Raw genomic sequence first — 55,668 nt, 5'->3', positions numbered from 1 at the left:
CCCTGGGCACTGTGATTATTGCGGTCTGAGCATAGATCGACGGACGGCGTTCCGCGTCCGCTCAGCCAAAGAATCGCTTCAGCGAACGCGACAGCCAGCCGCCGGAACTGTGATCGCTGGTCAACTCGTGCATGCTCGCCTTCACCGCGTCCACGTAGTTCGAGTCATCGTTGCGGATATGGTTGAACAGCCAGCGCCCGAGCATGCCCTTGAGTTCCTCGGCGACGTCCTCGCCCGCCTCGAAGCGCAGCCGGTACTCCGACACCCGCTTGATGAAGAGTTCGTGCACCTTCTTGTGCGCCCGGCTGAACTGGTAGCCGGCGTCCTCCATCAGGGTCTCCTCGAAGGCGAAGTGCGACAGGGTGTAGTCCACCAGCTCCTCGATGACGCCGCCGAGCTCGCTGCGGTCGTGCGTCTGCTGGGCGTGGTGCAGATGGTTGATCATCTCGACGATGCGCTTGTGCTGATTGTCGATGACCTGGATCCCGGTGTTCAGATCGTCCTGCCAGACCAGATAGGCCATTTTCCCCTCCTTTCCGGGGTAATGAGACAGCCCGCCAGGCCCCGGTACTGTTGCGGGCGAAACTGGGCGCTGAGCTTAGGAGTGGCAGGGTCGTGGCATCTTGATACCGGTCAAGCCGCACCGGCGGGAGGCGGATGTCAGGCGGCCGGATACGAAAAGCCCGCGAAAATCGCGGGCTCTCCGGGGGGCGGGCCGAGGCTCAGCCGAGCATCGTCACGTGTCGCGGATGCGCCGCCACCCGTTCCAGCCAGGCGTTGATCGCCGGGTAGCCGGAGAGGTCGAAGCCGCCCTCGTGGGCCACGTGGGTATAGGCGTAGAGGGAGATGTCGGCGATGGAATAGCGCTCGCCCACCAGGTACGGCGTCTGCCGCAGCTGTTTCTCCATCACGTCCAGCGCCTTGTAGCCGCCCTTGTGGCAGTTCTCGTACTCGGCGCGGCGCTCTTCCGGCAGGCCCAGGTAGAACTGGATGAAGCGCGCCACCGCCACGTACGGCTCGTGGCTGTACTGCTCGAAGAACTGCCACTGCAGCACCTGGGTGCGCAGGCGCGGCTCGCTCGGCAGCAGGTCGCTGCCGTCGGCGAGGAAGTTGAGGATGGCGTTGGACTCCCACAGGCAGGAGCCGTCTTCCAGCTCCAGCACCGGCACCTTGCCGTTGGGGTTCTTCGCCAGGAACTCCGGGGTCTGCGTCCCGCCCTTGAGGATGTCCACCGGCTGCCACTGGTATTCCCGGCCGAGCAGGTGCAGGGCCAGCTTGACCTTGTAGCAGTTGCCGGACAGATGATCGCCGTAGACCTTGTACATCGTCCCTCCTCAGGCGGCCTGGGCCGCTTGCGCCTCACGGATGACCGCAGCCAGGCGACGCAGGCCCTCGCCCAGGCGCTCGGGAGCGACGTGGCTGAAGTTCAGGCGCAGATGGCCGGGATTGGCATCCGGGTCGGTGAAGAAGGGTTCGCCGGGCATGAAGGCGACGTTCTGCTTCAGCGCCTGGTCGAGCAGGCTGCGGGTGTCGATCTTGTGCTTCAGGGTCAGCCAGAAGAACAGCCCGCCCTGGGGCACGTTCCACTCGGCCAGGTCGCCGAAGTGCTGCTCCAGCTGCACCTGCATGGCGTCGCGGCGGATGCGATAGAAGTCGCGCAGCTCGGCCAGGTGGCCGCTGTACGCCTCGGTGCCGAACCACTGCAGCGCCTGCCACTGGCCGATGCGGTTGGTGTGCAGGTCGGCCGACTGCTTGAGGCGCAGCAGGTGCGGGAACAGGTCCGGGGTGGCGATCAGGAAACCGACGCGCAGGCCCGGCAGCAGGGTCTTGGAGACGGTGCCGGTGTAGATCCAGCTGGCCTTCTTCAGGCGGCTGACCAGCGGGGTGGCGGCGCCTGCGTCGAACACCAGCTCGCGATAGGGTTCGTCTTCGATCAGGGTCACGCCGAACTCGTCGAGGATGGCGGCGACTTCGTCACGGCGCTCTTCGCTGTAGCGCACGCCGGACGGATTCTGGAAGGTCGGGATCAGGTAGGCAAAGGCCGGCTTGCTGGTTTCCAGGCGCTGGCGCAGCGCGGCGACGTCCGGACCCTCGGCGCCCAGCGGCACGGTCAGGCAGTCGGCGCCGAACAGCTGGAAGGCCTGCAGCGCGGCCAGGTAGGTCGGCGCTTCGAGCAGCACCTCGGTGCCCGGATCGATGAACAGCTTGCTGGCCAGGTCGAGGGTCTGCTGCGAGCCGCTGACGATCAGCACCTGGCTCGCCTCGCAGGGCACGCCGAGCTTGCGCGCCTCGGCGGCGATGGCCTCGCGCAATGCCGGCTCGCCCTCGCTCATGCCGTACTGGCCCATGCTCGCCGGCATGTCCGCCCACTCGACCCTGGGCAGCATCGGCTCGGCCGGCAGGCCGCCGGCGAAGGACATCACTTCCGGACGCTGCGCCGCGGCAAGGATTTCTCGGATCAGGGAGCTTTTCAGGCGGGCGATGCGTTCGGAGAAGGCCATGGGATCACCGGTAGCGTAGGCAGGGGAAAATGGGTCAAACTGGTTGACCGAAACTACGTTGCCCTCGCGGATACGTCAATATGCCTGACCTAATGCGGACGACCGTTCAGCTGCAAGCCATGGAAGACTTCTTCTTCGGCTACCGGGCATTCACCGCGAAACCCGACGAGATGCTCGGCCGCCGCGGCCTGAGCCGGGTGCACCACCGCATCCTGTTCTTCGTCGCCCGTTATCCGGGCCTCAGCGTGAAGGAGCTGCTCGCCGCCCTCGGCGTGAGCAAGCAGGCGCTGAACATGCCGCTGCGGCAATTGCTGGAAATGCACCTGATCAGCAGCGAGGCGTCGCCCACTGACAAGCGCAAACGGCTGCTCGGGCTGACCGAGGAAGGCATCAGGCTGGAAAAGGCCCTGCGTCTGGAACAGGCGCGTCTGCTGGAACGGGCCTTCAGCGAGGCGGGAGAGGACGCGGTGCAGGGCTGGCTGACGGTGAACCAGGCGCTTCGCCACCAGCAGCGGGTGGAATGAGCCCCGCCCTCCCCCGTTGCGGGAGAGGACAGGACAACGAGCATCAGCCCTTGGCGATCTTCTTCGCCAGGCTCCAGCGATGCACTTCCGACGGGCCGTCGTAGATGCGGAAGGCACGCACGTCGCGGAAGATGCGCTCCACCTCGGTATCCCGGGTCACGCCCAGGCCGCCGAGGATCTGCAGGCTGCGGTCGACCACGCGCCAGATGGCTTCCGAGGCGAACACCTTGGTCATGCTGCTCTCGCTGTTGCCCCGCTCGCCCTGATCCAGCAGCCAGGCGGTGTGCCAGATCGCCAGGCGCGTGGTGTGCAGGTCGATCTGGTTGTCGGCGAGCATGAAGCCGATGCCCTCGTGGGCAACCAGCCTGCTGCCGAAGGCCTCGCGCTTGCGCGCGTAGTCGCTGGCGATGTCGTGGGCGCGCTGGGCGGCGCCGAGCCAGCGCATGCAGTGGGTCAGGCGCGCCGGCACCAGGCGCACCTGGGCGTAGCGGAAGCCGGCGCCAATCTCGCCGAGCACGTCGCGGGCCGGGACGCGCAGGTTGTCGAATACGATCTCGGCATGCCCGCCGCTGAACGACGAATCCATGCTGTCCAGCTCGCGGACGATCTCGAAGCCCCTGGCCGGCAGGTCGGTGACGAACATGGTCGCGCCTACATCCTCGCCGTCGACGAAGGTGCGCGCCATGACGATGGCGAAGGCCGCGCCGTCCGCGCCGGTGATCAGCCACTTGCGGCCGTTGATGACGAAGTCGTCGCCGTCCTTCACCGCGGTGGTCTTCAGCAGCGACGGATCGGCGCCGGCGCCGGGCGACGGTTCGGTCATGCAGAAGCAGGAACGCACCCGGCCCGAGGCCAGCGGCTTCAGCCAGCGCGCCTTCTGCTCCTCGCTGCAGATCTCCTGCAGCATGTGCATGTTGCCCTCGTCGGGCGCGGCGATGTGCAGGGCGACCGGGCCGAGCATCGAGTAGCCGGCCTGCTCGAACACCACCGCCTTGCCGACGTGGGACAGGCCGAGCCCGCCCCACTCCTTGTCCACGTGGGAACTGAGCAGGCCGGCGGCGCGGGCGTGCTCGACCAGCTCCAGGCGCAGGGACTCATCGGGGCCGTGGGCGGTGCGGCGCGCGTCCCTTTCGTAGGGAATGACGACTTCGCGGACGAAGGAACGGGTGCGTTCGCGCAGTTCCTGCAGTTCGGGCGGCAGAGTGAAATCCATCCTGGTTACCTCAGAAGATACGATCGTTGATGACGTCGAGAGTGAATTCGTGCAGCTCCAGGCCCAGCTGGCCGAAGCCGACATAGCGCGGATCGCTGGTCTCGCCGCTGACGTAGCGGCTGTGCAACTGCTGGAACACCACGCCGAGCTTGAAGGTGGTCAGTACGCGGTACGGCTTGATGTCCGCCAGCGAGCGGCCGGTGGCCCTGGCGTAGGCCGCGGCAACGGACTCGCGGCTGGCGAAACCCGGGTTCAGCGAGGGCATCTGTTCCAGCCGCAACATGCAGTCGGGGTCGCCCGGCTCGCTCCAGTAGCTGAGCAGCGTGGTCAGGTCGAACAGCGCGTCGCCGCGGGTGCCCATGTCCCAGTCCACCACCGCGTTCGGCCTGAGCGTCTGCGGGTCGAGGATGATGTTGTTCAGCTTGAAATCGTTGTGCAGCAGCACCGGCGCGCTGTCGGCCGGATCGGCGCAGCGCTGCAGCCAGCCGGCGGCTTCCTGCGCGGCGCGGCATAGCTCGCCGCCGCTGGCCAGCTCGGCACGCCTGATCCAGCCCTGCGCCGTGCGGCGGAAGAAACCTTCCGGGCGCCCCAGGCCGCCCAGCCCGATGCGCTCGGGATCGACGGCATGGATGGCCGCCAGGGTGTCCACCAGCATCCGCGACAGGCCCTGACCGGTTTCGACGGTCGGTTCCAGCGGGCCGAGACTGCCGCCATGCAGCACCAGCCCGGAACGGAATTCCACCAGCAGGAAGGGTGCGCCGGCGATCTCCGGGTCTTCGCACAGGTGATGGCTGCGGGAGGCGAACGGCAGTTCCTCCCACAGCCGCGAAAGAATCCTGTGTTCCCGGGCCATGTCGTTGGCGCCGGGCGGCAGCGGGCCATCCGGCGGACGGCGCAGCACCATCCAGGTGTCGTTGACCCGCACCAGGAAGTTGAAATTGGCCAGGCCGCCGACGAACTGGCGCGGCGGCATGTGCGGGTCCAGCACCAGGCCGTGGCCGGCCAGATAGGCGGCGATGCGCGGCCAGTCGAGCTGGCGCATGTCGGTCTCGTCGCGCAGGGCGACGCCGGCCGGCCAGGCAACTGCCGACGCCGGAATGGATGGGATTCCGCTCATGGAGGTACCTTGAATCGGCAGCCCCACCTCCGCCCGGACGCCAGTAGCCGCCAGGCGGAGTGCAGAGCGGCAGTGGTTTACTTGATCTGCTCGATGTCGTTCAGCACCCACCCGCCCTTCAGCTTGTCGCGGTCCGGACCGTAGATGCGGAACAGGGTGAAGAAGCGCTCTCCGGCCTTGGTGCTGATCCAGTTGCCTTCATTGCCAGCCGGCGGCGTCGGCCCGAAGTACAGGTCGGTGGTGCCGTCGGCGTTCTGCTTCATCGACTTGTTGTAGGAGTCGAGGCCGACCACCTTGGCCTCGCGGATGAAGCCGGCGGTCTTCGCGTCGTACACATCCACCGACCAGAACTCCTTGGCCGGCACGTTGGCGGGAATGGTCAGGCGGTAGTTCTGGCCGCCGTCCAGGGGTTCGCCCTTGCCGGTTTCGTAGGTCTTCAGATAGAAGTGCGGCCCCGGCGGGACGATCGGACCGAACATGCCGAACCAGGCATAGGCACGCTCATCCACGTTCAGGCCCCTGTCCCCTTCGATGAAGGACAACCTGGTGGGGATGGCGACGTCCGTCGGAACCAGGCTCCGCCACTGGCGCTTGCCGGCCCAGATGGTCTTACCGGTCTTGTCGTAGCCTTCCATCATGTAGGCGTGGGCTTCGCCGATGGCGCGTTCGAGCATCGCCTTGCGCCGGGCATCCGGCCTGAACGCCAGGCCCTTGCCGATATCCAGCGAGCGCAGCTGACCCATCATGGTCATGTCGCGCTCCTGCACCACCTCTTCGTCCACCACCCGCGCCAGCGACTCGTAGAAGCTGGAATCGAATCTGGCGATGCCGTCATAGACCTTGCCGGCGATATCGATGTAGCGGCCGGCCTTCGGCGCGGCGGCGTCGGCCAGCGGGTAGACCTTGATGCCCTTGAGGTAGTCGACGCCATCGGCCAGGTCCTCTTTCTCGACGGACTTTGTGATCACCCGCAACAGCGCATAGACGTTGTTGGTGGCGCTCTGCACCGGCACGTAGCCGGCCGGCGCCTCGCCCTTGAATCCGGGCGGCAGCAGCAGGTACTTCGCACCCTTGCCCTTGTCTTCGCCGAGCGTGCCGACGTTGATCTGCGGCGCGGTCCAGGCATCCACGGTGGCGCCGTAGAGCGAGGCCTTGCTGGTGGCCGGTACGTCGAACACCACCGGGCCGTCCTTCAGGTTGCTGAAGAACATCACGTAGATGGTCGAGTGGTTCGGCGTGGTGGTCTGGTTCTTCCAGTCGGACGGGCCGGACCAGTACATGATGTCGTTGTACTTCGCGCCGGCATCGCGGAAGTAGGCCTGGCGCATGGCGTCGAAGTTGACCAGCGGCATGCCCCACAGGGCCGCTTCGACGGCACGGCGTTCGAGCATGCGTTCCTGCAGCTGTTCGCTGGTGAACGTCGTGGCAGTGGCCTGGCTGGTGGCCGGCAGGATGGCGCCGGCGACGCCAAGGCTCAGCAGGCAGGCGGCGAACAGCGCCGGGCGGCCTTTCTTCAGCATGGACATCTTCATTCCTCTTCTGCTTGTTGTATCGGAAGGATCGGTGCTTGAAAGAAGCGGCCCGCGCCCACGCGCAGGCCGTGGGGACGGATCAGTTCAGCTGCTCGAAATCACCCGGCTTCCAGGAACCGTCGAAGGCGGCCTTCTCCGGCCCATAGATGCGGAAGTAGGTGAACCAGCCCTTGCCGGGAGTGGTCTTGATCCAGTGCTTCTCCTGCCCTTTCGGCGCCTCGGGGCCGAAGTACAGGTCCACCGTGCCGTTCTGGCCGGCGTCCTTGAGGTCGTACAGCGAACGCAGCGCGGCCTGGTTCTGCTCGGTCTGGATCTGCGAGCGGGTATCGCTGTCGTAGACGGTCACCGACCAGAACAGCTTTGCCGGCAGCGGCACCGGCACGCTCAGCTTGTAGGTCTTGCTGCCGTCGAGGTACTCGCCCTTGCCATCGCGGGCGCCCAGCCAGTACAGCGAGCCGGCGCCGGGCACGCGACGGAACATCGCCGGCGACTCCACCATCGCCTGGTAGAACCACTTCTCGCGGGCCTCCAGATCGGCGTAGGTGGGCATGTCGAAGGTGCCGTTCTCCGGCCGCAGCACCGCCCATTCCCACTGGCGATCCGGCCATACGGCGCGGTCGGCGCGGCGGTCGGCCAGGGACTGCACGCGCATCTGCACGTTGCCCATCTGCGCCGCCCTGGTGAGGATGCGCTGCATGCGCTCGTCAGGCGCGAACGACTTGCCCTTGACGATGCCCAGTGCGGCGATCTCGCCGTAGTAGTTGCGGTACGGCTCGAAGGCCGGCTCCTTGTCGATCAGTTCGTGCAGGAGCTTCCAGTAGTCCATGGAATTCTCGGACTTCAGCACGGTGGAATCGCCCGCCGCGTCGCCGAGGTCGTTCCAGACCGGCTCCTTCCACGGCGTCGACGGGTCCAGCGGATGGACCTTCACCGTCTTCATCAGCTCGAAGGCCGCCTGCACGCCCCCCCTGGGCATCGCCCGCAGCAACAGCAGCAGGCCGTTGGTGCTGCTGGTGTGGACGTAATAGCCCTCCGGTACCTCGCCCTCGTAGCCCGGAGGCAGGATGAGATGCTTGCCGCCCTTGCCGGCATCCGCCCCCGGCAGGCCGAAGTCGCCCACCCAGCGCTGGTTGAGGTCGTTGCTCACGCACATCAGCGGACCCGGCGGCAGCTCCACCACCAGCGGTCCGGCGGAAAGATCGAGCAGCAGCGAACCGTAGGGAGTGTCGGAGTTGGCGGTGAAGGCCAGGCGCTTCGGGTTGCCGCGGACCAGGTTGAACGTCTGGTTCGGCACCACGCCGGCGGCCAGCTGGTTCTTCCACAGGGCGTACATGGAAACGCTCGGATAGAAGAAGCGATAGGCCTGCACCGCGCGGTTCAGGTCGATCTCGTCGTAGACGCGGTCGACCGTTTGCCGGGTCGGGAAGCCGTTGTGGAATTCGTAGGGAGCGACAGCCGGGGATTCCGCAGCCTGGGCAGCGAACGGCAGCGCAGAGCAGACGAGCAGTCCGAGGGCCTGAAGGGGCATGCCTGAAAGCGCAGAAAAGCGTTTGATCATTTTTATTGTTCCGCTGAGCTGAAGGGATGAGATTCCGGCCACTCCCGGCTGCGACGCCGGGAACGGCCAGTCGGAAGTCAGGCGATACCGCGCCTGTGGCCTTCCCAGAACGGCTTGCGCAGGTCGGTCTTGAGCACCTTGCCGACGCTGGACAGCGGCAGGCTCTCGCGGAACTCGACGCTGCGCGGGCACTTGTAGCCGGCGATGCGCTCGCGGCAGTGGGCGACGATCTCATCGCTGCTGACGCGGGCTTCCGGCTTGAGCACGATCACCGCATGCACGGTCTCGCCCCACTTGCTGCAGGGGATGCCGATCACCGCGCCCTGGGCCACGGCCGGGTGGCTGGCGATGGCGGTCTCGACCTCGGCGGAATAGATGTTCTCGCCGCCGGACACGATCATGTCCTTGATCCGGTCGCAGATGTAGACGAAACCGTCCTCGTCCATGTAGCCGCCGTCGCCGGTGTGCATCCAGCCGCCCCGCAGCGCCTCGGCGGTGGCTTCCGGCTTGTTCCAGTAGCCCATCATCATGTTCGGGCCACGCACGGTGATCTCGCCGACGGTGCCGCGCGGCACTTCGTTGTCGTCGGCGTCGACGATGCGCACTTCCACGCATACCGCCGGTACGCCGGCCGAATACATCTTGCCGCTGGCCTGGTATTCGGCGCTGTGGTGCTCCGGCGCCAGCAGGGTGGCCAGCGGCGCCAGTTCGGTCATGCCGTAGCCCTGGGAGAAGCCGGCGGAGGTGAACACGCCGCGGGCGCGATCGAGCAGCGCCGGGGTGATCGGCGAGGCACCGTAGCCGATGCGCTCCAGCGAGCCGAGGTCGAGCTTCTGCAGCTCCGGATCGGCGTCGCGCGCATCCAGCAGCATCTGGATCATGGTCGGCGCCAGGAGGATCTCGTTGATGCGCTCGCTGGCGATGGTTTCCAGCACCGCCTTCGGCACGAAGGACGGCATCACCACATGGGTGCCGCCGCTCATGAACAGGGCGGTCATGGCCGCGAAATCGGCCAGGTGGAACATCGGCATCACGTGCAGGTAGTTGCAGTTGGCATGGGCGCTGCCGCTGTTCAGCACGCCTAGCGCCGAGAAGGACAGGTTGCTGTGGCTGAGCATCACGCCCTTGGGGAAGCCTGTGGTGCCGCCGGTGTAGAAGATGCCGAGCAGGGAATCGCCCTCGCGGCGCGCATCTTCCACCGGTGCGCTGGCGGCGATCAGCGCCTCGTAGCCGAGCATGCCTTCCGGGGTCTCGCCGTCGCCGGCGTAGATCACCGTGCGCAGGGTCTTCGCCTCGGCCATGACCTTCCTGCCCAGGGCGAGGAAGGTGTCGTCGACGATCAGCACGGAGGTGTCCGAATCATCCAGGGAATAGACGATCTCGGCGGCGCTCCAGCGGATGTTCACCGGGTTGACCACCGCATCGGCCCAGGGCACGGCCTGGTAGTATTCGATGTAGCGCTGCGAGTTGACCGACAGCATCGCCACGCGGTCACCACTGACCACGCCCAGCTGCTTCAGGGCTCCGGCCAGGCGGGCGACGCGCTCGCCGAATTCGGCATAGCTCACGCTGCGGCCCTGGAAGCGGATGGCGGTCGCATTCGGCCGCCGTTGCAGATGGCGGTGCAGACCTTGGGTGATGTACATCAGAACCTCCGGATTTTGTTGTTGTAGCCGGGCAGGCCGATGCTGCGGGCCCCCCGTTTGGTGCAGATTCATCATTGGATGCCCCGGACGCGCCAGGCATCGGAAGTCAGTAGGCGGGGCTTTGCACAGGCACACTGAGGCACAGCGTTCGGTCATCGTCGGCGGTATTCACGCGACACCGAAACATTGCCTGCCGGGGAATGACAGGGCCATCCCATGAAGGGATGACCCTGGCGTCCGCTTACAGCGAACGACCGACCAGCTCGCGCTGGATCTCGTTGGCGCCGCCGTAGATGCGCGCCACGCGGGCGTCGGCGAACATGCGGGCGATGGGGTACTCGTTCATGTAGCCGTAGCCGCCGAACAGCTGCAGGCACTTGTCGATGACTTCGCTGTTGCGCTCGGTCAGCCAGAACTTGCCCATGGAGGCCAGGGTGGAATCCAGCTTGCCGTCGATCCACTGCTGGATGATGTGGTCGCAGAAGGTACGCCCGGCCAGCGCGGTGGCCTTGACGTCGGCGAGCACGAAGCGGCTGTTCTGGAAGTCGATCACCGGCTTGCCGAAGACCTTGCGATCCCTGGTGTACTCGACCGTCAGCTTCAGCGCGCGCTCCATCTGAGCGGCCGCGCCCAGGGCGATCTGCGCGCGCTCGTAGGGCAGCTGCTTCATCAGGGTGTAGAAGCCCCTGCCTTCCACGCCGCCGAGCAGGCACTCGGCGCTGACTTCGACGTCGTCGAAGTACATCTCGGAGGTGTCGGAGGACGGCATGCCGACCTTGTCCAGGCACTTGCCGCGACGGAAGCCCGGCAGCCTGGTATCGACCAGGAAGATCGAGATGCCCTTGGAGCCGCCTTCCGGATCGGTCTTGGCGACCACGGCGACCATGTCGCTCAGCTGGCCGTTGGTGATGAAGGTCTTGGCGCCGTTGATGACGTACTTGTCGCCCTGCTTCACCGCGCGGGTGCGCACGGCCTGCAGGTCGGAACCGGTGCCCGGCTCGGTCATGGCGACGGAGCAGATGCATTCGCCGGAAGCGATCCTCGGCAGCCAGTACTGCTTCTGCTCTTCGGTGCCGTCGTCGAGGATGTAGTGACCGACGATATGGTTGATGCCCAGGCCCAGACCGGCGACACCCGCGTAGGACAGCTCATTGATGACCACTGCCAGGTGCGCCGCAGTACCACCGGCACCGCCATATTCGACATCCACGTCGGGCAGGATCATGCCCATCTCGCCACAGGCGAGCCAGGACTCGCGGTCGGCGCGATGGTCCTCGCGCCACTTGTCTTCACGGGGCGCCAGGGTATCGACTACAAAGCGGCGGACGCTGTCGGCGAAGGCCTCGACATCTGCGTCCATCCAGGGCGAGCGGTAATTGTCCAGCATGGCGGATACCTCGAATTCTGTTGTTGTGTTGCCTGGTACGAATCTTGTGTAGGAGCGGGCCATGCCCGCGACCGTATGAGGAGTCGCGGGCATGGCCGCTTTTGCACGGTTTATTGGATTCCCGCGTCGCGGGAAAGACGAATTGAGGCGGATCCTCGAAGCCCCCGTCATCCCCGCGAACGCGGGGAACCAATAAAAGAGCGCCTTACAGGCTGCCGTTGCCGCCGCCGCAGACGATGGTCTGAGCGGAAACATAGTCGGATTCCGGCAGGCAGAGCATGACCACGGAACCGGCGGCTTCCTTCGGAGTGCCCGGACGGCCCAGCGGGATGGTCATGCTGGCGGCGTCGATCAGCGACTGCTGCACGCCGACCTTGATCTCGCGGCCCTCGATGTTCACGGTCTTGCTGTCGGTGCCGGCCAGGGCTTCGGTCAGGCGGGTCTGGATGAAGCCGAAGGCGACGGCGTTGACGCAGACCTTCATGCGGCCCCACTCCTTCGCCAGGGTCTTGGTCATGCCCAGGATGCCGGCCTTGGCCGAGGAGTAGTTGGTCTGGCCGGCATTGCCGCCAGCAGCGACGGAGGAAATGTTCACCACCTTGCGGATGACTTCCTTGCCCTCGGCCTTCTCGGCCTTGGCAGCGGCGCTGATGATCGGCTGGGCGGCGCGCAGGATGCGGAACGGAGCGGTCAGGTGGCAGTCGATGATGGCGTACCACTGCTCGTCCGACATCTTCTGGATGACGTTGTCCCAGGTGTAGCCGGCGTTGTTGACGATGATGTCGATGCCGCCGAAGTTCTGCACGGCGGTCTGCACGAAACGATCGGCGAAGTCGACAGCGGTCACGCTGCCCACGCAGGCCACGGCTTCACCGCCGGCGGCGCGGATCTCGGCAACCACTTCCTCGGCCGGAGCGGCGTCCAGGTCGTTGATGACCACTTTGGCGCCGTAGCCGGCCAGTTGCAGGGCTACTTCACGACCGATGCCACGGCCGGAGCCGGTTACCAGGGCGACTTTACCTTCGAGCTTTTTCATTCATCTGTTCCTGTTCAGGCAGGTTAAAGGGATATCAGGCCAGGGCGACCACGGCTTCGCCGACGAGCTTCTCCTCGCCGTACTGGTTGCCGCAGCGGATGGCGACACGAACGCGCTTCTCGCCGTCCGCTTCGAACTTCTCGGTGATGGTGCCGGTGCAGGTCGGCACGTGGCCGAGCTGGGTGATGCCGGTGAAACGCACCGAGTAGCTGCGCAGCTGCGACTGCGGCACCCACCTGGTCAGCAGGCGGCCGAGGTAGGCGGCGGAGAGCATGCCGTGGGCGAACACGTCGGGCATGCGCGCCTTGCGGGCGAAGTCGATGTCGATGTGGATCGGGTTGTGGTCACCCGAGGCGCCGCAGTACAGGGCCAGGGTGGTGCGGTTGATCGGGTCCAGCTTCAGCAGCGGGATCTCGTCGCCAACCTGGACATCGGAAAATTGAACGTTGCTCATCGAGGGCTCCTCAGCGCTGCACGAGGGACGAACGGATGTCGGCGATGTGCTCGCCATCCTGGTTGGTGACGCGGGTCTCGCTGACCACGAACTGCAGGCGGCCGCCGGCCTTCTCGTAGACGTCGGCGACCCTGGTCTCGAAGGTCAGGGTGTCGCCGGCCACGGCGGGCTTGTGGTACACGAAGCCCTGCTCGGCGTGGAGGATGCGGCCCAGGTCGAATTCGTAGATCTTCAGCTGCGCTTCCAGGTCGCGGCCTTCGCCGGACAGGCACATCAGGAAGGTCGGCGGAACCGGCAGGCTCTTGTAGCCTGCAGCCCTGGCGGCGGCTTCGTCGGTGTAGACCGGGTCGGTTTCGCCAATGGCCTTGGCGAAGAAACGCAGGCGACCTTTCTCCACGTCGGCGGTGGTTACGCCGAGGGAACGGCCGATCAGACTCTTGTCTGCCATTTCACTTCTCTCCTTTCAGGATTCTTCACGGCGCGCACCCGAGGGTGCGCGCGCAAGGGGTTCAGCCGCGGCCGTACAGGGTGACGACGCAGGCGCCGCCGAGGCCGAGGTTGTGCTGCAGCGCGAGGTTCACGCCTTCCACCTGGGTGGCTTCGGCGCTGCCGCGGATCTGGCGGGTCAGCTCGTAGCACTGCGCCAGGCCGGTGGCGCCCAGCGGATGGCCCTTGGAGAGCAGGCCGCCGGACGGGTTGGTGACGACCTGGCCGCCGTAGGTGTTGTCTCCGTCGAGGACGAACTTCTCGGCACCGCCCACCGGGCACAGGCCCAGGGATTCATAGGTCAGCAGTTCGTTGTGGGCGAAGCAGTCGTGCATCTCGGCGACGCGGATGTCGCGCGGATCGACGCCGGCCTTCTCGTAGACTTCCTTGCCGGCGCGCAGGGCCATGTCGAAGCCGACCACTTCGATCATCGAACGGGCTTCGTGGGCGAGCGGGCTGTCGGTGGCCATGGACTGGGCCAGGATCACCACGTCGGTGCGCAGGCCGTGCTTCCTGGCGAAGGCTTCGGAGCAGATGATCGCGGCAGCCGCGCCGCAGGTCGGCGGGCAGGCCATCAGGCGGGTCATCACGCCCGGCCAGATCACCTGGTCGTTCATCACGTCCTCGGTGGTGACGACCTTGCGGAACATCGCCAGCGGGTTGTTGGCGGCGTGGCGGCTGGCCTTGGCGCGGATCGCGGCGAAGGTGGACATCCGGGTGCCGTACTTCTGCATGTGCTCGCGGCCGGCGCCACCGAACATGTGCAGGGCCATCGGCAGGCCCTGCACGTCACTGGCGATCTCGTCGGTGATGCTGACGAACTTGTTCATGGCCGCCGGACGGTCGTCCCAGTGGCTCTTCAGCGCGCCCGGCTGCATCTGCTCGAAGCCCAGGGCGATGGCGCACTCGACGGCGCCGCTTTCGACGGCCTGGCGCGCCAGGAACAGGGCGCTGGAGCCGGTGGAGCAGTTGTTGTTGACGTTGAGGACCGGGATGCCGCTCATGCCGACTTCGTACAGAGCAGCCTGGCCGCAGGTGGAGTCACCGTAGACGTAACCGACATAGGCCTGCTCGACCAGCTTGTAGTCCAGGCCGGCGTCCTTCAGCGCCAGGCGGGTGGCTTCGGCGCCCATCTCGATGTAGGTGCCGCTGGTGCCCGGCTTGACGAAGGGGATCATGCCGACACCGGCAACGTAGGGTTTCTGCGACATCTTGTTCTCCATGCTTGGTTGACTGTTACTCGGAGCGAATATGGAACGATAGTGCCAATAAAGAGGCATTCCAGGTTCGCTCGTTTGGTTATCGAATGCCTGCGTTGCGCAGGGCAGCCGGGGTGAATTCCTGAACGCTCGGCTGGTAGTCGAAGTTTTGGCCGGACCTGGATTCGTTGACCATACCAAGAAGGGCGTAACGTCCCGCGATCAGGTCATAAAGCCCCTGAACGGCGAAGAAGTGCCGCCACCGTGCCTTCCACGACCCACACGCGATGCAGCTCGTAGCGGGTCAGGTCCTGGTCGATATGACCGGGCTTGAGGATGTCGGCGTACTTCAGCTTCGGCGACGACAGGGCGTAGCTGTTGCAGGGGATGTACATCTCCCGCTTGCCCGGCAGCTTCCAGTCGTAGCGATCGGGAGCGCCGTTGAACATGTCGGAGTTGTCGGCGGGGCGCATGCCGTCGAGGGCCTGTCCAACCCGGAAATCAGCGAGCGGCTGTACATCTCGACCAACACGGTCAAGGCGCATACCAAGAACATCAACAGCAAGCTCGGCGTGGTGCGGCGCACCCAGGCGATCGTCCGCGCGCGGGCGCCCGGCGTGCTGGCCTGACGGCCGGTCGCGGGCATGGCCCGCTCCTACGGGACGTTCGGCGTTTCCCATGGTTCCCACGCTCCCGCGTGGGAACCCATTCCGGGACGCTCCTGCGTCCCTTTCGACGCGGGAGCGTCGAGAGCGGCATTCCCACGCAGGAGCGTGGGAACGATCACCCGCTATACCGGCGCGCAGCGCCACCCGTCAGTCGAGCAACCCGCGCGCCCGGGCGATGGCCAGGGACTCGTTGCGGCTGTGGGCGCCGAGCTTCACGCTGATGTTGCGGATATGCGTCTTCACGGTGTTCTCCGAAACGAACATCGTCCGGGCGATCTCCGGTATCAGCTGCCCGTCGGCCAGGGCGCGGATGATCTGCAGCTCGCGGCGCGTCAGGGTTTCGCGGGTATCGTCGGCGGTCGCGTCCTGCGGCGCCGGATCGGCCTGCCGACCCAGGCGCTTCAGCAGATCGGCGAGGAACGCCGGCACTATTCCGAGGCTGCTGCTGCGCGGCTGGTGCAGCACCGCCCAGCGCCGCAGCAGGTCCGCCAGGCGCGGTCCCTCTTCGAGGAAGGTGCGCAGGAAGCCTTCATGGCTGGCGAGACGCAGCGCCTCGGTCAGCACGGCGAAGGCTTCCTCCTTTCGCCCCAGGCCATCCACCGCCATGGCATGGAGCAGCCGCAACTTGAGCCCCCGTCGCACCAGCCCACGCGCCTCGGCGTCGGCCAGGGCGTCGCGCAGGCCCTCGGCGGCGGCGGCGAACTGCCCCTGGGCGATGCGCAGGCGCATGCGCGCGACGACGGGATAGTCCACGTCGTTGGGGTACATGAACACGCCCGGCCGGTCCCATCCGCTGTGCCTGTCGACCTGGCGCATCGCCTGCGCCGCCGCGTCGAGCCGGCCCTCGAGAATGGCCTGGCGCACGCGCTCCATCCAGACCGAACACAGGCTGCGGGAAGAGTCGGTCTCGTTGCCGATCGTCTCGAGGTCGTGCAGGTAACGCAGCGTGGCGGCCTTGTCGCCGTCCAGCCAGGCCATGCGCGCGAGCAGCACATGACTGCTGATCAGCGCATCCGGCACGCCGACGTCCATGGTGAAGGTCAGCGTCTCGCCGAGCAGCCGCTGTGCGCGGTCCAGCTCGTCGAGTTCGTAGAGCACCACGGCATGCAGCATGTCCAGCGACAACTGGGGACGCGTGTACCTGTCGCCGGATTGCTGGGCCACCGCCTGCAGCCGCGCCTGCGCGTTGGCCAGCCGCCCCTGGGCCAGGTCGAGAATGCATTCGACGCTGGCGGCCACGTTGCGCATGAAGTTCGCACCGTATTGCGAAACATGCGGCAGCACCCGCAGCAGTAATCGCCGCGCCTCTTCGTGACGGCCCAGCGCCAGCAGGACGAAGGCCAGGGTGTTGGCGACCAGGCCGTAGTGGAAGTAATCCTCCGTGGACAGCCGCTCCAGCAGCGTACTGCCGACTTCGCAGGCTTCGTCCATGCGGTCGCTGAGCGCCAGGAGCACGAAGTTGATGCTGTCGCTTTCCAGCCCCTCCCCGCCCTCCTCGATCAGCCGGCGGGCCTCCGCGAAGCGCCGGCCGAGGATCAGCGCCCAGCCGTACACCAGCCGCAGGCGCGGCCGACGGATCAGCGTCGTCATCGGTACCTGGCCGAGCCAGCGCACCAGCAGGCGCGAACGGGCGTCGCGCACCAGCGTGTCGAGCTGGCCGCCGAGGTGCCTGACCGCCTCCTCGACGTCGCCGGCGCCGAACAGGTGATCGATGGCCGGAATCGGCTCGTTCGCCTCGAAGTACCAGCGGGCCGCCGCCCGGTGCAGCTCCCGCGCCGCCCCCGGAGTCTGCCGCTCCAGGGCCTCGACGAGGAAGGCGGCGAACAGGCTGTGGTAGCGGAACCAGCGCTGGCCATCGTCCACGGGGAAGAGGAACAGGTGGGTGCGCAGCAGGTGATCGATCATTTCCTGGCTGTCGCCGCGCCCGGTCAGGGCATCGCAGAGCGGCGCGCAGAAGCGGCCGAGCACGCTGGTCTGCAGCAGGAAGCGGCGGCACTCCTCGCTCTGGCGGGCGACGACCTGCTCGGCGAGATAGGCGCCGAGATCGAGGTTCGAGCCGGAGAAGGAGGCGATGAAGGCGGCCGGCTCCTCGCAGCCGCGCAGCGAAATCGCCGCCATCTGCAGCGCGGTGATCCAGCCCTCGGTGCAGCGATGCAGTTCGGCGACGTCATCGTCGCCCAGGGCGAGCCGATGGTGGACGCGCAGGAAAGCGGCGGTCTCCTCCGGGCTGAAGCGCAACGCATTGGGGTTCACCTCGAGCAGCTGTCCACGCACCCGCAGCCGGCCGAGCCCGAGTTCCGGCACGGTGCGCGAGGCGATCGCCAGGCATCCCCCCGGCGGCAGCACGCCCAGCACCTGCTGGACGAAGCTGATCACCGAAGGGTTCTGCAGCACTTCGAAATCGTCCAGCAGGATGGTCAGCGGCTGCTGCCGGGCGGCGATGGACTCCAGCAACGTGTAGGCCGACTCGGGCCCGCCGGCCAGGGATTCGCTGCCGTCCTCCCCGCCATCCGGCGTCCGCAGCAGCCCATCGAGGCGGGAAAGAAAGCGCGACAGGTCGTTGTCGCCGCTGTCCAGCGCCAGCCATGCCGTCTGCCGGCCGAGGATGCGGCAATGCTCGCGGTACTGCCGCAACAGCGTCGACTTGCCGAAGCCGGCGGCGGCATGAACCAGGATCAGGCGCGCCGAACCGGCCTTGCCCATCTGCTCGACCAGCACCTGGCGCACCAGGCCGTGCGTCGCGCCGGCCGCCCCCTGCCGGTCGGCCTGGGCATCGCGCGCGGCGGCTTCGGGGGACGAGGTGGGAGGCATCGGGTACTCGCGCTTGGGCATGCAAATCTCCAGCAGACCGGTCACCCCCGTCGCACCGGCACGGCCATTCGCCGCCAGGTGGCCGAGGATCGAGGGCATGCATTCTGCCACACCCGGGCTGCGGGAACGGCTGCCGCTGACAGACCTGGCCTACGCTGCAGTTCATATTTTCGGACGATTGTTCCAGAGGCCTGCCTGGGTCACCTTTGCCTCCGAACTTTTCAATCGCGCCACCGGAACTGGCCGGTGCGCAGGCATGCGCCGGACCGCCCGGCGAGCCCAAGCGTTTTCCCGCAAGAGAGAGACAACCGATGGCAGGCCCCCTGGCAGGTGTGAAAATTGTCGAAATGAACGCGATCGGTCCGGCGCCGGTGGCGACCATGATCCTCGCGGACATGGGCGCGGAAGTCATCCGCATCGACCGCATGGCGGCCGGCTTCTTCGACGGCGACGGCAGCCTGCTCGGCCGCGGCCGCCGCAGCATCGCCATCGACCCGCGGAAGCCCGGCGCCAGCGAGGTCCTGCTCAAGCTGATCGACGGGGCCGACGTGCTGATCGAGGGCTTCCGTCCCGGCGTCATGGAGCGCCTCGGTCTCGGCCCGGACGTATGCCTGGCGCGCAATCCGAAGCTGGTCTACGGCCGCATGACCGGCTGGGGCCAGAGCGGCCCGCTGGCGCCGACCGCCGGCCATGACCTCAACTACATCTCGCTGTCCGGCGTGGTCAACGCCATGGGCCACCCTGACCGCGCACCGACCCCGCCGCTGCACATGGTCGGCGACATGGGCAGCGGCGCCATGTTCCTGGTCACCGGCGTGCTCGCTGCGCTGTTCGAGGCGCAGAAGTCCGGCAAGGGCCAGGTGGTGGACGCGGCGATCTGCGACGGCGCCACCCTGCTCGCCAGCATGTACTACGAGATGCGCCACAAGGGCCGGTGGAACGACCAGCGCGGCAGCAACATGCTCGACGGCGGTACGCCGTTCTACGGCTGCTTCACCTGCGCCGACGGCAAGTTCATCTCCATCGGCCCGCTGGAACCGCAGTTCTACCAGGACCTGATCCAGCGTTGCGGCGTCGCCGACGATCCGGCCTTCAAGGCCCAGTACGCGGTCCGGGAATGGCCGGCGATGCGCGCCAGGCTGGAGCAGCTGTTCCTCAGCCGCACCCGCGCCGAGTGGTGCGAACTGCTGGAAGGCACAGACGCCTGCTTCGCGCCGGTACTGGATTTCAGCGAGGCGCCGAACCATCCGCACAACCAGGCCCGCGACATGTTCTTCGAAAGCGAAGGCGTGCTGATGCCGTCGCCGGCACCGCGCTTCTCGCGGACGCCGTCCGAGCCCGGCCAGGTGGTGCGCAATGGCACCAACACCCTGGAAGTCCTGCAGGAACTCGGCCTCGCCGAGGCGGACATCGACACCCTGCGCGCCAGCGGCGCCATCGCCTGAACCACAACGGACTGCGGGCCCGTGCGGGTCCGCCATCGAGGAAAAGCATGAGCATGAAATTCTCCGGCCAGGTCGCCCTGGTCACCGGCGCCGCCGGCGGCATCGGCCGCGCCGTGGCCCTCGCCTTCGCCGCCGAGGGCCTGAAGGTGGTGGTCAGCGACGTCGACGGCGACGGCGGCGAAGCCACCGTCGAGATGATCCGCAGCGCGGGCGGCGAAGCCACTTTCGTTCGTTGCAACGTGGTGTCGGGAGACGAGGTGAAGGCACTGGTCGAGCAGACCGTCGCCACCTATGGCCGTCTCGACTATGCGGTGAACAACGCCGGCATCGAAGGCCGGAAGGACCGCCTGCCGACCTTCGAGGAAAGCGAGTTCGACGCCATCATGGACGTCAACGTCAAGGGCGTCTGGCAGTGCCTGAAGCATCAGCTGCCGGTGATGGCGGCCCAGGGCGGCGGCGCCATCGTCAACACCGCGTCGGTGGCCGGCATCCGCGGCGTGAAGAACATGAGCATCTATTCCGCCTCCAAGCACGCCGTGATCGGCCTGAGCAAATCGGCGGCGGTGGAATTCGCCAGGAAGGGCGTGCGCGTCAACGCCGTCTGCCCGGGCCTGATCGAAACCGACATGGGCCTGCGCGTGATCGACGGCGCCGTGGACAAGGCGGCCTACCATCCGGCCGGCCGTCTGGGCCGCCCGCAGGAAATCGCCGACGCGGTGCTCTACCTGTGCAGCGACAACGCCAGCTTCACCATGGGTCACGCCATGGTGGTGGACGGCGCGATCTCCGCAGCCTGACATCCAGCCGACCAGCCCGCGGCGGCAACCCCTTGAGTGTTAACGGCCACAGCGAAGTGGCCGTCTTTTTATCCGCGGTTTACCGCCCGAATTCTCCCGAGGCACCTGCATGAACGCGCAACCGAACTTCTCCCTGGCCGGCAAGACCGTCCTGATCACCGGCGCCTCCAGCGGCATAGGCGCCCACCTGGCGCGCGCCGCCGCCCGCGCCGGCGGCCGCGTGGTACTGGCCGCCCGCCGCACCGAGCGCCTGGCGGAAATCGCCGCGGAGATCCAGGCGGCAGGCGGCGCGGCGATCGGCGTGGCGCTGGACGTCACCGACCGCGCCGCCGTCGAAGCCGCCTTCGATGCCGCCGAAGCGGCCTTCGGCGTGGTCGACGTGGTGCTGAACAACGCCGGCATCGCCAACAGCAAGCGCAGCCTGGACATCAGCGAAGACGACTGGCACGGCATGATCTCCACCAACCTCGACGGCGTCTGGCGCGTCGCCCAGTGCGCCGCGCAGCGCCTGAGCAAGGCCGGCCGCCCGGGCAGCATCATCAACATCTCGTCGATCCTCGGCGTGCGTCCCGGCTTCGGCCAGGCCATGTACGGCGCGGCCAAGGCCGGCGTGGTGCAGCTGACCAGGGTGATGGCGCTGGAGCTGGCGCGCAGCGGCATCCGCGTCAACGCCATCGCCCCCGGCTACTTCCGCACCGAGATGAACGACGCCTACTTCGACAGCGAAAAGGGCCAGGCCTACATCCGCGACGCCGTGCCGATGCGCCGCCTGGGCACCCTGCAGGACCTGGAAGGCCCGTTCCTGCTGCTGGCCAGCGATGCCGGCGCCTTCATCACCGGCACCGTGCTGGAAGTGGACGGCGGGCACCTGGTCGGCAGCCTCTGAGGCCCCGGGAAGGCTGGCGCATCATTCGCCCCACCGGGGATGCTCCTGCCAAAACATCTCGACACGCCTCCAGCGCTTCGATCTTTTGCACAGGGCTAGAATGCCAGGCTCGATCCACTCCCTCCGGACCGGGGCTCCACAGTGACGAACAGCACCGCGCCAACCCCTCCCGCCAGCGCCCGCCTGCGCCGCACCAAGCTGCAGCCGCCGCCCGTCCGCAGCGCGGCGTTGCAGCGCGCCGACCTGCTCGCGCGCATCCGCGAAGGCGCCGCCGCGCGGCTGATCCTGGTGCATGCGCCGGCCGGTTTCGGCAAGTCGACCATCATGCGCCAGGCCTTCGAGACGCTGCCGGCGGCCGGCCGCGCGGTGGCCTGGCTGACCCTGGACGACGCCGACAACGACGCGGCGCGCTTCGTCAGCCACCTGGTCGGCGCCTTGCAGGACATCGCACCGGAGCTGGCGATCAGCGCCCACGAAGTCCCGGGCGCCATCGACCTGGCCGATCAACTGGTGGCGCTGTCGCAACCCTTCACCCTCTTCCTCGACGACTTCGAGGCGCTGCGCAATCCCACGGTGCTCGCCCTGGTGCGGCAGGTCGCCGATGACCTGCCGGCCCACGGCCAGCTGCTGATCGGCTCGCGGCGCCTGCCGGACATCGGCCTCGGACGCTTCCGCGCCCACGGCGAACTGCTGGAGATCAGCGCCGCCGACCTGCGCTTCAGCGCCGCCGAGACCGCCGACTTCCTCCGCCGGCATCGCGGTCTGGCGCTGGACGACGAGCAGCTGCAGCGCCTGCAGCAGCGCACCGAAGGCTGGGTCACGGCGCTCTGGCTGGTGTCCCTGGCGCTGCAGGGCGGCGCCGATGCAGAGCGCTTCATCGAGACCTTCGACGGCACCAATGCGGCGCTCGGCGACTACCTGCTGGAAGACGTGCTGGCGCGCCAGCCGCAGGAACTGCGCGACTTCCTGATCCGCAGCAGCCTGCTCGACGAACTCTGCGCGCCGCTCTGCGATCACGTGCTGCAGCGCGACGACAGCGCGGCGCTGCTGGCCCGCACGGAGCAGGCCCAGCTCTTCCTCATCCCCCAGGACAACGAGCGGCGCTGGTACCGCTACCATCCGCTGTTCCGCGAATTCCTCCGCAACCAGCTGCGCCAGGCCAGCGCCCGCGACCTGCCGGCGCTGCACCGCCGCGCCAGCGACTGGTACGCGGAACAACAGCGGCCGGTGCCGGCCATCGAGCACGCCCTGCGCAGCGGCGATACGGCGCAGACCCTCGCCCTGCTGGAGGCCCATGCCGAAAGCCTGCTCTGGCAGGGACGCACCCGCCTGCTGGCGCGCTGGTTCGAGACGCCGGCGCTGAACGACCGCCTGCTGCAGCACCCGCAGCTGCTGCTGACCCGCGCCTGGGGACTGGGCTTCAGCCCCTACCCGACGCAGGCCATGCAGATGCTCCGCCGCCTGCCCGAGCCCGACACCGGCGCGCCGGGCGATACCGCCCTGCGCGGACAGGCGGAAGCCGTGCAGGCCTTCGTCTGCGCCATGACCGACGACATCCACCAGGCCACGCAACGCTGGCAGCACTGCCTGCAGCTGCTGTCGCCGGAGCAGGCGTTCGCCTATGGCATCCTCGTCGATTCCTACGGCTTCTGCCTGACCGCCGCCAATCGCTTCGACGAGGCACAGGCCTTCCTCGAACGCGGCAGCCGGATTCGCCTGAACAGCGGCAACAGCTTCATCGTCACCATGGCGCAGGGGCTGCTGGCGCTGATCGAGATCGCCCGTGGCCAGTTGCGCAGCGCCGTGGCGCGGCTGCGCAACGCGCTGGCGAGCGACGGGCCGCAGTCCGTGCGCTACCTGTCCGGCAGCGTGCTGGCGGTGACGGTGCTGGCCGAGGCGCTGTACGAACGCGACGAACTGGCCGAGGCCGAGCGCCTGCTCAACCTCTACCTGCCGATGGTGCGCGACAGCGTTTCGCCCGACCATCTCATCGCCAGCTACCTGACTCTTTCGCGCATCGCCCGGCTGGCCGGCGACAGCGAACGGGCCGACCTGCTGCTGGCGGAACTGGAAGGGCTCGGCCACGGCAAGGCGCAGCCACGCCTGGTCGCCAGCGCCCGCCTCGAACACGCACGCATCGCCCTGCTGCAAGGCAGCCTGCAGAACGCCGCGGCGCTGCTCGACAAGGCCGGCGAGGCGCGGGTCTGGGCGCCCTACCAGGGCCTGGCGATGCACTCCAACGATATCGACTCGCCGCTGCTCGGGCGCATCCGCCTGGACCTGCACGGCGGCCGGACGCGGCAGGCCGTCGAGACGGCCCGGCAGGCGCTGGAGGAAGCGCACGACCAGCAGCGCCAGCGCCGCGCGCTGAAGCTGCAGATACTCCTCGGCCAGGCGCTGTGCGCCGGCGGCGAGGAGGCCGAGGGCAGGCGCCACCTGCTCGATGCGCTGCAGTTCGCCGCCAGCGAAGGCTTCGTGCGCACCTTCGCCGACGAGGGACCGGCGCTGCTCGCCGTACTGGCGCAACTGCGCGGCAGCCGTATGCCGGACGCGGCCAAGGCGCTGCTCGAGCGGCTACTGGCCGGCCATGGGGAACCCCCGCTCGCCGAAGGCGTGGAACCCCTGACCGAGAAGGAACTGCGTGTGCTGCGCCTGTCCGCCGAGGGCCTGCGCAACCGCGAGATCGCCGAGCGCCTGTTCGTCAGCGAAACCACCGTGCGCACCCACCTGCGCAACATCAATACCAAGCTCGGCAGCCACAGCCGCACCCACGCGGTGGCTATCGCCCGGCAATGCGGATGGCTCTGACGTAGGGCGGGTGCAACCCGCCGCATCGCATGGGGACGCAGGAGCCTGGGAACGATGAGCGCTCCCCCGTAGGAGCGGGCCATGCCCGCGAACCGCGCCCCCGGCGCGCTCCTGCGTGAACGCCAAATCGTCGTTTCCGACGAGGGTGCAGCGCCCTCGCCTTCTGCATGATCGTCCCCAGACTCCCCTGCTGAAGGCAACGACAATGAACAATCTCGAAGGCAAGGTCGCCATCGTCACCGGTGGCGGCTCCGGCATCGGCCGCGCCACCGCGCTGCTGTTCGCCCGCTCCGGCGCCCGCGTGGTGGTCGCCGATATCTCCCTGGAAAACGCCCGGGCCTGCGCCGCGGAAATCGCCGAGCTGGGCGGCGAGGCGCTGGCGCTGCAGGTCGACGTCAGCAGGGACGCCGACTGCCAGCGCATGGTCGAGCAGACCCTGGAGCGCTTCGGCCAGCTGGACATCGCCTTCAACAACGCCGGCATCGGCGGCTATCCGTTGCTGACCACCGACTACGGCGTGGAGAACTGGCAGCGGGTCATCGACATCAACCTGACCGGCGTCTTCAACTGCATGGTCCACGAACTCAAGGCCATGCGGGAACGCGGCGGCGCCATCGTCAACACTGCCTCGATCATGGGCCTGAAGGGTACCGTCGGCGGTTCCGCCTACTGCGCCGCCAAGCACGGCGTGATCGGCCTGACCAGGGCCGCGGCGCTGGAATCCGGCCGCCACGGCATCCGCATCAACGCCGTCTGCCCGGGCTACATCGAAACCCCGATGACAGTGGGCGACAACAACATCTTCCAGGACAGGAAGCTCATGGCCGACATCAACCGCGCCGCCCTGCGCCGCATGGCCAAGCCCGGAGAGGTGGCCGAGGTGGTCGCCTGGCTCGCCTCGGAGCAGGCCTCCTTCGTCACCGGTTCCGCCTGCACCGTCGACGGCGGCGTCACCGCTGCCTGACCCCATCCGATCACTGGAGCACCCCATGGATTATTCGAAATACCAGGCCATCAGGTTCAGCCAGGAAGGCCGCGTGCTGACCGTCACCCTGAACCAGCCGGAAACCCTCAACGCGACCAGTTCGCTGCTGCACACCGAGCTGTCCCGGGTGTTCGCCGACATCGCCCAGGACAGGAGCGTCGACGCCGTGGTGCTGACCGGCGCCGGCCGCGCCTTCTCCGCCGGCGGCGACCTGTCGTGGTTCCACGGCATGCCGCAGGAAGACCTCGACCGCCTGTTCGTCGAGGCGCGCAAGATCATCATCGACATCCTCGAACTGCCGCAGCCGCTGATCACCGCGGTGAACGGCCTGGCGGTCGGCCTCGGCTGCACCATCGCGCTGTTCGGTGACACGGTGTTCGCCGCCGACAACGCCAAACTGTCCGACCCGCACGTATCCATCGGCGTCACCGCCGGCGACGGCGGCTCGGCGATCTGGCCGCTGCTGGCCGGCCCGGCCCGCGCCAAGCGCTACCTGATGACCGGCGACGTGCTGAGCGCGGCGGAAGCCGAGCGCATCGGCCTGGTCACCGACGTGGTGCCCGCCGACGAACTGGTCGCCCGCGCCCAGGCCTTCGCCCAGCGCCTGGCCGGCGGCTCGCAGATCGCCATCCGCTCGACCAAGGCGTCGGTGAACAAAATCCTGCGCGACACCGTGAACCTGGTGCTGGACTTCTCCCTCGCCGCGGAGAAGGAGTGCTTCACCACCCAGTTCCACAAGGACGCGATCGCCGGCTTCCTGGCCAAGAGCAAGCGCTGAACCACCCTCGCGGGCCGGCCATGGACAGGCCCGCTTCGATGACGAATTTCCTCAGGTGACCGAGACATGAGCCAAACCTACACCTCCCCCTGGATGGACTCCGAACTGGAGGTCTTCCGCGACAACGTGCGGCGCTTCTTCGCCGAGGAAGTCGTGCCGCACCAGGAGCGCTGGTACAAGCAGCACCACGTCGACCGCGAGCTCTGGTACAAGGCCGGCGAGTTGGGCCTGCTGGCGCTGGACATGCCCGAGGAATACGGCGGCAGCGGCGGCAACTTCGCCCACCTGGCGGTGTTCTTCGAGGAGCAGGCGGCGGTCGGCGACTGGGGCTTCGGCGTCCAGGTGCACCACATCGTCTCGCACTACATCCTCAACCACGGCACCGAGGAGCAGAAGCAGAAGTACCTGCCGCGCCTGGCCTCCGGCGAGATGATCGGCGCCATCGCCATGACCGAGCCGGGCGCCGGCTCCGACCTGCAGGGCATCCGCACCCGCGCCGTGCGCGAGGGCGACGAGTACGTGATCGACGGCGCCAAGACCTTCATCTCCAACGGCTCGATGGCCGACCTGGTGGTGGTGGTGACCAGGACCGATCCGAATGCCGGCAGCCGGGGCATGTCGCTGATCATCGTCGAGACCCGCGACGCCCGGGGCTACAGCGTCGGCCGCGTGCTGGAGAAGATCGGCCAGCACAACGCCGACACCAGCGAGCTGTCGTTCCAGGACGTGCGCGTGCCGGTGGCCAACCTGCTCGGCGGCGTGGAAGGCAACGGCATGCGCCAGCTGATGTCGGACCTGGTCTACGAGCGCGTCGGCGTGGCCGTCGGCGCCTGCGCCTCGATCGAGCGCGCGGTACGCCTGACCACCGAGTACGTGAAGGAGCGCAAGGCGTTCGGCAAGCCGCTGCTGGAGCAGCAGAACATCCGCTTCAAGCTGGCCGAGGTCGACACCCAGGCCACCGTCATCCGCGTGTTCGTCGACAACTGCGTGCAGCGCATGCTCGACGGCAGCATGGACACGGTCACCGCGTCGAAGGCCAAGTTCTGGACCACCGAAACCCTCGGCAAGGTGGTGGACGAGTGCCTGCAGATGTTCGGCGGCTACGGCTACATGCTCGAGTACCCGATCGCGCGCATGTACATCGACGCCCGCGTGCAGCGCATCTACGCCGGCACCAGCGAGATCATGAAGGAAATCGTCGCCCGCTCGCTGTGATGCCCCGGGGGGCCGGCGCGGAGCCATCCGCGCCGGCCTTCGCCTTTCTCTTCCAGTTGCTTCGAGAACGACAATGACAAGAACGAAACTCGCACTGGCCCTGGGCCTCGGTCTTTCCCTGCTTGTTCCCACCTACGCCCCTGCGCTGGCCGCCGACGCAAGGACGGCAAGCGCGATGTCCGCCGAGCAGGCCCGCGAAGAGTACGCCTACGCACTGGGCATCCAGGCCTACGCCTGGGGCTATCCGCTGGTCCGCTACGACATGGGCGGGCTGCGCAGCATCAAGGCCGGCGTGGTCAACCTGAACAGCTTCCGCAAGCACACCGAGCTGAAGACCGCCAGGGACCGCACCGTCGTCACGCCCAACAACGTGACCATCGATGCCTATGCGCGCCTCGACCTGCGCAGCGAACCCTTCGTGCTCCACGTACCGCAGCTGCCGGAAAAGCGCTGGTCGCTGATCCAGGTCGGCAACATGCTGGACGAGGTGACGGCCAATATCGGCGGCAACGCCGGCCCGCAGCCGGGCGACTACCTGATCGTCGCACCCGGTTTCCGCGGCGTGGTGCCGGCCGGCATGCAGCTGATCCAGTCGCGCACCAACTTCGCCATCGTCGCCGCGCGCATCAACGCCCCCACCTCGGCCGAGATCCCGCTCGCCGTCGAGGCGCAGAAGGGCTTCCAGCTGATGCCGCTGTCTGCCTACCAGCGCGAGGGCCTTGCCTACAAGGCGCCGAAGGCCGAGCTGCCGGCCGACTACGTCAGCGCCGCGCCGGAGAACGTGCGCTTCTTCGATTATCTCGGCCAGGCCATGCAGAAATTCCTGCCCGCCACCGGCGACCGCGACCAGTCGCTGATCGACAGCTTCGGCACCATCGGCCTGAGCATCGCCCGCGGCTTCGACTGGCGCTCGCTGGACGCGGCCACCCTGCGCGGCCTGGCCCGCGCGGCGCAGGCCGGCGAGCAGATCGTCGCCCAGCGCTGGCAGAACCCCGGCGAAGTCACCAATGGCTGGCGCTACTTCATGCTCGGCGGCCGCGCCGGCTACGACTTCCCGCTGCGCGCGACGCTGACCAGGAACGTGATCGGCGCGCAGAACGCCGAGCAGGTCTACTACCCGAACACCGAAATCGACGACCAGGGCGACCCCCTGAGCGGCAGGCACAGGTACGTGCTGCGCTTCGCCAAAGGCGAGCAGCCGCCGGCGGCGGTGTTCTGGAACCTGTCGCTGTACGGCCCGGACATGTACTTCGTCGAGAACGACTTCCGCCGCTACAGCATCGGCAGCACCACCGACGGCCTGAAGACCGACGCCGACGGCTCGATCACCCTGGTCATCCAGCACGAGCGCCCGGCGGACACCGCCAACTGGCTGCCGGCGCCGGAAGGCCCGTTCAACCTGACCATGCGCTTCTACGGCCCGGAGCCGGCGGTGCTCGACGGCCGCTATCGGTTGCCGGCGGTGCAGCGGGTCAACTGAGTCACCCTCGCTCCATCGCAGGAGGCCAGCCTCTGCGCCGCCGGGAGAGTTGTTCGCGAGCAAGCTCGCTCCTACACGGCAGCGTCGTGCCCCTGTAGGAGCGAGCTTGTTCGCGAACCCGGTGTTGGAGCGGGAAGCTATTTTTCAGGAGTACCCACCTTGAACCCCCAGCCCCCAGTTCTTTACAGCGTCGAAGCTGGCATCGCCCGCCTCGTCCTCAACCGTCCGGACGACGGCAACGCCATCAGCCTGGCCTTCTGCGCCGCCTTCGCCGATGCCGTGGAGCAGATCGCCCGCGCCGATCTGCGCGTGCTGGTGATCTCCGCCAACGGCCCGCGCTTCTGCAGCGGCGGCGACATCGGCGAGTTCGTCGAGAACCGCAAGCGCCTGCCCGAGCACATCGGCGCCATGCTGGAACGGCTCAACCCAGCGATGAAGCAACTGGCGAGCCTGCCGGTGCCGGTGGTCAGCGTGGTGCATGGCAGCGCCGGCGGCGCGGGCATCGCCCTGGCCTGCTGCGCCGACTTCGTCCTCGCCAGCGACAGGGTGCGGGTACGCGGCGGCTATACGGCCATCGGCCTGACCCCGGATATCGGCGCCTCGTACCATGTCGCCCAGCGCATCGGCGCCGCGCGGGCCAAGCGCCTGTTCATCCTCAACGAGACCTTTGACGCCCGGCAGTGCCTGGCGATGGGGCTGTTCGACCAGTTGCACGCGCCGGGGGAACTGGCCGGCGCGGCGGAAGCACTGATCCGCACCCTGGCCTGCGGCGCCACCACCGCCTTCGGGCTGGTCAAGCAGCTGTGCGACGGCGCAGCGGGCCGCGATGTGCAGACCCACCTGGACATCGAAGGCGCGGCATTGCTGGCGAGCACCCGCAGCGCGGATGCGCGCGAGGGGGTGCAGGCGTTCATCGAGAAGCGCGAGCCGCGATTCACCGGCCATCCGCTCTCGCAGGGTGGATAACGCCGCCGGCGTTATCCACCATCAGGCCGGGATCGCCAGTTACCCGCGCCCGGGGCTTTTCTGAGCGACTGCCACTATTCGGCCATGCCTCGCAGAGGCTATCTTCTGCATCTGCCGATGAGATAGGTAGAGGAAGTTTCGCAGTCATGCCCAGTCGCGCATTCCGGGCCGCCCTGATCGCCCTTTCAGCCCTCTGTTCGACCCTTGCCATGGCCAGGGTCGACGTGCGCCCCGCGCAGCACAAGAGCCTCGGCCCGGTGCTGGCGGTGCGCGTTTCCGAGGACATCGCGCCCGGCGACTATGAGGCGCTGATCCGCGGCATCCGCGAGAATCCGGGCAAGTACGAGAAGAAGCTGGTGCTGCTGGACAGCATCGGCGGCAGCGTCGCCGAAGCGATCCGCATGGGCAGGCTGCTGCGGGATTCCGGCTTCGATGCGCTGGTGCCGGCCAACGCAGTGTGCCAGGGCGCCTGCGTCTACCTGCTGGCCGCCGGCAATGCGCGCACGGTGCGCGGGCACGTGGGCCTGCACCGCCCCTACTATCCCGCCGGCGATTCGGCGGCCGCCTCGGCCCACGGCACCAGCCGCTACAGCCCGGCGGCGTATCTGCGCGAGATGGACGTTTCCGCCAGCCTGCTGGAAGACATGAACGGCATCGCCCCGCACGACATGCGCGTGCTGTCGCCCGGGGAACTGGCGCGCTACCGGCTGGTGGCGCTCCCGCGCCGCAGCGCGGGAGCTGGCGAAACGGGGCTTCAGGCGGGCTTGAAGCAGTAGGCGGCGATCTTGTTGCCGTCGAGGTCGCGGAAGTACGCGGCGTAGGCGTTCTCCTTCCAGCTGCGCGGGCCCGGGGCGCCCTCATCCTGGCCGCCGCGCGCGAGAGCGGCGCCATGGGCGGCGTCGATGGAAGCCCGGTCGGGCGCCTCGAAGCTGACCGTGACGCCGTTGCCGACCGTGGCCGGCTGGCCGTTGGCGGGCCTGAGGACGAAGAACGAGGGGGCATCCACGCCCCAGATGGAGCCGTTGTCGCCCAGGTCGGCGAGGCGCTTCAGGCCGAACTTGCCGAGAACGTCATCGTAGAATTCGCGAGCTTGAGGCAGGTTGTTGGTGCCGACTGTTACGTGCGTGAAAACAGCCATTTTGCGCACTCCTTATCGTCTGGAATGAATGGACGCGCTGCCTGCGTTTCGGGCGGCGATCTGTGCGGCAGCGCCACGCGCGTGAAGCGGAGCGGCCGGTGCATCCAGAAGATTAGCCCACGACGAAGCGGCGAATGGCGCGGCCTGGTGATTGCTGCGATTTGGAGAGGGGCGAGACAGGAATCGGCGCGAGCGGCCGGCCACGGGCGGGGTGGATGGCGTCCCCAACTGGATTCGAACCAGTATCTAGCCCTTAGGAGGGGCTTATTCTATCCCTTGAACTATGGGGACGACGCGCGATGAAGTGGGTCCGCATGTTAACCATCGCCGGACGATTTGTCATGCCAATGCCATCCGGCATGCCGATAATTTTTCAGCACAGCCAGGAGGTTAGCCATGAGTTCCGCCGCCTCGCCCGATTCGCCCTTCGCCACCTTCGCCGTGCGTGTCGCGGTTCCGGCCGATGCGCCGGCGCTGGCGCCGCTACTGGCGCAACTGGGTTCCGACGACCCGGAGCCCGACCCGGTGCAACTGGCCGGGCGGCTTCGGCTGCGCAATCCCCTGCAGGTCACCCTGGTCGCCGAACGCGACGGCGTGCTGCTGGGCACCTGCAGCCTGCACCTGATCGAACACATCGCCCACGACTTCGCGCGCTCGGCGATCCTCGAGGACATGGTGGTGGACACCCGCGCCCGCGGCCAGGGCATCGGCCAGGCGCTGATCGGCCATGCCGTCGAACAGGCGCGGGACTGGGGCTGCTACAAGCTGGCGCTGTCCAGCCACCAGGACCGCGAGATGGCCCATCGCTTCTACGCCGCGCTGGGCTTCGCGCCACACGGGGTGAGCCTGTCGCTGAAGCTCGCCTGAGGTTGTCAGCTGGCGACGCGCGGCGCCTCGCCCAGCAGCGCGAGCAGATGGTCGGTGGTGCAGTCCAGGCCGACGGAGTTGTCCAGCACGATCACCGGCCCCTCCAGCCCCCTGGCGAAGGCGGCGTTGCGCGCCAGCCGCGCCTCGATCTCTTCCGGCGTCTCCCGCCCGCGCGCCTGCAGGCGCTGGCGCAGCACGTCCGGGGTGACGCTCAGCAGCAGCGCCAGCAGGCCGGGATAACGGCGCCGCGCCTCGGCGAGATAGCCGCGCGAACCGTTGACCAGCACGTCGTAGCCTTCCGCCAGCCACTGGTCGATCTGCCGGGGAATCCCGTAGGCGAGCCCGTTGGCCCGCCAGCTCATGGCGAAGGCGCTGGCCCTTTCCAGCGCGTCGAATTCTTCCGGCGATACATTGTGCGCATCCTCGCCGTGGGCCTTCCTCCTGCGCGTGACCACGCGCCGGGCGATCCGGCATCCCTGCGCCGCCAGCGCCTCGCGCGCCGCCAGCAGCAGGCTGTCCTTGCCCGAACCGGAGGGCCCCATCAGGTAGATCAGTCTGCCTGCCATAGGATTCTCTGAATTTTCCAGACGCGGCAGATTACCAGCCCGGCCGGGGCGCGGTGACGGCCGCCGATCAAAAGCCTGTCGTCTCGTCCAGGCTTCGTGCAGGATTGGACAGGCGCCGCTGGAAATATTGCAGATTTATTTGAAATGGCACCCAACTTCGGCTGCGTTCAATTCGCATTTTTGATCGATTGGTTAATCTGCCGGGGAATTTCCAATGACGACGAAAAGTGCGTCCACTTCTCTGTCATATTTAGGAAATCCGCTACTGGCAATTAGCCTTCACCCGCCAGACAATGACGTCTAGGATGCAGGTCAGGTAGCCGCGGAGAATAATAAAACTCCCATTCCGCGCTGAACATTCGGAGCAACCCGCTGTCAAAGCGCCAGACCCGATTCCTACCGCTCCGTTCTTATCGACTGAACAGGTTAATGTATGCGCCCATTGAAACAGGCAACTCCCACCTACTCCAGCCGCACCGCAGACAAGTTCGTCGTTCGCCTGCCCGAGGGCATGCGTGAACGCATCGCTGAGGTCGCCCGCAGTCATCACCGCAGCATGAACTCGGAGATCATTGCCCGCCTGGAGCAGAGCCTGCTCCGTGAAGGCGCCCTGCAGGACAGCCACGGCCTGCGCCTGGACAGCCCGGAACTGAGCCCGCACGAGCGCGAGCTGCTGCAACGCTTCCGCCAGCTGACCCATCGCCAGCAGAACGCGCTGATCGCACTGATCGCCCACGATGCCGAGCTGGCGCAGAACGACGCCTGAAGATCGCATGGGATGAAAAAGCCGGCCCGCGAGGCTGATGCCGGTCGTCGAAGGCATCGTCTGCCAGGCCGCGCCGATGGAAACAGGCTCATGAATCCCCATGGGCCTGCTCTGCATTTCTTTCCGGCAGACCGCTGAACTCCCCTCCCGCTAAAGAAGCCCTGCCCTGCCAGCGGTTCGTCAGCTCACCAGATACTGCCGGTTCTCCTCGCGAACCAGATGCGCCGCCTCGTCATAGAGGAAGGGCAGGAACATGTAGCGACGCCCGCTGGTCACCGCCGTCGCCTGGTGCAGCAGCGAGCAGGAGAACACCACCGCGCCGCCGGTCGGCGCGCTGTACAGGGCGTTGCCGTACTCCGGGAAGCGCAGGAAGCCGCCCTCGTACTCGCCGCTGTTGAGGAACAGCGACACGGCGAAGCGGCGATGCGCGGTGCCCCTGGTGGTGTTGTCCCGGTGCGGACGGAAATGCCCGCCCTCGGCGCTGTCGTAGCACGCCACCAGCAGGCGCTCCAGGCGCGTCACGCGGAACTGGAACGCCTTGGCGATTTCCGGAACCAGTCGCCGCCTGATCCTCCGCGTGCAGGCATCGGTCAGTTGCTGGTCCTGGACGAAACAGTCGCGGCGCCGCTTGTGGGCATGGTCGCTCACCTCGATGGTCTTGCCGTCCTGTTCCACCATGAAGCCGGACTCCGTGCCGCCCTGCTCCTCGTAATAGCGGATCAGGGCCTCGCACAGCGATGGCTCGAAGACGCGCGGCACCACGATCACCGGCGCATGTTCCGTGGCCGGGTGCGTGCTGGGCAGGGCGGGCAGGTCGTCGAGATGCCGGATCAATGCCTGCGCCCGCTCTTCCACCGGCACCGTCGGCGGGATCACGGCCAGCACGCGAAGCGTCGGATCGAGCAGATAGGTCGTCGCCCGGACACGCCCGTCGCCGTCGAGGACGCCATAGCGCCGGCTGACCGCGCGATCGAAATCCCAGAAGTAGCGGACACCCGGCAGTTCATCCTCGATCCGGCCCTGCTTCTCGTCGTCGGGGTCGGTGGAAACACCGAAGAAACTCAGGTGGTTGTCGTTGAAATGCTGGCGCGCGGCGTGGATTTCCGCGAGGAAGCCGCGGGTTCCCGGATCGCCGGCCGATTCGAAGAAGGACAGCACCACGTACCGGCCGGCGACGTTGTCGAAGTAGAAACGCTCCCTCAGGCGCGTGCGGCAATGGAACCAGGGCACCGGATCGCCGACGCTGAACAGGGTGGCTTGCATGGCTGATGGCCTCGATCCCGAATCTTCTCCGCTGAAAGCAGTTCAGCAGGCGCGGAGCGTTTCGGCCAGTGCCGGGTGGCTGCGCGAGGCTGGCGCGGATGAAGAAACGGGCTCATGGAGGTCCATGAGCCCGCTTCTGTCGGCCGATGACCTGCAGCCGTTACATCAGGAACAGCGTGGCCAGGCCGAGGAAGATGAAGAAACCGCCGCTGTCGGTCATCGCCGTGATCATCACGCTGGAGCCCATCGCCGGATCGCGTCCCAGGCGCTGCAGGGTCATCGGAATGAGCACGCCCATCAGCGCCGCCAGCAGCAGGTTGAGGGTCATGGCGCCGGTCATCACCGCGCCGAGCTGCCAGCTGCCGTACAGGTAATAGGCGACCGCACCGATCACGCCGCCCCAGACGATACCGTTCACCAGCGCCACGCCCAGTTCCTTGCGCAGCAGGCGGCTGCCGCTGCTGAGCTGGACCTGATCGAGGGCCATGCCGCGCACGATCATGGTGATGGTCTGGTTGCCGGAATTGCCGCCGATGCCCGCCACGATCGGCATCAGCGCGGCCAGCGCCACCAGCTTCTCGATCGAACCTTCGAACAGGCCGATCACCCGCGAGGCGACGAAGGCGGTGACCAGGTTGGTGGCCAGCCAGGCCCAGCGGTTGCGCACCGATTTCCACACCGAGGCGAAGATGTCTTCCTCCTCGCGCAGACCGGCCATGTTCAGCACTTCGCTTTCGCTTTCCTCACGGATCAGGTCGACCATCTCGTCGATGGTCAGGCGGCCGATCAGCTTGCCGTTCTTGTCCACCACCGGCGCGGAAATCAGGTCGTAGCGCTCGAACGCCTGGGCGGCATCGTAGCCGTCCTCGTCGGGGTCGAAGGTCACCGGATCGGTGGCCATGACTTCGGCGACCTGCTTGTCCGGATCGTTCACCAGCAGGCGCTTGATCGGCAGCACGCCCTGGAGCACGCCGTCGTAGTCGACCACGAACAGCTTGTCGGTGTGCCCCGGCAACTCCTTCAGGCGGCGCAGGTAGCGCAGCACCACTTCCAGGCTGACGTCGTCGCGGATGGTGACCATCTCGAAGTCCATCAGCGCGCCGACCTGGTCTTCCTCGTAGGACAGCGCCGAGCGCACGCGCTCGCGCTGCTGAGCGTCGAGGGTTTCCATCAGCTCGTGGACCACGTCGCGCGGCAGTTCCGGCGCCAGGTCGGCGAGTTCGTCGGCGTCCATCTCCTTGGCCGCGGCGAGGATCTCGTGATCGTCCATGTCGGCGATCAGGGTCTCGCGCACCGCGTCGGATACTTCGAGGAGAATGTCGCCGTCGCGCTCGGCCTTGACCAGTTGCCAGACCGTCATGCGGTCGTCGAGCGGCAGCGATTCGAGGATGTGGGCGATGTCGGCGGGGTGCAGCTCGTCCAGCTTGCGCTGCAGCTCGGCGAGGTTCTGCCGGTGGACGAGGTTTTCCACGAGGTCGTGGTGCTGGCCTTCCTGACGGTGCGTCAGGTCTTCCACCAGCTTGTGCTTCTGCAGCAGGTCGACCACCTGGCTCAGGCGGTCCTGCAGGCTTTCCTGCGGCTTTTTGGCTTCTACTTCGGTCATAGCACGCTCCACCCCCAGTGGCAGAACGCGCCAGAGGGGATCAATACATCAGGTCGTGTTTTCGCAATCGTGGTTCTGAGTAACTACTGGGTATGTCCATGGTTGTGTCCCATGCGCCCGAGCTGGGCAGATTCCGGAAATGATAACACTCCCGGCCGTTTTGGCGCGATAAAAGTCAGGATAGAACAATCGCTTGCACCGCAAAGTTCACATCCGGTTCATTGTGCGAAGTGATACCCGAAGTATCCTGCAGGACATCCGGCGCGTGCCTACCCGAGACCTTTCTAGGCTGCCTCCAGACCCGATCACGGAGGACCGCCCATGCGCCCGCTTCGTCCCGCCCTGCTCCTTCTCGCTCCGCTGTTATTGCAGACCGCAACAGCCACCACCGTGTTCCGTTGCGAAGGCTCCGACGGGCGCGTGATCTTCAGCCAGTATGGCTGCGCCAGCGACCAGCGCGAGCTGTCGCAGGAGGCGGACAATCCGCCACCGGGCGGTGACACGCTGCTTCCCGCCGCCGCTCCTCCGGCCCGCCAGACCACGCCCCGTACCAGGCGCCCGCAGTCCCCCTCGCGCAAGCGCAGCGAGAAATCCGCAGACCTCGTGGTGGTCGGCGAGAAGGACGATGGCTGCGGCAACCGCGTGGTCGGCAGCGAACTGCGCAAGGCCATCATCGAAGGCAAGGTCAAGGCCGGCATGCCCCGCGCCGCCGTGGAAAGCGCACTGGGGCGGCCGGATGTGGTCAGGCAGCAGAATGGATATGTGCATTACCGGTACAGGTCGAACGGCCGGCACGGCGCGCGCAGCGTGAGCTTCGACGAGAACGGCTGCGTGCGCGGCAGGAAGTGAGGTTCGCGCATTCCGACGCGGGAGCGTCGATAGCTGCATTCCCACGCAGGAGCGTGGGAACGATAACGTTCCAGCGAAACCCTGTAGGAAGCGGGCCATGCCCGCGACCCAAAGCTGAAAAAAAAGCCCGGCGCAAGGCCGGGCATCGTCCAGATCGGGACAACTCAGTGTGGTCATTTCTTCGGCAGCAGCTCCACCGCCTCGCGGGTCAGGCGCTCGATGCCGGTCCAGTCGCCGCTGTCCACCAGCGCCTTGGGCAGCATCCAGCTGCCGCCCACGCACATCACGTTGGGCAGCTTGAAGTACTGGTCGACATTGTCCGGAGCGACGCCGCCGGTGGGGCAGAAGCGCGCGTCCGGGAAGGGGCCGCCGAATGCCTTCAGCGCCTCGGGGCCGCCGCAGACCTTGGCCGGGAACAGCTTGAAGCGCCGGTAACCCAGGCGATAGGCGTACATGATCTCGGAAGCGGTGGCCACGCCGGGCAGCAGCGGCACCTCGCTGTCCAGGGCGAACTTCAGCAGTTCCTCGGTGCAGCCGGGGGTGACGATGAACTGCGCACCGGCCTCCACCGCCGCGACGAAGCCCTGCGGGTCGAGGATGGTCCCCGCGCCGATGTGCATCTGCGGACGCTGTTCGGCGAGGGTGCGGATGGCGGTCAGGCCCAGCTTGGTGCGCAGGGTGATTTCCAGCGTGTTCAGGCCACCGGCAGCGAGGGCGTCGGCCATCGGCAGGATGTCCTGCTCGCGGTCGATGGTGATCACCGGGACGATGCCGGCGCGCTGGCAAATCTCCTCGACTCGCTGGTTTTTCAGTTCGATGTTGCTCATTGGATTACGACTCCGCGACTCAAGGGCACCAATGGATGGACAAGGGAGATTGGAGGAACGCCTTCACCGGCATCACCCGCTCCTCCGGCGCGGCCAGCGCCGCGCGCAGAGTGGCGAGTTTCGCCTGGCCCTGGATGGCCAGCAGCTGCACGCGCGCCGAGGCCAGCAGCGGGCGGCTCAGGGTCAGGCGCTGGTGCGGCACGCTCGGCGCCCACATCGGCAGGCAGCGGCGCCCGCCTTGCGGGTCGAGCGCCTGCTCCAGCCCCGGGCTGGCGGGGAACAGCGAGGCGGTATGGCCGTCGTCGCCCATGCCCAGCACCAGCACATCGATGGGCAGCGGCAGCTCGTGCAGATGCCGGTCCGCCGCCTGCGCGGCCTCGTCGAGGCTGGCCGCCGGCTGGTACAGGCCGATGAAGCGCGCCTTCGCCGCCGCGCCCCGCAGCAGGTGACGGCGCACCAGTCCGGCATTGCTGTCCGGATGCGACTCCGGCACCCAGCGCTCGTCGGCCAGGCTGACGCAGACCCGCGCCCAGTCCAGCTCCTGCCCGCTCAACGCTTCGAGGAAGGCCACCGGGCTGCGCCCGCCGGAAACCACCAGCAGGGCATGTTCGCGCCCGGCCAGCGCCGCGCGCAGATGTTCCGCCACGTATCCGGCCAGGCCCGCAGCCTGCGCCGCTGCGTCGGCCCATTCGGTCCAGCCGACGCCGGCCGGAAGTTGCAGATCAGTGGTCGCCATACCAGTCCCTCCCGTCACGTGCGATCAATGCCACCGCCGCCTGCGGCCCCCAGCTTCCCGCCGGATACGGCTTGGGCGCCTCGCCGAGGCGTTCCCAGCCGGCGATCAGGCGGTCGCACCACATCCAGGCGAACTCCACTTCGTCCTTGCGCACGAAGAGGTACTGGTTGCCCTGCATGACTTCCAGCAGCAGCCGCTCGTAGGCGTCGGGCACGCGGGCGGCGCGGAAGGTCTCGGAGAAATCCAGGTCCAGCGGGCCGCTGCGCAGCTGCATGCCCTTGCCCAGCCCCTGGTCCTTGGTCATCACCTGCAGGGAGATGCCCTCGTCCGGCTGCAGGCGGATGATCAGGCGGTTGCTGATCAGCGAGCGCTGCTCGGGCGCGAAGATGTAGTGCGGCGGTTCCTTGAAGTGGATGACGATCTGCGACAGCTTCTGCGGCATGCGCTTGCCGGTGCGCAGGTAGAAGGGCACGCCGGACCAGCGCCAGTTGCGGATATCCACGCGCAGGGCGACGAAGGTTTCCGCGCCGCTGCCGCGGTTGGCGTGTTCCTCTTCCAGATAGCCCGGCACCGGCTTGCCGCTGATGTAGCCGGCGGTGTATTGCCCGCGCACCACGCGAGTGGCCAGCTGTTCCGGCGGAATGGGTTCGAGGGCGCGCAGCACCTTGACCTTCTCGTCGCGGATGGAGTCCGCGCTGAGGTCGCTGGGCGGGTCCATGGCGATCAGGCAGAGCAGTTGCAGCAGGTGGTTCTGCACCATGTCGCGCAACTGGCCGGCCTGGTCGAAGTAGCCCCAGCGGCCTTCGATGCCGACCTGTTCGGCCACGGTGATTTCCACGTGGGAAATGTGGTTCTGGTTCCACTGCGTCTCGAACAGGCTGTTGGCGAAGCGCAGGGCGATCAGGTTCTGCACCGTCTCCTTGCCCAGGTAGTGGTCGATCCGGTAGATGCGGTTCTCCGGGAAGTAGCGCGCCACCGCCTCGTTGATCGCGCGGGACGACTCCAGGTCGCGGCCGATGGGCTTCTCCAGCACCACCCGGGTGCGCTCGGCGAGGCCGATGGCGGCGAGGTTCTCGCAGATCGCGCCGAACACCGAGGCCGGCGTGGCGAAGTAGGCCACCAGCGGCAGTTCGTCGGCCACCGCGGCGTGCAGGGCGGCGTAGGACTGCGCATCGGCGAAGTCCATGGCGAGGAAGGCGAGCCGGGCGTGGAAGCGCGTCCACACCCCGTCGTCCCATTCGGCCGCCGGCAGCGCCTGGCGCAGGCGCTGCTCAATCACCGCCAGCGGTTCCGGCGCCCCGTCCGTGGCACGCGCCAGGGCGAGGATGCGGGTGTCGCGATGCAGCAGCCCTTCGCGATCGAGCTGGTACAGCGCCGGTAGCAGTTTGCGCAGGGCGAGGTCACCCAGCGCACCGAAGAGCGCCAGCGTGCAAGGCAAGACTCGGACGTCAGGCATTTGTTGTTACCAAGAAAATATTGAGTGATATTAGGCTAGCAACCACGCAATTAAGACAAATATGTAGTAATTAAACAACATATTTTTAGTGAAGCGCTGTGCAGTTGGTCGCCCGCCGACCTGCAGTTAGGATAGCGCCGCTGGCCGGACCCACAGGCCCGGCCGATCGAATGCCCAGCCAGCCAAGGAGCCCGGATGAAAAACCTGCTGGAGCAAATCCAGTCCCGCCTGGAAGAGCTCAACAAGGCGGAACGCAAAGTCGCCGAAGTGATTCTGAGCAATCCGCAGCAGGCGACCCGCTTCAGCATCGCGGCACTGGCCCAGGCGTCGGCGGTCAGCGAACCGACGGTGAACCGCTTCTGCCGCTCGTTCGGCATGAGCGGCTATCCGGAGCTGAAGATCCAGCTGGCGCAGAGCCTGGCCAGCGGCGCCGCCTTCGTCGCCCAGGCGGTGGCCGAGGACGACGGCCCCGAGGCGTACACGCGGAAGATCTTCAGCAGCACCATCGCCTCGCTGGACAGCGCCTACAAGCTGCTCGACCCGCGCGTCATCGACCGCGCCGTCGACCTGCTGATCCAGGCGCGGCAGATCCACTTCTTCGGCCTCGGCGCCTCCGCCTCGGTGGCGCTGGACGCGCAGCACAAGTTCTTCCGCTTCAACCTGGCGGTGTCGGCGCAGAGCGACGTGCTGATGCAGCGGATGATCGCCTCGGTGGCGCACACCGGCGACCTGTTCGTGGTGATTTCCTACACCGGGCGCACCCGCGAACTGGTGGACGTGGCGAACCTGGCGCGGGAGAACGGCGCCTCGGTGCTCGGCCTGACCGCGGCCGACTCGCCGCTGGCGAAGGCCTGCACCCTGAGCCTGGACATCCCGCTGCCGGAAGACACCGACATCTACATGCCGATGACCTCGCGGATCATCCAGCTCACCGTGCTCGACGTGCTCGCCACCGGCGTCACCCTGCGCCGCGGCGTGGACTTCCAGCCGCATCTGCGGCGGATCAAGGAAAGCCTGGTGCCGACGCGCTACCAGCTGGACGAGGAAGGTTGAGGGATAGGACCCTTGTAGGAGCGCGCCATGCGCGCGACATCGGCCCGCACGGCGGTCGCGGGCATGGCCCGCTCCTACAATTGGCCGGAGCATTTCGAGTAGGGCGGATTCACCCGCCCTACCCCAGTTACAGGAGTCCTGCCCGCAAACTCAGGCGCATCCGCTCGCCCGGGGCGAGGATGAGGCCGCCCGGGCGGTAGCCGGCGGCGCCGATGCAGAGGAAGCGTTCCGCCTCGCCCGGCTCGATCTGGCTCACCGCGCGGCTGCCCGGATGCCAGATGACGCTGCCGGCGCTGGCGTTCTTGTCGATGCGCAGGCGGCGCTGCCAGCCGGCATCTTCCAGCACCAGCGAGCCGGGGTGGTAGAGCACCTGCTTGATCGCCCCGCTCGGCTTCCAGGTCCCCGGCAGGCGCGCGGCCCCCGAATTGTTGCGGGCGGATTCCAGTTCCATGCCGTGCACCACCACCCGGCGCAACGCGCCGACCCGCCAGTACGGCTGCAGGGCGAAGCTGAACAGGCAGTCGCCGTCATCCTCGTGGTAGCTGCACAGGTCCATTTCCAGGGTGCGTCCCAGCCGCGCGTCGAGGCGCACGTGCCAGTCCTCGACGTCCAGTTGCCAGCTCACCACTACCCTGCTTTCGTCGGCGTAGGCCTCCAGCAGGCGCCACTCGCGCTGGCGCGCCCAGCCATGCTGGGGCCACTCGCTTTCCGTGGGATGGCTGCCGAACCACGGCCAGCACACCGGAATCCCGCCGCGGATCGGCGCGGTACTGAGGCTCGGCCAGTCGCCGCTGCACCACAGCAGCGCGCGTTCGCCCTGCGGCTGGAAATGCAGCAGCTGCGCGCCCTGGCGGCTGAACACGGCCTGGCACAATGGATGATCGATCAGCAGCAGGTCGCGGCGCTGGAAGCGCACCCAGTCGAATGGTCGCTTGGCCCGCATGGAATGAAAGAAGCGCTTCAGCGGATGCTCGAGCATGTCCGGATGTCCTGATTCCTGTTCCCTTGCCCGGACATTCCGGGGCATGACGTCATGTAGTTTTACTACATCCGACGTAAAAGGCACAGATTCTACTCCCGAAATGCCCCGGGGTCTGTTGAGGTTTTGTTCCCGGACGGAACATCGGCAGATCCCAGAGGCCGGCATCGCTCGATAAAAAAGCGGCCCGCCCGGGAGAGACGGGCGAGCCGCAAACGCATTTCAGGAGCAATGAAGACGAGCAGAAACAGTCGTCGGTAATAACCCTAGTACAGTCGACAGCCTATTGCGGAGCCACCTCAGAGCTCCACCGGCACCACCAGTATCCCGGCGCGCAGGCCGTTCTTCACCCGCGGGTTGGGGAAGATGATCCGCGCGCCCTGCTCCTCCACCACCCAGCGCGTGCCGCCGATGTCCTCGGCGAGCAGGTAGCCGTGCTCCAGCTCGGTGAAGTTGTCCACCTTGTCGTCCAGGTGCAGGCGGAAGTGGTCGCTGTGCTTGATCACTTCGCGGGACACGGCGAACAGTTGCAGGCCGTCCAGCTGGGTGCCGTCCAGTTCGGCTTCAGCGCCGCTGATCAGGTCGACCAGGCAGGCGTCCAGGCGATCGAGGTTGACCACCTGGTTCTGGCCGAACGGGCGCGCCTTGCCCAGCTCCAGGGTGAAGGCCTCGGCGCCGAGCTGGCTATAGGTGTAGGAACTGAAGGTGATGCCCGTCTTGCTCTGCAGCAGCACGGCGTCGATGCCGGCGCTGCGCAGGCGCGCCAGTTCGGCGCGGGAATGCTCGCGGCCTTCGCTGAACGGATAGAGGGCGAACTGCTCGATCTTCGAGCCGCGGATCGCCGTGTGCAGGTCGTAGTGCAGGCGCGTGCGTCCGTCGCGGGAGAAGAACACCGCCGCCAGGCGCTCCAGCTCGGAAGCGCGCAGCGCCTCGTTGCCGCTGCCTTCCTGGTGACGGCCGCAGAACAGGCGGTTGATGTCCTGCTCCAGGTAACGCTCGCCACGGCGCATCGCCTCCGGGTTGCCGAGCAGGAACAGCAGCCGTGCCGCCGGCTTCAGCTCGCCGCGGGCGATGCGCTGCAGCAGGCTGTCGAGCAGTTCGATGGGCGCCGTCTCGTTGCCGTGGATGCCCGCCGACAGCATCAGGTCGCGGCCATTGTCGCGCGCGCCGATCGGCGTCACCTCCAGCGCGCCTTCGGCGAGCCAGTGCAGGCGCGTGCCGTCGGCGGTGAGCTGGATCTTCTCGGTCGGCTCGCGGCCGGCGAGGGTCAATTCGAGCAGTTTGCCGAGGGCTAGCATGCCTACGTCTCCATCGGGCCGCGCGGTCCGCATCGGCCGCGGCTACAGCGTTCAGTGGTCGTGGTCACAACCACAGTCTGGACCATGTTCGTGCACTTCGGCGGGTTCCAGCTCCAGGTTCAGCAGGAGCTGGTTGACCGCCTGCGGACGGACCACCAGGACCGGAATCTCGGTGTCCTCCTCGAAGGACTCGACGTACACCAGCAGGCCACCCCTGCCGTCCGCCTCCAGCCAGAGCTCGCGGCCCTCCAGGCGGATGGCGATGCGCGCGCTATGGGTTTCACGGCGTTCGCCGTGGGCGTCTTCGAGGATCAGCGGAAGGCTTTCGGTCATGGCGGGATACTCAATCGATCTGGAAGGGATAAACGGAACCCAGTTTAAGGATCCGGCTCAGCTCGTCCAACGCCGTCCGGCACTCCACCAGCAGCTGGGGGTCGGCCAGGTCGGCCTCGGACAGACGGTCGCGGTAGTGCTTGTCGACCCAGGCGACCAGGGTGTCGTGCAGCGCCGGGGTCATCACCACGCCGGGATTCACCGCCGCCAGCTCGGTGTCATTCAGCGCCACGCGCAGGCGCAGGCAGGCCGGGCCACCGCCGTTCTGCATGCTCTGCTTGAGGTCGAACACCTTCACCTCGCGGATCGGCCCGTCCTCGGCGGTCAGGCGCGACAGGTAGGTCCACACCCGCTCGTTCTGCCGGCACTCCTCCGGGACCACCAGCAGCATCGAACCGTCGGCGCGGCTGAGCAGCTGGCTGTTGAACAGGTAGGACTTCACCGCATCCTCCACCGTGACCTGCGCGCGCGGCACACAGACGGCGCGGAAGCGCCCGCCGCGGCGGCTGAGCTTGTCGTGCAGCTCGGCGAGCACGTGCTCGGTGTTGAGGAAGGCGTCCTCGTGGTGGAACAGCACTTCGCCGTTGCCCACGGAAATCACGTCGTTGTGGAACACGCCCTGGTCGATCACCGCCGGATTCTGCTGGGCGTAGACCACGCCCTCCTCGCCCAGGCCGTGCAGACGGGCCACCGCCTGGCAGGCTTCCAGGGTCTGCCGCGCCGGGTAGCGCTGCGGCGCCGGGAAGCGCGCATCGAAGGCGCTGCGGCCGAAGACGAAGAATTCCACGCCGGCCTCGCCGTAGCTCCTGCAGAAGCGCGTGTGGTTGGCCGCGCCCTCGTCGCCGAACTGCGCCACCGCCGGCAGCGCGGCGTGGTGGGCGAAGTGCTTCTCGTCCCTGAACATCGCACCGAGGATGCGGCTGGTGACCGGATGCTCGATGGAGCGGTGGAACTTGCAGTTCAGGTTGGCCGCGGTGAAGTGCACGCGGCCGTCGGCGGTATCCGCGCTGGGACTGACGGTGGCGGCGTTGGCGGTCCACATGGAGGATGCGGAGCTGACCGCGGCGAGCAGCGGCATGGCCTCCTTCGCCGCTTTCGCGATCACCTCGGCGTCGCTGCCGGTGAAGCCCAGCGCGCGCAGCGAGGCGACGGCGGGACGCTCCTGCGGGGCCAGCACGCCCTGCTTGAAGCCCATCTCCATCAGCGCCTTCATCTTCGCCAGGCCCTGCCTGGCTGCCTCGCGCGGGTTGGACGCCGCCTGGCTGTTGCTCTGCGAAGCGACGTTGCCGTAGGACAGGCCGCCGTAGTTGTGGGTCGGGCCGACCAGACCGTCGAAATTCATTTCATAGGCGTTCATAGGCTGATCCCCGGGGACAGAGTGGCGGGCAGGCTGAGGGATTCGCTTTCCAGCGAGGCCACCGGATAGGCGCAGTAATCGGCGGCGTAATAGGCGCTCGGGCGATGGTTGCCGGAGGCGCCGATGCCGCCGAACGGCGCACTGCTGGCGGCGCCGGTGAGCTGCTTGTTCCAGTTGACGATGCCGGCGCGGCTCTCGATCAGGAAGTCCTCGAAGCGCTGCCGCGAATCCGACAGCAGTCCGGCGGCCAGGCCGTACTGGGTGGCGTTGGCCTCGCGCACGGCGGCGTCGAAGTCGGCGTAGCGGATCACCTGCAGCAGCGGGCCGAAGAATTCCTCGTCGGGACGCTCGGCGACGTTGGTCACATCGAGGATGCCCGGGGTCAGCAGGGCGGCGCCGGCCAGCGGCTGGGTCATCGGCAGCAGCGCCACGGCGCCCTTGTCCAGCAGTTGTTCCTGGGCCTTCATCAGGTGCGCGGCGGCGTTCAGCGAGATCACCGAGCCCATGAACGGCGCCGGCTGCTCGTCGAAGCGACCGACCTTGATGGTCGCGGTCACCGCCACCAGGCGCGCCAGCAGCGCATCGCCCCAGGCACCTGCGGGAACCAGCAGGCGGCGTGCGCAGGTGCAGCGCTGGCCGGCGGAAATGAAGGCGGACTGGATGATGGTGTAGACGGCGGCGTCGACGTCCTGCACCTGGTCGACGATCAGCGGATTGTTGCCGCCCATCTCCAGCGCGAGGATCTTCTGCGGCTGACCGCCGAACTGGCTGTGCAGCAGGTTGCCGGTGCGGCTGGAGCCGGTGAAGAACAGGCCGTCGATATCGGCATGGCCGGCCAGGGCGACGCCGGTGTCGCGGGCGCCCTGCACCAGGTTGAGCACGCCGGCCGGCAGCCCGGCCTCGGCCCAGCACTGCACGGTCAGCTCGGCGACCTTCGGGGTCAGCTCGCTGGGCTTGAAGATCACCGCGTTGCCGGCCAGCAGCGCCGGAACGATATGGCCGTTGGGCAGGTGGCCGGGGAAGTTGTACGGGCCGAACACCGCGACCACGCCATGCGGCTTGTGCCGCAGCACGGCGGTGGCGTCGGCCAGCGGGCCGCTCTTCTCGCCGGTGCGCTCGCGATGGGCCTGCACCGAGATGGCGACCTTGTTGACCATGCTGGTCACTTCGGTGGCGGCTTCCCACAGCGGCTTGCCGGTTTCCTCGCCGATGGCGCGGGCCAGCTCGTCGGCCTTGCCCTTGAGGGTGGCGGCGAATTTCTCCAACACGGCGATGCGCTCTTCCAGCGGACGCCGCGCCCAGGCCGGGAAGGCGGCGCGGGCGGCAGCCACGGCGCGCTCCACCTGGGCCGGCGAAGCGGCGCGGCCGCTCCAGACGCGGGCCTGGCTCACCGGATCGAGCGATTCGAATTCCTCGCCCTCGCCAGCCAGCCATTGGCCGGCGATATACAAACTCGTCATCTTCTAGGCTCCCCTGATCCCGTTACGGATCAGCTGCGTTTTGCCGACAGGGCGACCGCGCGCACCGAGGCGCCGGCGGCCAGGCGCAGGCGCTTGGCGGTCTGCGCATCGACCACCAGCGAACCGGCGGCGACCCGCGCCGGTGCCGCTGCGATGCGACACTCCTCGCGCTTGCGGTTGTGGATCAGGTAGGGCTCGGCGTCGTCGCCCGGCGTGCCGATCGCCAGCACCAGCGTCTCGCTGTCGGCGATGGCGCGGATCTTGTCGGTCGGCGCCTCGATGGCCGGGCCGGCGTCGAAGATGTCGACGTAGCCCTGGTAGCTGAAGCCCTCGGCCTTGAGCATCGCCAGGGCCGGTTCGGTGTTCGGGTGCACCCGGCCGATCACCGCCCGCGCCTCCTCGGAGAGGAAGCAGGTGTAGAGCGGGAACTTCGGCATCAGCTCGGCGATGAAGGCCTTGTTGCCGACGCCGGTGAGGTAGTCCGCCTGGCTGAATTCCATCTTGAAGAAGTGCCGGCCGAGGCTTTCCCAGAACGGCGAGCGGCCTTCCTCGTCGGACATGCCGCGCATCTCGGCGATCACCTTGTCGCCGAACAGCTCGCGGAATTCGGCGATGAACAGCATGCGCGCCTTGGACAGCAGCCGGCCGTTGAGTCCGCTGCGGTGGTCGGCATGCAGGAACAGCGAACACAGTTCGGACTGGCCGGTGAGGTCGTTGGCGAGGAACAGCGTCGGGATCTCGCGATGGATGCCGAGTTCCTGGGAGGCGCTGACCACCAGGCCGACGCGGTAGTTGTACCAGGGCTCGCGCAGGCCGACGGCGCCGGCGATGGCGGAAATCCCCACCACCTTGCCGTCATCGTCTTCGAGGACGAACAGGTAGTCGGCGTCGGCGCGTTCGGCTTCGCCGCGGAAGGTCTTCTCCGCCCAGCCGACCCGATGCGCCAGGCGCTGTTCGTTGGCCGGCAGGGTGGTCAGGCCGGTGCCGGTGCTGCGGGCCAGGTCCAGCAGGGCAGGAAGGTCGGCGCTGGTGACAGGACGAACGATCATGCTGGACTCCCTCAGACCGCGACCAGGCGCACGCTGGCGCCTTCGCCGATGCCCAGGGCCTCGGCGGATTCAGGATTCAGGGTCACCGGCTTCCCCGGCACCCAGTCGAGTTCGGCGACGATGGCGCGGAAGTCCTGCAACTGGCCGTTGGTCACCAGGTAGCTGCGGGCGCCCTTCCCGGCGTCGCCGATGCGTGCCGGCACCAGGCGGCTCTGGGCGATGGAGCGGATGCCCGAGGTGCGCGCGTGCAGGGTCGGGCCGCCATCGAAGATGTCGATGTAGTTGTCGGTCTCGAAGCCTTCGCGCATCAGGATGTCGAAGGTGATCTGCGCGCGTGGGTGGACCTGGCCCATGGACTCCTGCGCCTCGTCCGGCAGCAGCGGCACGTAGATCGGGTAGTGCGGCATCAGCTCGGCGAGGAAGGTGCGGCTCTTCAGTCCGGAGAGCTTCTCGGCCTCGCTGTAGTTGAGGTCGAAGAAGTTGCGCCCGACCGCATCCCAGAACGGCGACTCGCCATGCTCGTCGCTGTAGCCGACGATCTCCACCACCACCGCGTCGGCGAAGCGTTCCGGATGGCTGGCCACGAACAGCAGGCGGCCGCGGGAGTTGAGCTCGGCGATCGGCGTGTTCACCAGGCCGCGCTCGACGTAGAAGCTGGTCAGCAGGCTGGTGCCGGTGAGGTCGTGGCACAGCGAGAGGACGTGGATCTTGTTGTGGATCTTCAGCTCGCGCGAGGCATGCACGAAGGTCTCGTTGCGGAAGCTGTAGAACGGCTCGGAGAAGCCGGCCGAGGCGACGATCGCCGAGCAGCCCACCAGACGGCCGCTGTCGGTGTCCTCGACGACGAAGAAATAGCTTTCCTCGCCGTTGAAGCTCACTTCGGCGGCGAAGGATGCCTCCGACGCGACGATCTTCTCCTTCAGCACTTCCGCGTCATCCGGCAGCGACGTGACGCCGACCGGGCTGTCCGCGGCGAGACGCTGCACTTCCTGCAGGTCGGCCACTTGGGCGGGGCGCATCACCAGCATGGCGTCACTCCTCTAACCAGACATATCATCGAATACCGTCCTTGAATTCCGGACACGACGCGTCCTGCGTCACCGCATGTAAAAATCTCGGGGGACCGGCCGGACAGCGTACCGGCCGGAAAAACCGGCGGTCTTGAAAACCGCCGGGCTGTTTTCAGCTTAGCCGCGGGTCAGCGTGGCGATCGCGCGCTCGAGGCGATCCAGGCCTTCGTCGATGTCGGCATCCGGGATCACCAGGCTCGGGGCGAAGCGCACCACGTTCGGGCCGGCCTGCAGGACCATCACGGCTTCCTTCTCGGCGGCGTTCAGCACGTCCTTGGCCTTGCCCTTCCAGGCATCGGACAGCACCGCGCCGATCAGCAGCCCCATGCCGCGAACCTCGGAGAAGATGCCGTATTCGGCGGCGATCTTCTGCAGGCGCGCCTTGAAGCGCTCATGCTTTTCCTTGACGCCGGCGAGCACTTCCGGGGTGTTGATCACGTCGAACGCCGCGCCGGACACCGCGCAGGCCAGCGGGTTGCCGCCGTAGGTGGTGCCGTGGGTGCCGACCACCAGGTGCTCGGCGATCTTCGCCGTGGTCAGCATGGCGCCGATCGGGAAACCGCCGCCCAGGCTCTTGGCGCTGGAGAGGATGTCCGGGGTCACGCCGTAGTGCTGGTAGGCATACAGGTAGCCGGTCCGGCCGAAGCCGCTCTGCACTTCGTCGAAGATCAGCAGCGCGTCGTTCTCGTCGCAGAGCTTGCGCACGCCTTCCAGGTAGGCCTTGTCCGCCGGCAGCACGCCGCTCTCGCCCTGCACCGGCTCGATGATCACGGCGCAGGTCTTGTCGGAAATGGCCGCCTTCAGCGCGTCCAGGTCGTTGAACGGAATGTGGGTGATGCCCTGCACTTTCGGGCCGAAGCCATCGGAGTACTTGGCCTGGCCGCCGACGTTGACGGTGAACAGGGTGCGGCCGTGGAAGCTGTCGACCATCGAGATGATCTCGTACTTCTCCGGACCATGGACGTCATGGGCGTAGCGGCGCGCCAGCTTCAGCGCGGCCTCGTTGGCCTCGGCGCCGGAGTTGGCGAAGAACACGCGCTCGGCGAAGGTGGCGTCGATCAGCTTTTTAGCGAGGCGCAGGGCCGGCTCGTTGGTGAAGACGTTGGAGACGTGCCAGATCTTGTTGGCCTGCTCGGTGAGCGCCTCGACCAGCGCCGGATGCGCATGGCCCAGGGAGTTCACTGCGATGCCGCCGGCGAAGTCGATCAGCTCTCGGCCGCTCTGGTCCCAGACTCGCGAACCCTGACCACGCACCGGAATGAAAGCGGCCGGGGAATAGTTGGGGACCATGACCTGGTCGAAGTCGGAACGTTGGACCTGCGCTTGCGGAGCGGACATCGGGGTTCTCCTGCCTGGAGGCGGCTATCGATGAAAGGATTGTAGGGACTGGAACCGGGCCGGCATTGCCGCCATGCGACAACTTGTTATAGCGCCAACCCGCGGATTTCCGAGGCTTACGGAAATGCGACAGAAAGCTTCGGGAAGGCGCAGTTTAAACGCCGGGGCGCAGGCGGGGGCATGGGGAGAAGGAAATTTCTTGGGAGTGTCCGCGGATGGGCGGAACCGTACGCTCCACCGATCCACCATGGCCGCGCATGCGGCCCCGCAATGGTGGATGAAAAAAGCCTCATCCACCCTACGCAGGATGAGGCCGCGCACCCTGCAGAAGCGGGCCATGCCCGCGAACAAGAGCGGCGCAGGGCTCCTCAGCCCCGCTCGCTGACCACCGGCGCCGCATCCGCGGCACCCTGCCCGCGCCGCTGGTTGCGATCCTCGCGCGGGGTCACGCCGAAGAAGTTGCGGTAGGCGCTGGAGAAGTGCGGGCCGCTGGAGAAGCCGCAGGACAGGCCGATCTGGATGATCGACTTGCTGGTCTGCATCAGCATCTGCCGCGCGCGGTTCAGGCGCAGTTCCAGGTAGTACTGGCTGGGCACGCGGTTCAGGTACTGCTTGAAGATGCGCTCCAGCTGGCGACGGGAGACGCAGACATGCTGGGCGATCTCGTCGGTGGTCAGCGGCTCCTCGATGTTCGCCTCCATCAGCAGCACCGCCTGGGTGAGCTTCGGGTGGCTGGAGCCGAGGCGGTTCTTCAGCGGGATGCGCTGGCGTTCGGAGCCTTCGCGGATGCGCTCGACCACCAGTTCCTCGGACACCGCGCCGGCCAGTTCCGAACCGTGGTCGCGGGCCAGCACGGCGAGCAGCAGGTCGAGCACCGCCATGCCGCCGCAGGCGCTGAGGCGGTCGCGGTCCCATTCGAACAGGTGGTTGGTGGCGATGACCTTGGGATAGCGCTCGGTGAAGTCGTCCTGCCAGCGCCAGTGCACCGCGGCGCGGTAGCCGTCGAGCAGGCCGAGCTGGGCCAGCGGGTAGATGCCGGCGGACAGCGCACCGAGGCTGGAACCGCCGCGCACGAGTTGCTTCAGCGCGGCGGCCAGCGGCGGCGCGACCTGGGCGGCAGCCTCGTCGGCCACCAGGAACACCCGCTGGCACTGCTCCAGCAGGCCCTGCCAGGGTTGCCCCGGCAGGCGCCAGCCGTCACTGCCGGCGGGATCTTCGGCGAGCATGAAGACCGGATCGTAGAGCGCCTCGGGATGCAGCCGGCGGGCCACCCGCAGGGCCTCCTCGGCGAGCGCCAGGGTCAGCGCGCGAGTCTGCGGCCAGAGCAGGAAACCGATGCGTTGGGCTGTCATGCTGGACGTTCCATCGACCTCTTCTGAATGCGTTAGCTTACTTCAAGCTGCCGGAAAGGAACTGCTTGAGGCGTTCCGAGCTCGGATTGGCGAGCACTTCCTTCGGGCAGCCGCGCTCTTCCACCAGCCCCTTGTGCAGGAACACCAGTTGGTTGGACACCTCGCGGGCGAAGCCCATCTCGTGGGTGACCACCACCATGGTGCGGCCTTCCTGGGCCAGGTCCTGCATGACCTTGAGCACTTCGCCGACCAGCTCCGGGTCGAGCGCCGAGGTCGGTTCGTCGAACAGCATCACTTCCGGCTCCACCGCCAGCGCGCGGGCGATGGCCACGCGCTGCTGCTCGCCGCCACTCATATGCGCCGGATAGGCGTCCTTGCGGTGCGCCACGCCGACCTTCGCCAGGTAGTGCTCGGCCTTCTCGATGGCTTCCTTCTTCGACACGCCGAGCACATGCACAGGCGCCTCGATGACGTTCTCCAGGGCGCTCATGTGCGACCACAGGTTGAAGTGCTGGAACACCATCGACAGGCGTGAGCGCATGCGCTGCAGCTGCTTGCTGTCGGCCGCCTTCAGCCCGCCGTTCTTCGCCGGCACCAGCTTCAGTTCCTCGCCGTTGAGGAGGATCTTGCCGGCGTGGGGCTGCTCCAGCAGGTTGATGCAGCGCAGGAAGGTGCTCTTGCCCGAACCGGACGAGCCGATGATGCTGATCACGTCGCCGGCCCTGGCGGCCAGGGATACGCCCTTCAGCACTTCGTGGTTGCCGTAGCGCTTGTGCAGGTCTTGGACTTCCAGTTTGTACATGCTGTCGGTTCTCGGATTCAGTCGTTGATCAGCTTGCCGGTGCGGAACGCCTCGCGCCCCGCGACCTTGGCCATCCACCCACCGGGATGGGCGTAGCGCGCGCGCTCGATGGCGAAGAGCACGCCGGAGGTGCCGGCACGCACGACGCTGACACGGTCGTTCAGCGGGTCGACCACTTCGAACAGGGCGTCGCCCTTCTCCACCCACTCGCCCGCGTTGCGATGGAAGCTGACCACGCCGGCGTGCGGCGCGTACAGGTATTCGGTGCCCTCGAACGGCATGCCTTCGCAGCATTCGGCGGGCGCGGCCGGCCAGTCGCCGGCGATCAGGCCCTGCTCGGCGAGGAAGCCGAGGATGGCTTCGGCATTGGCCCGGGCCTGCTCGACGCGGGTATCGCCGACGCCGCCCAGCTCCACGGTGGTCGCCAGGCAGGCCAGCGGAATCGCCGCCTGCGGGAAGGCGCGCGCCAGGCGCAGCCAGGGCAGCGAGCAGGACTCGTCGAAGGAGCTGCCGCCGGAATCCTCGGCGAGCAGCACGACGCCGGCCTTCAGTCGCGCCGCCAGGGATTTCCAGCGCGGCCAGTGTTGCGGGATCGCATAGAGGTGGATCGCCGCGTCGAAATCGCAGTGCAGGTCGAGCACCACCTCGGCGTCGCAGGCATGGCGCAGCAGCAGACGCTGCATGGCCTGCAGCTCGGAATCGGCTGGCGGCAGCTGCTCCAGCGCCTCGACCATGGTCTTGCGGATCAGCGCGACGTTGGCCTGTTCGTCCGCGCCCAGCTGTTCGCCAATGCGCTTGCCGACCAGCTCGCTCAGCTCGACGAAATCGCGGTTGAAGTTCTTCCCGCTGCCCATCTCGAAGCGGCCGAGATGGCTGGCCTGGAGGATCTGGCCGAGGCCGATGGGGTTGGCCACCGGTACCAGTTCGACGCGGCATTTCAGCTGCCCGGCGGCTTCCAGCTGCGCCAGGCGCTGCTTGAGTTCCCAGGCGGTGCGCATGCCCGGCAGTTCGTCGGCATGCAGGCTGGACTGGATGTAGACCTTGCGCTCGCCGGCACCGAAGCGGAACACGCTCAGCCGGCGCTCGCTGCCAAGGCTGCCCCAGGGCAGCGGATGATCGATTCGTTCCATGCTGTGCTCCTCAGTGCTTGCGCGGGGCCAGGTAGGCCAGGTAGCGGCGCTCGGCCATCTTGAACAGGCGCACCAGGGTGAAGGTCAGGACCAGGTAGAACAGGCCGGCGGTGATGAACGCCTCGAACGGCATGTAGTACTGCGAATAGACGGTACGCGCCGCTCCGGTGATGTCGACCAGAGTGACGATGGAGGCCAGGCTGGTGGTCTGCAGCATCATGATCACTTCGTTGCTGTACTGCGGCAGCGCGCGGCGCAGCGCCGAGGGCAGCAGGATGCGCCGGTACATCTTCAGCCGCGACATGCCCATCGCCTTGGCCGCCTCGATCTCCCCATGGGGCGTGGCCTTCAGGCTGCCGGCGAGAATTTCCGCGGTGTAGGCGCTGGTGTTGATGGCGAAGGCCGCACAGGCGCAGAAGGTGGCATTGGACAGCCACGGCCACAGCACGCTCTCGCGCACCGCTGCGAACTGGGCGAGGCCGTAATAGATGAGGAACAGCTGCACCAGCATCGGCGTGCCGCGGATCACATAGGTGTAGAACCAGGCCGGCAGGTTGACCAGCGGCTGCTTGGACACGCGCATCAGCGCCAGCGGAATCGCCGCCAGCAGGCCGAAGAACAGCGAGATCGCCAGCAGCTTGATGGTGACCCAGAGGCCGCTGATGTAGAGCGGGATGCTGTCCCAGATGACCGAGAAGTCGAGAATCACGATAGGCTCCTTACAGATCCGCGACTTTCACGCCGACCGAATAGCGGCGTTCCAGCATGCGCAACAGCAGCAGCGAGACGCTGGTCACCACCAGGTACAGCGCCGCGACGGCGAGGTAGTAGGTGAACGGCTCGCGGGTGGCGTCCGAGGCCTGCTTGGCCTTGAACATCATGTCCTGCAGGCCGACCACGGAAATCAGCGCGGTGGCCTTGACCAGCACCAGCCAGTTGTTGGTGAAGCCGGGAATCGCCAGGCGGATCATCTGCGGCACCTGGATGCGGAAGAACACCTGCAGGCCGCTCATGCCGTAGGCGAAGCCGGCCTCGCCCTGCCCTTTCGGGATCGCCATGAAGGCGCCGCGGAAGGTTTCCGAGAGGTAGGCGCCGAAGATGAAGCCGAGGGTGCCGACGCCGGAAACGAACGGATTGAGGTCGATATAGTCGTCGTAGCCGACCATGGGCGCGAGCCAGTTAACGATCGCCTGGCCGCCGTAGAAGATCAGCAGGATCAGCACCAGGTCGGGCACGCCGCGGATCACCGTGGCGTACAGGTCGCCGCACCAGGCCAGCCATCGCACCGGCGACAGGCGGAAAGCCGCGCCAAGCAGACCGAGCACGATCGCCAGCAGCATCGACAGCAACGCCAGTGACAACGTCAGCCATGCCCCGTCGAGGATGGTCGCCCCGTAGCCTGTGAACATCGTTCAATACCTCGTCAAACCGCCCGCCGCCGCGGCGCAGTGCCGGCAACCCAGCCGTTATCGTGCGCAAATAAAAAGTGGCACAAACTTCGGGAGCTTACCCTGGTTTGTGCCACTTCCGTGGATGGGATCAGTTCCCGCCGTAGACGTCGAAATCGAAGTACTTGTCCTGGACCTGCTTGTACTTGCCGTTGGCGCGTACCGCGGCGATGGCGGCGTTGAATTTCTCGACCAGGGCCTTATCGCCCTTGCGCACGGCGATGCCGGCGCCGCCGCCGAAGTATTTCGGATCGTTGTATTCCGGGCCCACGAAGGCATAGCCCTTGCCGGCGTCGGTCTTGAGGAAGCCATCGTCGAGGTTGACCGAGTCGGCCATGGTCGCGTCGATGCGGCCGGAGACCAGGTCCATGTTGGCTTCCTGCTGCGAGCCGTAGCGCACCACCTCGACCCCGGCCGGGGCCAGCACGTCGGTGGCGTAGCGGTCATGCACGCTGGCGCGCAGCACGCCGACCTTCTTGCCCTTCAGGTCGACGGTCGGGTCGTTCATGGCCGCGCCTTCCTTCATCACGAAGCGCGCCGGGGTGTGGTAGTACTTGTTGGTGAAGTCGACCGACTTCTGGCGCTCCGGAGTGATGGTCATGGACGACAGGATGGCGTCGATCTTGCGCACCTTCAGCGCCGGGATCAGGCCGTCGAACTCCTGCTCGACCCACTGGCACTTGACCTTCATTTCCTCGCACAGCGCGTTGCCGATATCCACGTCGAAGCCGGCCAGCTGGCCTTCCGGGGTCTTGAAGGAGAACGGCGGGTAACCCGCTTCGATGCCGATGCGCACCGGCTTGTCGTCGGCATGGGCGACCAGGGAGAGCGCGGACATGGCCAGCGCGCCGAGAAGTACGAACTTCTTCATCATCAGCTCCTTCGAGGATGTGACTTCGATTGCGGAGAAAGGAATCGGCCCTGGCTGTCCGTGCAAATGGAGGGGTGGATCATCTGCGCATGGCTGTAGCGAGTCTCTGGTGGAACGCGCCAACCGGGGTGGCGGCATTCTAGCGGCAGCCCTGAAGCCGTTATTTCTTCAATGCGACAACAAATTATAGAAGGGCCGGAAGGGGTGGCTGGCGATCTTGACGGGGCACGAGAATCGTGCAAAGGCAGGAGCAATCGAACCGAACTATCAAGCAATATTTGCGCCTGCATTCCTGCAGGCCGCGTGATTACTGGATTTCGGGTTATTGGCGGGGTTTTGACGGGGCATTCGGGGGCGCCGTGCGTTTCCCGATGCCTCAATCTGGGGCAGGTCTGTTACGGGATGGGGTAACAGATGGCCATGGTGGAAAACGCTTCGCGGTTTTCCACCCTACGGAGCCGCTCGACACACTGTAGGAGCAACTGTCTCGCGCCATGGCCAATCGCTGGTGTAGGGCGAATGAAGCGGAACGCTTCATCCGCCGACCAGGCCACGCCGATGGGAT

50 protein-coding genes, 1 tRNA gene and 1 pseudogene are annotated in these 55,668 nt (G+C 67.1%); 15 read left to right on the top strand and 37 right to left on the bottom strand.

The features are described 5' to 3' along the window. Positions 1–61: 61 nt before the first annotated feature. The 3 genes from BLR75_RS00805 to BLR75_RS00795 form a co-directional block, all read right to left on the bottom strand. Positions 62–523: a bacteriohemerythrin gene (locus tag BLR75_RS00805; RefSeq protein ID WP_084310479.1), complete on the bottom strand. Its 462-nt coding sequence runs from the start codon at positions 521–523 to the stop codon at positions 62–64. Between the two features lie 199 nt (positions 524–722). Next, complete coding sequence (locus tag BLR75_RS00800) at positions 723–1,325, bottom strand: glutathione S-transferase family protein (RefSeq protein WP_084310480.1); 603 nt, start codon at positions 1,323–1,325, stop codon at positions 723–725. 9 nt (positions 1,326–1,334) lie between these two features. Then, positions 1,335–2,501 (bottom strand): aminotransferase-like domain-containing protein, encoded by a 1,167-nt coding sequence (locus tag BLR75_RS00795; RefSeq protein WP_084310481.1) that lies wholly within the window; start codon positions 2,499–2,501, stop codon positions 1,335–1,337. Positions 2,502–2,581: 80 nt separating this feature from the next. Between BLR75_RS00795 and BLR75_RS00790 the strand changes: the two genes are divergently transcribed. Then, positions 2,582–3,025, top strand: coding sequence for a MarR family winged helix-turn-helix transcriptional regulator (locus BLR75_RS00790; RefSeq protein ID WP_084310482.1), 444 nt, complete (start codon positions 2,582–2,584; stop codon positions 3,023–3,025). Between the two features lie 43 nt (positions 3,026–3,068). On the opposite strand, the gene BLR75_RS00785 is transcribed toward BLR75_RS00790, so the two are convergent. The 12 genes and pseudogenes from BLR75_RS00785 to BLR75_RS00730 form a co-directional block, all read right to left on the bottom strand. Further along, positions 3,069–4,238 (bottom strand): acyl-CoA dehydrogenase family protein, encoded by a 1,170-nt coding sequence (locus BLR75_RS00785; RefSeq protein WP_084310483.1) that lies wholly within the window; start codon positions 4,236–4,238, stop codon positions 3,069–3,071. 10 nt (positions 4,239–4,248) lie between these two features. Then, on the bottom strand, positions 4,249–5,355 hold the full coding sequence (locus BLR75_RS00780; RefSeq protein ID WP_084310484.1) for a phosphotransferase family protein: 1,107 nt from the start codon (positions 5,353–5,355) through the stop codon (positions 4,249–4,251). 77 nt (positions 5,356–5,432) lie between these two features. Then, positions 5,433–6,887 carry a DUF1254 domain-containing protein gene (locus tag BLR75_RS00775; protein WP_084310485.1) on the bottom strand — a complete coding sequence of 485 codons (1,455 nt, stop codon included), beginning with the start codon at positions 6,885–6,887 and terminating at the stop codon, positions 5,433–5,435. Positions 6,888–6,966: 79 nt separating this feature from the next. Further along, the gene (locus tag BLR75_RS00770; protein ID WP_090415971.1) at positions 6,967–8,415 is read right to left on the bottom strand and encodes a DUF1254 domain-containing protein; all 1,449 of its coding nucleotides are present in this window, start codon (positions 8,413–8,415) and stop codon (positions 6,967–6,969) included. 107 nt (positions 8,416–8,522) lie between these two features. Next, positions 8,523–10,091 carry a long-chain-fatty-acid--CoA ligase gene (locus BLR75_RS00765; RefSeq protein WP_084310487.1) on the bottom strand — a complete coding sequence of 523 codons (1,569 nt, stop codon included), beginning with the start codon at positions 10,089–10,091 and terminating at the stop codon, positions 8,523–8,525. 241 nt (positions 10,092–10,332) lie between these two features. Next, on the bottom strand, positions 10,333–11,478 hold the full coding sequence (locus BLR75_RS00760; protein WP_084310488.1) for an acyl-CoA dehydrogenase family protein: 1,146 nt from the start codon (positions 11,476–11,478) through the stop codon (positions 10,333–10,335). A gap of 205 nt (positions 11,479–11,683) precedes the next feature. Next, a complete protein-coding gene (locus BLR75_RS00755; RefSeq protein WP_084310489.1) occupies positions 11,684–12,514 on the bottom strand; it encodes an SDR family NAD(P)-dependent oxidoreductase in 831 nt (276 codons plus the stop codon). Between the two features lie 34 nt (positions 12,515–12,548). Continuing rightward, a complete protein-coding gene (locus BLR75_RS00750; protein ID WP_084310490.1) occupies positions 12,549–12,968 on the bottom strand; it encodes a MaoC family dehydratase in 420 nt (139 codons plus the stop codon). A 10-nt stretch (positions 12,969–12,978) separates the two neighbouring features. Continuing rightward, entirely contained in the window at positions 12,979–13,416 is a 438-nt protein-coding gene (locus BLR75_RS00745; RefSeq protein WP_084310491.1) for a MaoC family dehydratase N-terminal domain-containing protein, read from the bottom strand. A 61-nt stretch (positions 13,417–13,477) separates the two neighbouring features. After that, the gene (locus BLR75_RS00740) at positions 13,478–14,665 is read right to left on the bottom strand and encodes a lipid-transfer protein (protein WP_090415970.1); all 1,188 of its coding nucleotides are present in this window, start codon (positions 14,663–14,665) and stop codon (positions 13,478–13,480) included. An 88-nt stretch (positions 14,666–14,753) separates the two neighbouring features. Then, positions 14,754–15,144: pseudogene (locus BLR75_RS00735) on the bottom strand (DUF1329 domain-containing protein); the annotation flags it as partial. A 324-nt stretch (positions 15,145–15,468) separates the two neighbouring features. Beyond that, positions 15,469–18,231, bottom strand: a complete 2,763-nt coding sequence (locus tag BLR75_RS00730) for a winged helix-turn-helix domain-containing protein (RefSeq protein WP_245726084.1) — start codon at positions 18,229–18,231, stop codon at positions 15,469–15,471. A gap of 212 nt (positions 18,232–18,443) precedes the next feature. Between BLR75_RS00730 and BLR75_RS00725 the strand changes: the two genes are divergently transcribed. The 10 genes from BLR75_RS00725 (at position 18,444) to BLR75_RS00680 (ending at position 30,268) form a co-directional block, all read left to right on the top strand. Next, a complete protein-coding gene (locus tag BLR75_RS00725; RefSeq protein WP_084313158.1) occupies positions 18,444–19,577 on the top strand; it encodes a CaiB/BaiF CoA transferase family protein in 1,134 nt (377 codons plus the stop codon). Positions 19,578–19,624: 47 nt separating this feature from the next. Beyond that, positions 19,625–20,374 (top strand): SDR family oxidoreductase, encoded by a 750-nt coding sequence (locus BLR75_RS00720; RefSeq protein WP_084313157.1) that lies wholly within the window; start codon positions 19,625–19,627, stop codon positions 20,372–20,374. A 109-nt stretch (positions 20,375–20,483) separates the two neighbouring features. Further along, complete coding sequence (locus tag BLR75_RS00715) at positions 20,484–21,260, top strand: SDR family NAD(P)-dependent oxidoreductase (protein ID WP_084313156.1); 777 nt, start codon at positions 20,484–20,486, stop codon at positions 21,258–21,260. Between the two features lie 141 nt (positions 21,261–21,401). Further along, positions 21,402–24,068: a winged helix-turn-helix domain-containing protein gene (locus tag BLR75_RS27150; protein ID WP_084313155.1), complete on the top strand. Its 2,667-nt coding sequence runs from the start codon at positions 21,402–21,404 to the stop codon at positions 24,066–24,068. A 205-nt stretch (positions 24,069–24,273) separates the two neighbouring features. Continuing rightward, positions 24,274–25,032 carry an SDR family NAD(P)-dependent oxidoreductase gene (locus tag BLR75_RS00705; protein ID WP_084313154.1) on the top strand — a complete coding sequence of 253 codons (759 nt, stop codon included), beginning with the start codon at positions 24,274–24,276 and terminating at the stop codon, positions 25,030–25,032. A gap of 25 nt (positions 25,033–25,057) precedes the next feature. Continuing rightward, positions 25,058–25,831 carry an enoyl-CoA hydratase/isomerase family protein gene (locus BLR75_RS00700; protein ID WP_084313153.1) on the top strand — a complete coding sequence of 258 codons (774 nt, stop codon included), beginning with the start codon at positions 25,058–25,060 and terminating at the stop codon, positions 25,829–25,831. A gap of 66 nt (positions 25,832–25,897) precedes the next feature. Then, positions 25,898–27,046 carry an acyl-CoA dehydrogenase family protein gene (locus BLR75_RS00695; protein ID WP_084313152.1) on the top strand — a complete coding sequence of 383 codons (1,149 nt, stop codon included), beginning with the start codon at positions 25,898–25,900 and terminating at the stop codon, positions 27,044–27,046. A 73-nt stretch (positions 27,047–27,119) separates the two neighbouring features. Next, complete coding sequence (locus BLR75_RS00690) at positions 27,120–28,526, top strand: DUF1254 domain-containing protein (RefSeq protein ID WP_217633557.1); 1,407 nt, start codon at positions 27,120–27,122, stop codon at positions 28,524–28,526. Positions 28,527–28,685: 159 nt separating this feature from the next. Continuing rightward, complete coding sequence (locus BLR75_RS00685; RefSeq protein WP_084313150.1) at positions 28,686–29,492, top strand: enoyl-CoA hydratase/isomerase family protein; 807 nt, start codon at positions 28,686–28,688, stop codon at positions 29,490–29,492. A 146-nt stretch (positions 29,493–29,638) separates the two neighbouring features. Then, entirely contained in the window at positions 29,639–30,268 is a 630-nt protein-coding gene (locus BLR75_RS00680; protein WP_084313149.1) for a COG3904 family protein, read from the top strand. Here BLR75_RS00680 and BLR75_RS00675 read toward each other — a convergent pair. Next, entirely contained in the window at positions 30,247–30,630 is a 384-nt protein-coding gene (locus tag BLR75_RS00675) for a VOC family protein (protein WP_084313148.1), read from the bottom strand. The two genes, BLR75_RS00680 and BLR75_RS00675, sit on opposite strands and share 22 nt — an antisense overlap. Positions 30,631–30,846: 216 nt before the next feature. Beyond that, positions 30,847–30,921, bottom strand: a tRNA-Arg gene (locus tag BLR75_RS00670). 105 nt (positions 30,922–31,026) lie between these two features. Between BLR75_RS00670 and BLR75_RS00665 the strand changes: the two genes are divergently transcribed. Next, positions 31,027–31,497 carry a GNAT family N-acetyltransferase gene (locus tag BLR75_RS00665; RefSeq protein ID WP_084313147.1) on the top strand — a complete coding sequence of 157 codons (471 nt, stop codon included), beginning with the start codon at positions 31,027–31,029 and terminating at the stop codon, positions 31,495–31,497. 5 nt (positions 31,498–31,502) lie between these two features. On the opposite strand, the gene phnN is transcribed toward BLR75_RS00665, so the two are convergent. Beyond that, positions 31,503–32,063, bottom strand: a complete 561-nt coding sequence (phnN, locus tag BLR75_RS00660) for a phosphonate metabolism protein/1,5-bisphosphokinase (PRPP-forming) PhnN (RefSeq protein ID WP_084313146.1) — start codon at positions 32,061–32,063, stop codon at positions 31,503–31,505. Positions 32,064–32,496: 433 nt separating this feature from the next. On the opposite strand from phnN, the gene BLR75_RS00655 reads away from it, so the two are divergent. Next, positions 32,497–32,829: an Arc family DNA-binding protein gene (locus tag BLR75_RS00655; protein WP_084313145.1), complete on the top strand. Its 333-nt coding sequence runs from the start codon at positions 32,497–32,499 to the stop codon at positions 32,827–32,829. 180 nt (positions 32,830–33,009) lie between these two features. Here the strand turns inward: BLR75_RS00655 and BLR75_RS00650 are convergent, their stop codons facing one another. Both BLR75_RS00650 and mgtE read right to left on the bottom strand, forming a co-directional pair. Next, complete coding sequence (locus tag BLR75_RS00650) at positions 33,010–34,092, bottom strand: redoxin domain-containing protein (protein WP_084313144.1); 1,083 nt, start codon at positions 34,090–34,092, stop codon at positions 33,010–33,012. Positions 34,093–34,252: 160 nt separating this feature from the next. Further along, a complete protein-coding gene (gene mgtE / locus BLR75_RS00645) occupies positions 34,253–35,695 on the bottom strand; it encodes a magnesium transporter (protein WP_084313143.1) in 1,443 nt (480 codons plus the stop codon). A 321-nt stretch (positions 35,696–36,016) separates the two neighbouring features. Here mgtE and BLR75_RS00640 point away from each other — a divergent pair, with 321 nt between their 5' ends. Then, positions 36,017–36,544, top strand: a complete 528-nt coding sequence (locus BLR75_RS00640; protein WP_084313142.1) for a hypothetical protein — start codon at positions 36,017–36,019, stop codon at positions 36,542–36,544. 173 nt (positions 36,545–36,717) lie between these two features. Here the strand turns inward: BLR75_RS00640 and BLR75_RS00635 are convergent, their stop codons facing one another. From BLR75_RS00635 to zwf, 3 genes are read right to left on the bottom strand one after another with little or no spacing between them, the layout of a single operon-like run. Next, positions 36,718–37,371 (bottom strand): bifunctional 4-hydroxy-2-oxoglutarate aldolase/2-dehydro-3-deoxy-phosphogluconate aldolase, encoded by a 654-nt coding sequence (locus tag BLR75_RS00635; protein ID WP_084313141.1) that lies wholly within the window; start codon positions 37,369–37,371, stop codon positions 36,718–36,720. 19 nt (positions 37,372–37,390) lie between these two features. After that, positions 37,391–38,107 (bottom strand): 6-phosphogluconolactonase, encoded by a 717-nt coding sequence (gene pgl / locus BLR75_RS00630; protein WP_084313140.1) that lies wholly within the window; start codon positions 38,105–38,107, stop codon positions 37,391–37,393. Beyond that, positions 38,094–39,563, bottom strand: coding sequence for a glucose-6-phosphate dehydrogenase (zwf, locus tag BLR75_RS00625; protein WP_084313139.1), 1,470 nt, complete (start codon positions 39,561–39,563; stop codon positions 38,094–38,096). The genes pgl and zwf overlap by 14 nt, the downstream gene beginning before the upstream one ends. 195 nt (positions 39,564–39,758) lie before the next feature. On the opposite strand from zwf, the gene BLR75_RS00620 reads away from it, so the two are divergent. Beyond that, positions 39,759–40,616, top strand: coding sequence for a MurR/RpiR family transcriptional regulator (locus BLR75_RS00620; RefSeq protein WP_084313138.1), 858 nt, complete (start codon positions 39,759–39,761; stop codon positions 40,614–40,616). Positions 40,617–40,743: 127 nt separating this feature from the next. Here BLR75_RS00620 and BLR75_RS00615 read toward each other — a convergent pair whose 3' ends face one another. The 14 genes from BLR75_RS00615 to BLR75_RS00550 all read right to left on the bottom strand — a co-directional run bounded on the left by BLR75_RS00615 (position 40,744) and on the right by BLR75_RS00550 (position 55,103). Further along, positions 40,744–41,595 (bottom strand): D-hexose-6-phosphate mutarotase, encoded by an 852-nt coding sequence (locus BLR75_RS00615; protein ID WP_084313137.1) that lies wholly within the window; start codon positions 41,593–41,595, stop codon positions 40,744–40,746. Positions 41,596–41,894: 299 nt separating this feature from the next. Then, positions 41,895–42,893, bottom strand: a complete 999-nt coding sequence (astE, locus tag BLR75_RS00610; protein WP_084313136.1) for a succinylglutamate desuccinylase — start codon at positions 42,891–42,893, stop codon at positions 41,895–41,897. Positions 42,894–42,944: 51 nt separating this feature from the next. Continuing rightward, positions 42,945–43,226, bottom strand: coding sequence for a GTPase (locus BLR75_RS00605; protein WP_084313135.1), 282 nt, complete (start codon positions 43,224–43,226; stop codon positions 42,945–42,947). A 10-nt stretch (positions 43,227–43,236) separates the two neighbouring features. Next, positions 43,237–44,583, bottom strand: a complete 1,347-nt coding sequence (gene astB / locus BLR75_RS00600; protein WP_084313134.1) for an N-succinylarginine dihydrolase — start codon at positions 44,581–44,583, stop codon at positions 43,237–43,239. After that, positions 44,580–46,043, bottom strand: coding sequence for a succinylglutamate-semialdehyde dehydrogenase (astD, locus tag BLR75_RS00595; RefSeq protein WP_084313133.1), 1,464 nt, complete (start codon positions 46,041–46,043; stop codon positions 44,580–44,582). Before astD ends, astB begins: the two co-directional genes overlap by 4 nt. 29 nt (positions 46,044–46,072) lie before the next feature. Next, positions 46,073–47,092, bottom strand: coding sequence for an arginine N-succinyltransferase (gene astA, locus BLR75_RS00590; RefSeq protein WP_084313132.1), 1,020 nt, complete (start codon positions 47,090–47,092; stop codon positions 46,073–46,075). 11 nt (positions 47,093–47,103) lie between these two features. Further along, complete coding sequence (gene aruF, locus BLR75_RS00585) at positions 47,104–48,120, bottom strand: arginine/ornithine succinyltransferase subunit alpha (protein ID WP_084313131.1); 1,017 nt, start codon at positions 48,118–48,120, stop codon at positions 47,104–47,106. Between the two features lie 159 nt (positions 48,121–48,279). Continuing rightward, positions 48,280–49,500 (bottom strand): aspartate aminotransferase family protein, encoded by a 1,221-nt coding sequence (locus BLR75_RS00580; protein ID WP_084313130.1) that lies wholly within the window; start codon positions 49,498–49,500, stop codon positions 48,280–48,282. A gap of 368 nt (positions 49,501–49,868) precedes the next feature. Then, a complete protein-coding gene (argR, locus tag BLR75_RS00575; protein ID WP_084313129.1) occupies positions 49,869–50,852 on the bottom strand; it encodes a transcriptional regulator ArgR in 984 nt (327 codons plus the stop codon). Between the two features lie 37 nt (positions 50,853–50,889). After that, positions 50,890–51,654, bottom strand: a complete 765-nt coding sequence (gene aotP, locus BLR75_RS00570) for an arginine/ornithine transport ATP-binding protein AotP (protein ID WP_084313128.1) — start codon at positions 51,652–51,654, stop codon at positions 50,890–50,892. Positions 51,655–51,671: 17 nt separating this feature from the next. After that, entirely contained in the window at positions 51,672–52,784 is a 1,113-nt protein-coding gene (locus BLR75_RS00565) for a succinylglutamate desuccinylase/aspartoacylase family protein (RefSeq protein WP_084313127.1), read from the bottom strand. 10 nt (positions 52,785–52,794) lie between these two features. Then, positions 52,795–53,493 (bottom strand): ABC transporter permease, encoded by a 699-nt coding sequence (locus BLR75_RS00560; protein WP_084313126.1) that lies wholly within the window; start codon positions 53,491–53,493, stop codon positions 52,795–52,797. Between the two features lie 10 nt (positions 53,494–53,503). Next, entirely contained in the window at positions 53,504–54,193 is a 690-nt protein-coding gene (locus tag BLR75_RS00555; RefSeq protein ID WP_084313125.1) for an ABC transporter permease, read from the bottom strand. Positions 54,194–54,323: 130 nt separating this feature from the next. Further along, complete coding sequence (locus BLR75_RS00550; RefSeq protein WP_084313124.1) at positions 54,324–55,103, bottom strand: ABC transporter substrate-binding protein; 780 nt, start codon at positions 55,101–55,103, stop codon at positions 54,324–54,326. Positions 55,104–55,668: the final 565 nt, after the last annotated feature.

Origin of the sequence: Pseudomonas jinjuensis, assembly GCF_900103845.1 — a bacterium.
GTDB lineage: Bacteria > Pseudomonadota > Gammaproteobacteria > Pseudomonadales > Pseudomonadaceae > Pseudomonas > Pseudomonas jinjuensis.
Note: the sequence above shows the minus strand (reverse complement) of the source record. Positions and strands in the feature narration are given on the sequence as shown.

What these genes read in the sequence shown, in the direction of transcription:
- BLR75_RS00805 (WP_084310479.1), bottom strand. Translation starts at nt 523, where the DNA reads ATGGCCTATCTGGTCTGGCAGGACGATCTGAACACCGGGATCCAGGTC.
- BLR75_RS00800 (WP_084310480.1), bottom strand. Translation starts at nt 1,325, where the DNA reads ATGTACAAGGTCTACGGCGATCATCTGTCCGGCAACTGCTACAAGGTC.
- BLR75_RS00795 (WP_084310481.1), bottom strand. Translation starts at nt 2,501, where the DNA reads ATGGCCTTCTCCGAACGCATCGCCCGCCTGAAAAGCTCCCTGATCCGA.
- BLR75_RS00790 (WP_084310482.1), top strand. Translation starts at nt 2,582, where the DNA reads ATGCCTGACCTAATGCGGACGACCGTTCAGCTGCAAGCCATGGAAGAC.
- BLR75_RS00785 (WP_084310483.1), bottom strand. Translation starts at nt 4,238, where the DNA reads ATGGATTTCACTCTGCCGCCCGAACTGCAGGAACTGCGCGAACGCACC.
- BLR75_RS00780 (WP_084310484.1), bottom strand. Translation starts at nt 5,355, where the DNA reads ATGAGCGGAATCCCATCCATTCCGGCGTCGGCAGTTGCCTGGCCGGCC.
- BLR75_RS00775 (WP_084310485.1), bottom strand. Translation starts at nt 6,887, where the DNA reads ATGAAGATGTCCATGCTGAAGAAAGGCCGCCCGGCGCTGTTCGCCGCC.
- BLR75_RS00770 (WP_090415971.1), bottom strand. Translation starts at nt 8,415, where the DNA reads ATGCCCCTTCAGGCCCTCGGACTGCTCGTCTGCTCTGCGCTGCCGTTC.
- BLR75_RS00765 (WP_084310487.1), bottom strand. Translation starts at nt 10,091, where the DNA reads ATGTACATCACCCAAGGTCTGCACCGCCATCTGCAACGGCGGCCGAAT.
- BLR75_RS00760 (WP_084310488.1), bottom strand. Translation starts at nt 11,478, where the DNA reads ATGCTGGACAATTACCGCTCGCCCTGGATGGACGCAGATGTCGAGGCC.
- BLR75_RS00755 (WP_084310489.1), bottom strand. Translation starts at nt 12,514, where the DNA reads ATGAAAAAGCTCGAAGGTAAAGTCGCCCTGGTAACCGGCTCCGGCCGT.
- BLR75_RS00750 (WP_084310490.1), bottom strand. Translation starts at nt 12,968, where the DNA reads ATGAGCAACGTTCAATTTTCCGATGTCCAGGTTGGCGACGAGATCCCG.
- BLR75_RS00745 (WP_084310491.1), bottom strand. Translation starts at nt 13,416, where the DNA reads ATGGCAGACAAGAGTCTGATCGGCCGTTCCCTCGGCGTAACCACCGCC.
- BLR75_RS00740 (WP_090415970.1), bottom strand. Translation starts at nt 14,665, where the DNA reads ATGTCGCAGAAACCCTACGTTGCCGGTGTCGGCATGATCCCCTTCGTC.
- BLR75_RS00730 (WP_245726084.1), bottom strand. Translation starts at nt 18,231, where the DNA reads ATGCCCTCGATCCTCGGCCACCTGGCGGCGAATGGCCGTGCCGGTGCG.
- BLR75_RS00725 (WP_084313158.1), top strand. Translation starts at nt 18,444, where the DNA reads ATGGCAGGCCCCCTGGCAGGTGTGAAAATTGTCGAAATGAACGCGATC.
- BLR75_RS00720 (WP_084313157.1), top strand. Translation starts at nt 19,625, where the DNA reads ATGAGCATGAAATTCTCCGGCCAGGTCGCCCTGGTCACCGGCGCCGCC.
- BLR75_RS00715 (WP_084313156.1), top strand. Translation starts at nt 20,484, where the DNA reads ATGAACGCGCAACCGAACTTCTCCCTGGCCGGCAAGACCGTCCTGATC.
- BLR75_RS00705 (WP_084313154.1), top strand. Translation starts at nt 24,274, where the DNA reads ATGAACAATCTCGAAGGCAAGGTCGCCATCGTCACCGGTGGCGGCTCC.
- BLR75_RS00700 (WP_084313153.1), top strand. Translation starts at nt 25,058, where the DNA reads ATGGATTATTCGAAATACCAGGCCATCAGGTTCAGCCAGGAAGGCCGC.
- BLR75_RS00695 (WP_084313152.1), top strand. Translation starts at nt 25,898, where the DNA reads ATGAGCCAAACCTACACCTCCCCCTGGATGGACTCCGAACTGGAGGTC.
- BLR75_RS00690 (WP_217633557.1), top strand. Translation starts at nt 27,120, where the DNA reads ATGACAAGAACGAAACTCGCACTGGCCCTGGGCCTCGGTCTTTCCCTG.
- BLR75_RS00680 (WP_084313149.1), top strand. Translation starts at nt 29,639, where the DNA reads ATGCCCAGTCGCGCATTCCGGGCCGCCCTGATCGCCCTTTCAGCCCTC.
- BLR75_RS00675 (WP_084313148.1), bottom strand. Translation starts at nt 30,630, where the DNA reads ATGGCTGTTTTCACGCACGTAACAGTCGGCACCAACAACCTGCCTCAA.
- BLR75_RS00665 (WP_084313147.1), top strand. Translation starts at nt 31,027, where the DNA reads ATGAGTTCCGCCGCCTCGCCCGATTCGCCCTTCGCCACCTTCGCCGTG.
- phnN (WP_084313146.1), bottom strand. Translation starts at nt 32,063, where the DNA reads ATGGCAGGCAGACTGATCTACCTGATGGGGCCCTCCGGTTCGGGCAAG.
- BLR75_RS00655 (WP_084313145.1), top strand. Translation starts at nt 32,497, where the DNA reads ATGCGCCCATTGAAACAGGCAACTCCCACCTACTCCAGCCGCACCGCA.
- BLR75_RS00650 (WP_084313144.1), bottom strand. Translation starts at nt 34,092, where the DNA reads ATGCAAGCCACCCTGTTCAGCGTCGGCGATCCGGTGCCCTGGTTCCAT.
- mgtE (WP_084313143.1), bottom strand. Translation starts at nt 35,695, where the DNA reads ATGACCGAAGTAGAAGCCAAAAAGCCGCAGGAAAGCCTGCAGGACCGC.
- BLR75_RS00640 (WP_084313142.1), top strand. Translation starts at nt 36,017, where the DNA reads ATGCGCCCGCTTCGTCCCGCCCTGCTCCTTCTCGCTCCGCTGTTATTG.
- BLR75_RS00635 (WP_084313141.1), bottom strand. Translation starts at nt 37,371, where the DNA reads ATGAGCAACATCGAACTGAAAAACCAGCGAGTCGAGGAGATTTGCCAG.
- pgl (WP_084313140.1), bottom strand. Translation starts at nt 38,107, where the DNA reads ATGGCGACCACTGATCTGCAACTTCCGGCCGGCGTCGGCTGGACCGAA.
- zwf (WP_084313139.1), bottom strand. Translation starts at nt 39,563, where the DNA reads ATGCCTGACGTCCGAGTCTTGCCTTGCACGCTGGCGCTCTTCGGTGCG.
- BLR75_RS00620 (WP_084313138.1), top strand. Translation starts at nt 39,759, where the DNA reads ATGAAAAACCTGCTGGAGCAAATCCAGTCCCGCCTGGAAGAGCTCAAC.
- BLR75_RS00615 (WP_084313137.1), bottom strand. Translation starts at nt 41,595, where the DNA reads ATGCTCGAGCATCCGCTGAAGCGCTTCTTTCATTCCATGCGGGCCAAG.
- astE (WP_084313136.1), bottom strand. Translation starts at nt 42,893, where the DNA reads ATGCTAGCCCTCGGCAAACTGCTCGAATTGACCCTCGCCGGCCGCGAG.
- BLR75_RS00605 (WP_084313135.1), bottom strand. Translation starts at nt 43,226, where the DNA reads ATGACCGAAAGCCTTCCGCTGATCCTCGAAGACGCCCACGGCGAACGC.
- astB (WP_084313134.1), bottom strand. Translation starts at nt 44,583, where the DNA reads ATGAACGCCTATGAAATGAATTTCGACGGTCTGGTCGGCCCGACCCAC.
- astD (WP_084313133.1), bottom strand. Translation starts at nt 46,043, where the DNA reads ATGACGAGTTTGTATATCGCCGGCCAATGGCTGGCTGGCGAGGGCGAG.
- astA (WP_084313132.1), bottom strand. Translation starts at nt 47,092, where the DNA reads ATGATCGTTCGTCCTGTCACCAGCGCCGACCTTCCTGCCCTGCTGGAC.
- aruF (WP_084313131.1), bottom strand. Translation starts at nt 48,120, where the DNA reads ATGCTGGTGATGCGCCCCGCCCAAGTGGCCGACCTGCAGGAAGTGCAG.
- BLR75_RS00580 (WP_084313130.1), bottom strand. Translation starts at nt 49,500, where the DNA reads ATGTCCGCTCCGCAAGCGCAGGTCCAACGTTCCGACTTCGACCAGGTC.
- argR (WP_084313129.1), bottom strand. Translation starts at nt 50,852, where the DNA reads ATGACAGCCCAACGCATCGGTTTCCTGCTCTGGCCGCAGACTCGCGCG.
- aotP (WP_084313128.1), bottom strand. Translation starts at nt 51,654, where the DNA reads ATGTACAAACTGGAAGTCCAAGACCTGCACAAGCGCTACGGCAACCAC.
- BLR75_RS00565 (WP_084313127.1), bottom strand. Translation starts at nt 52,784, where the DNA reads ATGGAACGAATCGATCATCCGCTGCCCTGGGGCAGCCTTGGCAGCGAG.
- BLR75_RS00555 (WP_084313125.1), bottom strand. Translation starts at nt 54,193, where the DNA reads ATGTTCACAGGCTACGGGGCGACCATCCTCGACGGGGCATGGCTGACG.
- BLR75_RS00550 (WP_084313124.1), bottom strand. Translation starts at nt 55,103, where the DNA reads ATGAAGAAGTTCGTACTTCTCGGCGCGCTGGCCATGTCCGCGCTCTCC.